Source organism: Nocardia sp. NPDC004604, assembly GCF_040609795.1.
In the GTDB taxonomy this organism is placed as follows: domain Bacteria; phylum Actinomycetota; class Actinomycetes; order Mycobacteriales; family Mycobacteriaceae; genus Nocardia.
The window spans coordinates 1-46337 of the sequence record NZ_JBEXLC010000068.1 but is presented as its reverse complement, the minus strand read 5'-3'; the positions used below and the strand labels follow the sequence as shown (position 1 = coordinate 46337).

The 46337-nt window shown below is 66.3% G+C and carries 44 protein-coding genes; 22 read left to right on the top strand and 22 right to left on the bottom strand.

The window, feature by feature from the left end; genetic code table 11:
• Window positions 1-147: 147 nt before the first annotated feature.
• The 4 genes from ABZW16_RS24135 to ABZW16_RS24120 all read left to right on the top strand — a co-directional run bounded on the left by ABZW16_RS24135 (window position 148) and on the right by ABZW16_RS24120 (window position 6946).
• A complete protein-coding gene (locus tag ABZW16_RS24135) occupies window positions 148-1329 on the top strand; it encodes an exonuclease SbcCD subunit D (protein WP_354958245.1) in 1182 nt (393 codons plus the stop codon).
• A 28-nt stretch (window positions 1330-1357) separates the two neighbouring features.
• A complete protein-coding gene (locus ABZW16_RS24130) occupies window positions 1358-4447 on the top strand; it encodes an AAA family ATPase (RefSeq protein WP_354958244.1) in 3090 nt (1029 codons plus the stop codon).
• Between the two features lie 349 nt (window positions 4448-4796).
• Window positions 4797-6425, top strand: coding sequence for an Ada metal-binding domain-containing protein (locus ABZW16_RS24125; RefSeq protein WP_354958249.1), 1629 nt, complete (start codon window positions 4797-4799; stop codon window positions 6423-6425).
• A gap of 23 nt (window positions 6426-6448) precedes the next feature.
• Window positions 6449-6946 carry a methylated-DNA--[protein]-cysteine S-methyltransferase gene (locus tag ABZW16_RS24120; protein ID WP_354958243.1) on the top strand — a complete coding sequence of 166 codons (498 nt, stop codon included), beginning with the start codon at window positions 6449-6451 and terminating at the stop codon, window positions 6944-6946.
• A 23-nt stretch (window positions 6947-6969) separates the two neighbouring features.
• On the opposite strand, the gene ABZW16_RS24115 is transcribed toward ABZW16_RS24120, so the two are convergent.
• Complete coding sequence (locus tag ABZW16_RS24115) at window positions 6970-7140, bottom strand: YbdD/YjiX family protein (protein WP_354958248.1); 171 nt, start codon at window positions 7138-7140, stop codon at window positions 6970-6972.
• An 89-nt stretch (window positions 7141-7229) separates the two neighbouring features.
• Complete coding sequence (locus ABZW16_RS24110; protein WP_354958242.1) at window positions 7230-9551, bottom strand: carbon starvation CstA family protein; 2322 nt, start codon at window positions 9549-9551, stop codon at window positions 7230-7232.
• A 203-nt stretch (window positions 9552-9754) separates the two neighbouring features.
• On the opposite strand from ABZW16_RS24110, the gene ABZW16_RS24105 reads away from it, so the two are divergent.
• The 3 genes from ABZW16_RS24105 (at window position 9755) to ABZW16_RS24095 (ending at window position 12941) form a co-directional block, all read left to right on the top strand.
• Entirely contained in the window at window positions 9755-11047 is a 1293-nt protein-coding gene (locus ABZW16_RS24105) for a sugar ABC transporter substrate-binding protein (RefSeq protein WP_354958240.1), read from the top strand.
• Window positions 11048-11136: 89 nt separating this feature from the next.
• Window positions 11137-12015: a sugar ABC transporter permease gene (locus ABZW16_RS24100; protein ID WP_354958247.1), complete on the top strand. Its 879-nt coding sequence runs from the start codon at window positions 11137-11139 to the stop codon at window positions 12013-12015.
• Entirely contained in the window at window positions 12012-12941 is a 930-nt protein-coding gene (locus ABZW16_RS24095; RefSeq protein WP_354958237.1) for a carbohydrate ABC transporter permease, read from the top strand. The genes ABZW16_RS24100 and ABZW16_RS24095 overlap by 4 nt, the downstream gene beginning before the upstream one ends.
• A 53-nt stretch (window positions 12942-12994) precedes the next feature.
• Here the strand turns inward: ABZW16_RS24095 and ABZW16_RS24090 are convergent, their stop codons facing one another.
• The 3 genes from ABZW16_RS24090 to ABZW16_RS24080 are packed head-to-tail and all read right to left on the bottom strand — an operon-like array spanning window position 12995 to window position 14935.
• Window positions 12995-13414 carry a VOC family protein gene (locus ABZW16_RS24090; RefSeq protein ID WP_354958236.1) on the bottom strand — a complete coding sequence of 140 codons (420 nt, stop codon included), beginning with the start codon at window positions 13412-13414 and terminating at the stop codon, window positions 12995-12997.
• A 10-nt stretch (window positions 13415-13424) separates the two neighbouring features.
• On the bottom strand, window positions 13425-14261 hold the full coding sequence (locus tag ABZW16_RS24085; protein WP_354958235.1) for a helix-turn-helix domain-containing protein: 837 nt from the start codon (window positions 14259-14261) through the stop codon (window positions 13425-13427).
• A 41-nt stretch (window positions 14262-14302) separates the two neighbouring features.
• Complete coding sequence (locus ABZW16_RS24080; protein WP_354958234.1) at window positions 14303-14935, bottom strand: NAD(P)H-binding protein; 633 nt, start codon at window positions 14933-14935, stop codon at window positions 14303-14305.
• A 79-nt stretch (window positions 14936-15014) separates the two neighbouring features.
• Between ABZW16_RS24080 and ABZW16_RS24075 the strand changes: the two genes are divergently transcribed.
• The 3 genes from ABZW16_RS24075 to ychF all read left to right on the top strand — a co-directional run bounded on the left by ABZW16_RS24075 (window position 15015) and on the right by ychF (window position 17911).
• Window positions 15015-15626, top strand: coding sequence for a TetR/AcrR family transcriptional regulator (locus tag ABZW16_RS24075; protein WP_354958232.1), 612 nt, complete (start codon window positions 15015-15017; stop codon window positions 15624-15626).
• Between the two features lie 147 nt (window positions 15627-15773).
• Window positions 15774-16697 carry a zinc-binding dehydrogenase gene (locus ABZW16_RS24070; protein ID WP_354958231.1) on the top strand — a complete coding sequence of 308 codons (924 nt, stop codon included), beginning with the start codon at window positions 15774-15776 and terminating at the stop codon, window positions 16695-16697.
• Window positions 16698-16831: 134 nt separating this feature from the next.
• Window positions 16832-17911: a redox-regulated ATPase YchF gene (gene ychF, locus ABZW16_RS24065; protein WP_354958230.1), complete on the top strand. Its 1080-nt coding sequence runs from the start codon at window positions 16832-16834 to the stop codon at window positions 17909-17911.
• 25 nt (window positions 17912-17936) lie between these two features.
• Here ychF and ABZW16_RS24060 read toward each other — a convergent pair whose 3' ends face one another.
• Window positions 17937-18749 (bottom strand): helix-turn-helix domain-containing protein, encoded by an 813-nt coding sequence (locus ABZW16_RS24060; protein ID WP_354958229.1) that lies wholly within the window; start codon window positions 18747-18749, stop codon window positions 17937-17939.
• A 127-nt stretch (window positions 18750-18876) separates the two neighbouring features.
• On the opposite strand from ABZW16_RS24060, the gene ABZW16_RS24055 reads away from it, so the two are divergent.
• Complete coding sequence (locus ABZW16_RS24055) at window positions 18877-19809, top strand: alpha/beta hydrolase (protein ID WP_354958228.1); 933 nt, start codon at window positions 18877-18879, stop codon at window positions 19807-19809.
• A 323-nt stretch (window positions 19810-20132) separates the two neighbouring features.
• The gene (locus tag ABZW16_RS24050; RefSeq protein WP_354958227.1) at window positions 20133-21350 is read left to right on the top strand and encodes an FAD-dependent monooxygenase; all 1218 of its coding nucleotides are present in this window, start codon (window positions 20133-20135) and stop codon (window positions 21348-21350) included.
• 219 nt (window positions 21351-21569) lie between these two features.
• Here ABZW16_RS24050 and ABZW16_RS24045 read toward each other — a convergent pair whose 3' ends face one another.
• The 5 genes from ABZW16_RS24045 to ABZW16_RS24025 all read right to left on the bottom strand — a co-directional run bounded on the left by ABZW16_RS24045 (window position 21570) and on the right by ABZW16_RS24025 (window position 25300).
• Window positions 21570-22724 carry an MAB_1171c family putative transporter gene (locus ABZW16_RS24045; protein WP_354958226.1) on the bottom strand — a complete coding sequence of 385 codons (1155 nt, stop codon included), beginning with the start codon at window positions 22722-22724 and terminating at the stop codon, window positions 21570-21572.
• Between the two features lies 1 nt (window position 22725).
• Window positions 22726-23238, bottom strand: a complete 513-nt coding sequence (locus ABZW16_RS24040) for a hypothetical protein (RefSeq protein ID WP_354958224.1) — start codon at window positions 23236-23238, stop codon at window positions 22726-22728.
• Window positions 23239-23639: 401 nt separating this feature from the next.
• Entirely contained in the window at window positions 23640-24482 is an 843-nt protein-coding gene (locus ABZW16_RS24035; protein ID WP_354958223.1) for an SDR family NAD(P)-dependent oxidoreductase, read from the bottom strand.
• Window positions 24483-24499: 17 nt separating this feature from the next.
• On the bottom strand, window positions 24500-24709 hold the full coding sequence (locus tag ABZW16_RS24030; protein WP_354958222.1) for a hypothetical protein: 210 nt from the start codon (window positions 24707-24709) through the stop codon (window positions 24500-24502).
• A gap of 57 nt (window positions 24710-24766) precedes the next feature.
• Window positions 24767-25300 carry a YbhB/YbcL family Raf kinase inhibitor-like protein gene (locus ABZW16_RS24025; protein ID WP_354958221.1) on the bottom strand — a complete coding sequence of 178 codons (534 nt, stop codon included), beginning with the start codon at window positions 25298-25300 and terminating at the stop codon, window positions 24767-24769.
• 89 nt (window positions 25301-25389) lie between these two features.
• Between ABZW16_RS24025 and ABZW16_RS24020 the strand changes: the two genes are divergently transcribed.
• The 4 genes from ABZW16_RS24020 (at window position 25390) to ABZW16_RS24005 (ending at window position 29605) form a co-directional block, all read left to right on the top strand.
• Entirely contained in the window at window positions 25390-26073 is a 684-nt protein-coding gene (locus ABZW16_RS24020) for a GntR family transcriptional regulator (RefSeq protein WP_354958220.1), read from the top strand.
• A gap of 211 nt (window positions 26074-26284) precedes the next feature.
• Window positions 26285-26866, top strand: coding sequence for an XRE family transcriptional regulator (locus ABZW16_RS24015; RefSeq protein ID WP_354958218.1), 582 nt, complete (start codon window positions 26285-26287; stop codon window positions 26864-26866).
• A gap of 54 nt (window positions 26867-26920) precedes the next feature.
• Window positions 26921-27652: a MerR family transcriptional regulator gene (locus ABZW16_RS24010; RefSeq protein ID WP_354958217.1), complete on the top strand. Its 732-nt coding sequence runs from the start codon at window positions 26921-26923 to the stop codon at window positions 27650-27652.
• Window positions 27653-27718: 66 nt separating this feature from the next.
• A complete protein-coding gene (locus ABZW16_RS24005) occupies window positions 27719-29605 on the top strand; it encodes a S9 family peptidase (RefSeq protein WP_354958216.1) in 1887 nt (628 codons plus the stop codon).
• A gap of 37 nt (window positions 29606-29642) precedes the next feature.
• Here ABZW16_RS24005 and ABZW16_RS24000 read toward each other — a convergent pair whose 3' ends face one another.
• Window positions 29643-30068, bottom strand: coding sequence for a tautomerase family protein (locus ABZW16_RS24000; RefSeq protein ID WP_354958215.1), 426 nt, complete (start codon window positions 30066-30068; stop codon window positions 29643-29645).
• Window positions 30069-30148: 80 nt separating this feature from the next.
• On the opposite strand from ABZW16_RS24000, the gene ABZW16_RS23995 reads away from it, so the two are divergent.
• Window positions 30149-30757 carry a helix-turn-helix domain-containing protein gene (locus ABZW16_RS23995; protein WP_354958214.1) on the top strand — a complete coding sequence of 203 codons (609 nt, stop codon included), beginning with the start codon at window positions 30149-30151 and terminating at the stop codon, window positions 30755-30757.
• Window positions 30758-31586: 829 nt separating this feature from the next.
• Here ABZW16_RS23995 and ABZW16_RS23990 read toward each other — a convergent pair.
• A complete protein-coding gene (locus tag ABZW16_RS23990; protein ID WP_354958213.1) occupies window positions 31587-33734 on the bottom strand; it encodes a protein kinase in 2148 nt (715 codons plus the stop codon).
• A gap of 62 nt (window positions 33735-33796) precedes the next feature.
• Complete coding sequence (locus tag ABZW16_RS23985) at window positions 33797-34708, bottom strand: DMT family transporter (protein WP_354958211.1); 912 nt, start codon at window positions 34706-34708, stop codon at window positions 33797-33799.
• 62 nt (window positions 34709-34770) lie between these two features.
• Here ABZW16_RS23985 and ABZW16_RS23980 point away from each other — a divergent pair, with 62 nt between their 5' ends.
• A complete protein-coding gene (locus tag ABZW16_RS23980) occupies window positions 34771-35595 on the top strand; it encodes an AraC family transcriptional regulator (RefSeq protein ID WP_354958210.1) in 825 nt (274 codons plus the stop codon).
• Between the two features lies 1 nt (window position 35596).
• Here ABZW16_RS23980 and ABZW16_RS23975 read toward each other — a convergent pair whose 3' ends face one another.
• Together ABZW16_RS23975 and ABZW16_RS23970 are read right to left on the bottom strand one after the other, a co-directional pair.
• Window positions 35597-36223, bottom strand: coding sequence for a hypothetical protein (locus ABZW16_RS23975; RefSeq protein WP_354958209.1), 627 nt, complete (start codon window positions 36221-36223; stop codon window positions 35597-35599).
• A gap of 34 nt (window positions 36224-36257) precedes the next feature.
• Window positions 36258-36740, bottom strand: a complete 483-nt coding sequence (locus ABZW16_RS23970) for a MarR family transcriptional regulator (RefSeq protein ID WP_354958208.1) — start codon at window positions 36738-36740, stop codon at window positions 36258-36260.
• Window positions 36741-36815: 75 nt separating this feature from the next.
• On the opposite strand from ABZW16_RS23970, the gene ABZW16_RS23965 reads away from it, so the two are divergent.
• Window positions 36816-38273, top strand: a complete 1458-nt coding sequence (locus ABZW16_RS23965; RefSeq protein ID WP_354958207.1) for an MFS transporter — start codon at window positions 36816-36818, stop codon at window positions 38271-38273.
• Window positions 38274-38314: 41 nt separating this feature from the next.
• Here ABZW16_RS23965 and ABZW16_RS23960 read toward each other — a convergent pair whose 3' ends face one another.
• Together ABZW16_RS23960 and ABZW16_RS23955 are read right to left on the bottom strand one after the other, a co-directional pair.
• Complete coding sequence (locus ABZW16_RS23960; RefSeq protein WP_354958206.1) at window positions 38315-38704, bottom strand: helix-turn-helix transcriptional regulator; 390 nt, start codon at window positions 38702-38704, stop codon at window positions 38315-38317.
• Between the two features lie 104 nt (window positions 38705-38808).
• Window positions 38809-39780, bottom strand: coding sequence for a WYL domain-containing protein (locus tag ABZW16_RS23955; protein WP_354958205.1), 972 nt, complete (start codon window positions 39778-39780; stop codon window positions 38809-38811).
• Between the two features lie 120 nt (window positions 39781-39900).
• Between ABZW16_RS23955 and ABZW16_RS23950 the strand changes: the two genes are divergently transcribed.
• Complete coding sequence (locus ABZW16_RS23950; RefSeq protein WP_354958204.1) at window positions 39901-40560, top strand: TIGR03086 family metal-binding protein; 660 nt, start codon at window positions 39901-39903, stop codon at window positions 40558-40560.
• A gap of 102 nt (window positions 40561-40662) precedes the next feature.
• Here the strand turns inward: ABZW16_RS23950 and ABZW16_RS23945 are convergent, their stop codons facing one another.
• The 4 genes from ABZW16_RS23945 to ABZW16_RS23930 are packed head-to-tail and all read right to left on the bottom strand — an operon-like array spanning window position 40663 to window position 44237.
• Entirely contained in the window at window positions 40663-41628 is a 966-nt protein-coding gene (locus tag ABZW16_RS23945; protein WP_354958203.1) for a glycine betaine ABC transporter substrate-binding protein, read from the bottom strand.
• Window positions 41625-42404 carry an ABC transporter permease subunit gene (locus ABZW16_RS23940; RefSeq protein ID WP_354958202.1) on the bottom strand — a complete coding sequence of 260 codons (780 nt, stop codon included), beginning with the start codon at window positions 42402-42404 and terminating at the stop codon, window positions 41625-41627. Before ABZW16_RS23940 ends, ABZW16_RS23945 begins: the two co-directional genes overlap by 4 nt.
• Complete coding sequence (locus ABZW16_RS23935; RefSeq protein WP_354958201.1) at window positions 42401-43594, bottom strand: ATP-binding cassette domain-containing protein; 1194 nt, start codon at window positions 43592-43594, stop codon at window positions 42401-42403. The genes ABZW16_RS23940 and ABZW16_RS23935 overlap by 4 nt, the downstream gene beginning before the upstream one ends.
• On the bottom strand, window positions 43587-44237 hold the full coding sequence (locus tag ABZW16_RS23930) for an ABC transporter permease (RefSeq protein ID WP_354958246.1): 651 nt from the start codon (window positions 44235-44237) through the stop codon (window positions 43587-43589). Before ABZW16_RS23930 ends, ABZW16_RS23935 begins: the two co-directional genes overlap by 8 nt.
• Window positions 44238-44570: 333 nt before the next feature.
• Here ABZW16_RS23930 and ABZW16_RS23925 point away from each other — a divergent pair, with 333 nt between their 5' ends.
• Together ABZW16_RS23925 and ABZW16_RS23920 are read left to right on the top strand one after the other, a co-directional pair.
• Window positions 44571-44693, top strand: a complete 123-nt coding sequence (locus ABZW16_RS23925; RefSeq protein ID WP_354958200.1) for a hypothetical protein — start codon at window positions 44571-44573, stop codon at window positions 44691-44693.
• 236 nt (window positions 44694-44929) lie between these two features.
• Complete coding sequence (locus ABZW16_RS23920) at window positions 44930-46057, top strand: hypothetical protein (RefSeq protein WP_354958199.1); 1128 nt, start codon at window positions 44930-44932, stop codon at window positions 46055-46057.
• Window positions 46058-46337 lie beyond the last annotated feature (280 nt).

Sequence of the window (46337 nt, the reverse complement as noted above, 5' to 3'; positions counted from 1 at the left end):
CGCGATGCTGAATCTTCGGGGCCGCGAACCCGCCGCGCCGCAGGCGCGGCAAATCAGACAGAGACACGCCGCATGGAGGTGCCGGAATACGACACGGCGGGTGCGGCAATTGAAGTCTGTCGGTGCCATCGCCTACGGTTTCGCGGCATGCGGATGCTGCACACCTCGGACTGGCACATCGGGCGCACATTCCATGGGGTCGATCTGCTCGCGGATCAGGCCGCCGCGCTCGCCGCCATTGCCGAATTGGTGGCCGCGGAATCCGTTGACGTGGTCGTGCTGCCGGGGGACGTATACGACCGGTCCATTCCCAGTGCCGACGCGATCGCGGTGTGTATCCAGGGTTTCGAGGCCATTCGCGCGGCCGGGGCACAGATCATCGCGACTTCCGGCAATCACGATTCACCGACGCGGCTCGGTGCGGGGGCGAGTTTCGCGGCGGCGGGAGGGCTGCATCTGCGCACCACGGTCGCCGATGCCGATCGGCCGGTGCTGCTATCCGATGCACACGGTGCGATCGCCTTTTACGGCATCCCGTATCTGGAGCCGGAGATCACTCGCGCCGAACTCGGTGTGCCACAAGCACGTTCGCATGCGCAGATCCTGGATGCGGCGATGCGCCGGATCCGGGCCGATATCGCCGAACGGCCGGACACTCGCACGGTGGTGCTCGCGCACGCCTTCGTGGTCGGTGGCGAGGCGACCGGTTCCGAGCGTTCGATCTCGGTCGGCGGCGTGGAGACGGTGCCGCTGTCGGCGTTCGATGGTATCGACTATGTGGCGCTCGGGCATCTGCATTCGCCGCAGACGCTGTCGGGGTCGGTGCGCTATTCCGGCTCCCCGCTGCCGTATTCGTTCGCCGAGACCGCACATCGCAAGGCGGTATGGCTGGTCGATCTGGATGCCACCGGCCTGGGCTCGGTGCAGCGCCGCGATCTTCCGCTTGTGCGCGGCCTGAGCCGCCTCACCGGCACCCTCGACGAATTGCTCACTGCCGCCGCCTATTCCGAGGCGGAGCAACACTACGTCTCGGCGACGCTGACCGACTATGCCCGCCCCGTCGATGCCATGCGCAAACTGCGGGAGCGGTTCCCGCATGCGGTGCACGTGGAATGGTCACGCCCGGAAGGCAATCCGGAATTGCGCTACCGTGAGCGCGTGCACGGCCGCCGCGATACCGAAGTAGCGCAGAGCTTCCTCGCCGATGTCCGCGGCGAACCCTCCGCAGGCGAAATGGCTTGGCTGGAACGAGCGCTCGCCGCGGCTGTCGCCGAACCGGAACGGGTCGTTGCCGCGGTGGAAACCCTGGCCGGGGAACTGTCCGCATGAGCGGCCGTCAGTCGAGGCTGGGCGCTGCATGAGGCTGCACCGGCTGGAGATGACCGCGTTCGGGCCATTTGCCGACACCACGGTTGTCGACTTCGACGCGCTCGGCGCGGATGGGCTGTTTCTGCTGCACGGTCAGACGGGGGCGGGCAAGACGACGGTGCTCGATGCGATCGCGTTCGCGCTGTACGGCAGTGTGCCGGGCGCGCGCGGCGAGAGTAAGCGGCTGCATTCCGATCATGCCGACGAGCAGACGCCGCCGCGCGTGGTGCTGGAAGCGACACTGGGGGGCCGACGCGTGCGGCTGACCCGCTCGCCGGAATTCCAGCGGCCGAGTAGGCGGGCCAAGAGCGGCTGGGTGAAGGAGAATGCCGCCGCGACGTTGGAATGGTTGGACGGGCGCGGCGCGAACCTGGCTCGTCTGTCCGATATCGGGGACGAGATCATCCGGCTGCTCGGCATGAGCGCGGACCAGTTCTTCCAAGTCGTGCTGCTGCCGCAGGGGGATTTCGCGCGGTTCCTGCGCGCGGAGAACGAGGATCGGGAGAAGCTGCTCGAAAAGCTCTTCGACACCGAGCGATTCGGCAGTGCCGAGCAGTGGCTGGCCGATAAGCGGCGGGCCTCGGCCGCCGATGTCGAATCGCGCAAGCAGGGCATCGATCGGTTGATCGCACAGGTCGCGGTGGCCGCGGGGGAGACGGCGGCGGAATCGGTCGGACCGCTGGAGGCGGTCGGCTGGTCCCAGGACCTGCTCGCGACCGCACGTGCTGCCCTCGCCACGACGGCCGCGGAAGCCGAACGCTGCCAACAGGAATCGGTGCGCACCAGATCCCTTGCCGAGGAACAGCGCCGCCTGCACGAGCTGCGCCGCCGGATGACCGTCGCCCGCGAACGGCTCGACGAATACGCGGCCGCGGCCGACCACCGCGCCGACCTGCAGGCCGAACTCGAACTTGCGCGTCGCGCCGCACCGGTCGCCGAGGCGATCGATGCGGCGCGCGCCGCGGTCATGCGGGCCAGGCGCAAGACGGACGAAGCGCAACGCATTGCGGCACGATTGGCCGCACTGCTCGCCGAACCCGCTGGTGCCGATATCGCGGGCATCGAGCTGATCGCGGTCGAGCCGGGTCCGGACGGTGCGCCGACCGTCGCCGTGGCCGCCGATGTCGATGCGGCCATTCGACGGTGGAGCGCACAGATCGGCGCGCTCGACGAGGTGAGCGCCGACGCAACGACCGCGACCCGGCTCACCTCGGAACTGGCAACGCTGCGCGACGAGGACGTCGCACTGACCGGTCGAGTGGACAAACTGAACCGGCTGCGTCAGCAACTGCCCCGATCGATCGCCACCATCGAGGCCAGGCTGCACGAAACCACCGAGGCCGCAGCCGCACTGCCCGCGCTGACCGCCGAATGCGAACGGCTGCAAACTGCAGCGGCGGCGGCCGTCGAACTTGCCAGTCGCAATTCAACTCTCGACCACGCCCGCATCGAGTTCGAATCCGCCCGCGCCGCACACCTCGACGCCAAGGAACGGGTGCTCGAACTACGCGAGCGCAGGCTGGCCGGTATGGCCGCCGAACTCGCCGGTCAATTGACCGACGGACTGCCCTGCACGGTCTGCGGATCTGCCGATCACCCCGCACCGGCCCGCCCGACGCAGAGCGCGGTATCGAAGGAGACCGAGGACGCGGCCGCCGCCAGCGAACGCGCGGCCGAGGACGCCCGCGACCGGGTGCTGGCGCGCATTACCGGTCTGGAACGCGAAATCGAGGCGCTCATCGCCCGCGGCGGCGATGCCGACCGCGTCGAACTGGCCGCCGCCCTGCGCGCCGCCACCGACCGCTACCAGGACGCCGCCGAACTCGCTGCCCTTTCGGACAGTCTCACCGCCGAACTGACCCGCCTGCGCACCGACGAAACCCGCCTGCACGACGAACTGCGCGAATCCGATACCCGGCGCAGCACTGTCACGACTCGCATCGCCGCGGCGACCGCCCGTCTCAGCGAACTCACCGACCGCCTGCGCGCCGCCGCGGGCGCCGATGAAACCATCGACCGCCGCCGCGGCCGACTCGATACGCTGATCGGCGATGCGACCGCCTTGCGCGACGCCCGCAATGATGCCTCGGCCGCCGCGGAACAAGTCACCGTCATTGCCGACCGCGTCGAAAGTCTCGCGCTGGGTGCGGGTTTCATCGTCGAGCAGGTCAATGGCGAAGTAGACGCACCAGAACGGGACGATGTCGCCCGGTTGACCGCCTATGCCCGAGTGGTCACCGCCGCATCGCGAACCCCGCAGCGGCAGCACGATATCGAGGCGGAACTGGTCGCCGCCGACCGCGCCCGCGCACATGCCGAGGCCATCCTGGCCGAACCGGAGATCCAGGCCGCGGCCTCGACCGAACCCGGCGATCTCGACGAGCTGGCAGCCGCGGTGGCTGCCGCACAGGCCCAGCTGAATACCGCCGTCGCCGCCGATGCCGAGGCAACTCGCCGGGTGCACCTCCTGGCGGACTTGGGCGGACAGCTGTGGGCCGCGGTGGACCGTATCGCCCCGGTGCAGCGCGCCCACGAGGAACTGGCCGGGCTCGCGGAGGTGGTGGCGGGGCGCGGCGAGAACAACCGCCGAATGTCGCTGCGTTCCTATGTGCTCGCCGCCCGGCTGGAGGAGGTGGCGCTGGCGGGCTCGGTTCGGCTGCGCCGAATGTCGGGCGGGCGCTACGAATTCGTACACTCCGACAAGGCGGGTCCACGCGGCCGACGCGGCGGCCTCGGCCTCGATATCCGCGACGACTACACCGGCGCCATCCGCCCCGCCAAAACCCTCTCCGGCGGCGAAACCTTCATGGCCGCACTGTCATTGGCCCTCGGCCTCGCCGACACCGTCGCGGCCGAATCCGGCGGCGTGGTCCTCGACACCATCTTCATCGACGAGGGCTTCGGTGGTCTGGACGCCGATACCCTCGACGCGGTCATGGGCGTCCTCGACGAACTCCGCGCGGGCGGGCGGGTGGTCGGCCTGGTCAGCCATGTCGATGAAATGCGCCAGCGCATCCCGAGCCGCCTGCACGTCATCCGTGGCCGGGCAGGCTCGCAACTGCGCACCACCGTCGCCTGAGCCGACCGCGTCGCTACCCGGCGGCGCCGAACAAGACCACTCGACCGCTCGGTCGCTCGCCGGGAGATCGCCCGGCCCGATACATGTTGGTTCGGGCGTCTTGTCTCGATGCTTCCCGAGCTTCCCGAGCTTCCCGAGCTTCCCGAGCTTCCCGAGCCTCCCGGAACCGGTCCGGTGTTGCCGTCCATACGCTGTCCCGGTTCCGATTCGACCGAGACAGTCGGACCTCTTCCAGGAGTATCTGGCGGCGACGCGGTCGACTGGATCAGCTCCTGCAACGGATCGTCCGCGCATACCATGGGGGTTTATGGCAGATTTCCGCTAGCGCTCGGTGCGGGTTACTGACATTGTGGATTGGGTGACGATCACGGCTTTGGATTTCGAGCGCTGCTATCGGGCGGTGTCGACCCGGGATTCCCGATTCGACGGCCAGTTCTTCACCGCTGTGCGGACTACCGGAATCTATTGCCGCCCTTCATGTCCGGCGATCACGCCGAAGCCGACGAATGTGACGTTCCTGCCGACGGCCGCGGCCGCGCAGCAGGCCGGATACCGGGCCTGCCGCCGCTGTCTACCCGATGCCGCACCCGGATCGCCGCTCTGGAACACCCGCGCCGATCTGGCCGCGCGGGCTATGCGGCTCATCGGCGACGGCGTTATCGAGCGCGGCGGCGTGCCCGCCTTGGCCGCCACCCTCGGCTATTCACAACGCCAGTTGACCAGGGTGCTCACCACCGAACTCGGCGCCGGTCCGCTGGCACTGGCCAGGGCGCATCGCGCGCACACCGCGCGGCTGCTCATCCAGACCACGAATATGCCGATGTCCGATATCGCCTTCGCGGCGGGATTCGCCAGCATTCGCCAGTTCAACGACACCGTCCGCGAGGTATTCGCGGTCAGCCCCACCACCATGCGCACCGAGGCACAGCGGTTGACCCGCTCGGGAAATCCCGTCGTGGCCGCCGCCAACGGTTCGCTGGCGCTGCGCCTGCCATTTCGGGAACCGCTGGACCGGGGCTGGCTGGAGTGGTTTCTCTCCGCACACGTGTCACCGGGCATGGAGCTGTGGGAGGGCCGCGCCTACACCCGCAGTCTGCGCACCCCGCACGGGCATGCGATAGCGCGACTGAGTTTCCAGCGCGATCATGTCCGCGCCGAACTGTCCCTGCACGATATGCGTGATCTCGCGCCGACCGTCGCGCGACTGCGGCGCCTGCTGGATCTGGACGCCGACCCGGTCGGCATCGATGAGGCGCTCGGTGTGGTGCCAGCCGATACCGATGTCGTCGTGACATCGGCGCGGGATCTCCCGGATGCCGGTGCGGCACCGGCCGACCATCCCTTCAATGTCGGCGCGATCACCGCCCGCCGCGCCACCGCTCGTCCGCAGTTCACTCCGGGTATCCGGGTGCCCGGCTGCCTCGATGGCCCGGAGTTGTTATTGCGCACCATGATCGGACAGCAGATCTCGGTAGCCGCGGCCGCGACCCATACCGCCCGGCTGGTCGAGGCGCTGGGCGAGCCGATCGACGGACCGGTATCACGGCTGTTCCCCACCCCGGCCGCGATCGCCGAACGCGGGGCCGACGTGCTGACCGGTCCGGCGCGCCGGATCCGCTCGATTGTCGGCGTCGCCTCGACCCTCGCCTCCGGTGATCTGGTGCTGCACCAGGGCCGCACCGCCACCGACTTGCGCCGCGAACTGCTGGCCCTGGACGGCGTCGGACCGTGGACCGCTGACTACGTGACCATGCGGCTGCTGGCCGATCCGGATGTCCTGCTCGATACCGATCTCGTTGTCCGCCAAGGCGCCACCCTGCTCGGTGTCGACCTACCCGATACCGCGCGCTGGGCGCCGTGGCGCTCGTATCTGTCCATGCAGCTGTGGAAGGCCGCGCTAGCCGGTCGCAAAACCAGTCCGCCGAAGTCATCCGCGACGAAGTCGGTCGCCGCAGCGAAAGCGAAGACCGAATTGTGAATGCGCCAACCGATTTCGCGACCATGGATACACCGATCGGCCCGTTCACCGCATTGGTCGACGCCGAGGGCGCCGTACTGGCCTCCGGCTGGACCGCCGATGCCGAGAACCTGCGGCTGGTGATCCACCCGGGCCTGCGTCCGGACCAATTGCGCCGATGTGACGAACTCGGCGCGGTATCTCGGGCGATCGCCGCATACCACCGCGGCGAGCTGACCGCGATCGATACGATCGCGGTGCGCCAGCGATCCGGCGAATTCCTCATGCACGCATGGGAAGTGCTGCGCAAGATCCCCGCGGGCGCTCCGGTCACCTACACCGAATACGCCGCGATCTCCGGCCGTCCCGATGCCACCCGTGCCGCCGCGAATGCCTGCGCCCGCAATGCCGCGGCGCTGTTCGTGCCGTGCCATCGGGTCCTGCGCATCGGCGGCGCGCTCGGCGGTTTCCGCTGGGGGCTGCCGGTCAAACGCTGGCTATTGGATCACGAAGGTGGCAAGACTCAGTTGACCATCGAATAGTCCCGCGCCGGCACGGGTTCGGGTCAGCAGCAGCGATTCTGCGGATTGTTATCGGCATCGGCATGGCGTCGACGCCAGTACTCGCGTTCGGACGGGATCTCACATCCGGGATGGTTGCGCTGCAGATGGCTCACATAGCGCTGGTAATCCTGTCCGCCGAGGACCGCGTTGAACCACGATCCGACGGCGCGAATCCTTATCGCACCGGCACTTCCGGCGCTCCGCAGACGCCGAATGACGGCCGGTCGAGGCGACCGGCCGTCACTGGGCTGCGCTGCTGCGGTCAATGTGCCGCTGGCCCCGCCGGTTCCGCCGTGGCGCTCTTGGCGTGTGCGGCGCCCGGCGCGCGGACCTGCCCCGATTCGATCAGGGCAGCCCATTCCTTCTGCACCGCCTTCTCTTCCGCAGTGGCGATGAAGCCGCGCGGTGCGAAGATCTTCGACGGTTCGTCCGGTGATTCGGTGCTCGGTCCGCCGCCCGCGCGCCAGGCGCGCAAGCACACCACGGCACCGACCACCGCGACGATCAACACCAGCACCGCGAAGATCACCGACAAGCTGCCCTGGATGAACGTGTTGCGCACGATCTTGTCCATATCGTCGGCATTCTTGGCGGGCGCCAACAGCTTTCCGGCGTCGCGGGCGGCACTGTAGTTACTGTGCTGCTTCCAGTATCCGAGCTTCGGATCGGCGGAGAAGATCTTCTGCCAGGATGCGGTCATCGTCACCGTCAGATCCCAGATCAGCGGCAGCGCCGGGATCCACGCCCACTTCACCAGGCCCTTCTTGATCAGAATGGTCAGCACAACGGTGAGCGCGATAGCGGCGAGCAGCTGGTTGGAGATGCCGAACAGCGGGTACAGCGTGTAGATGCCGCCCAGCGGATCGGTCACACCCATCAGCAGGACCGAACCCCAGGCCGCGACCACAATGGCCGAACACAGCCAGGCGCCGGGCCGCCACGACGGATCCTTGAACTTCTTCGCCGGACCACCGAGGTTGCCGAGCGAATCCGAGAGCATGAAGCGCGCGACGCGGGTACCCGCATCGATGGTGGTGAGGATGAACAGCGCCTCGAACATGATCGCGAAGTGGTACCAGAACGCCTTCAACCCGGAGCCACCGAGGAATTGCGACATCACCTGGGACATGCCGATCGCCAGCGTCGGCGCGCCACCGGTGCGCGAGATGATGCTGGTCTCGCCGACATCCTTGGCGGTCTGGGTGAGTTCACCGGCCGTTATCGGATCACCGCTCAGACCAAGGGAATTGGTGTAGGCGGCGGCCTTCTCCGCGGTGCCGCCGGTGAGCCCGGCGCCCGCGTTCATGGCGAAGTACAGGTGCTGGTCGATAATGCTCGCGGTAATGATCGCCATGATCGCGACGAACGACTCCATCAGCATGCCGCCGTAGCCGATCATCCGCGCATGCGACTGCTTCTCCAGCAGTTTGGGTGTGGTGCCGGAGGAGACGAGGGAGTGGAATCCCGACAGCGCGCCGCACGCGATGGTGATGAACAGGAACGGGAACAGACTGCCCGCGAAGGACGGACCGTTGCTATTGTGCGCGAACTGCGACACCGCGGGCGCCTTCAGCACCGGCATGGTGAATACGATGCCGAGGGCGAGCAGCCCGATGGTGCCGATCTTCATGAAGGTCGACAGGTAGTCGCGCGGTGCCAGCAGCATCCAGACCGGCAGCACCGAGGCGATGAAACCGTAGATGATCAGCAGCCAGGCGATGGTGGTGCCGGACAGGGTGAACAGATCACGACCCCAACCGGATTCGGATACCCAGCGTCCGGAGATGATCACGAACAGCAGCAGCACGAAGCCGACCAGCGAAACCTCGCCTACCCGGCCCGGCCGCAGGAACCGCAGATACAGGCCCATGAACAGCGCGATCGGAATGGTCATGCCGATGGAGAACACACCCCATGGGCTGCCGCCGTGCAGCGCACCGTCGGGACCCTTCACCGCGGCCAGCGCCTGCACGACAACGATGCCGAGCACCGCGAGCAGGATCATCATGATCACCAGTACGGCAATGATCGCGGCGACGCCGCCGATCGGGCCGAGTTCATCGCGGGCCATCTGCCCGAGGCTGCGACCGCGACGTTTGGACGAGGCCCAGAGCACGAGATAGTCCTGCACCGCACCGGCCAGGACCACGCCGACGATGATCCAGATCGTGCCTGGCAGATAACCCATCTGGGCGGCCAGAACCGGTCCGACCAGCGGACCGGCACCGGCGATGGCGGCGAAGTGATGCCCGAAGAGCACCCGCCGGTCCATCGGCATGTAGTCCGTGCCGTTCTCCATGGCCTCGGCGGGAGTGGCCACATCGTCGCGCGGCTTGACGATCTTGTATTCGATCAGCCTGGCGTAGAACTGGTAGGCGGTCACATACGTGCAGACCGCCGCGACCACGATCCATACCGCGTTGACGTTCTCACCGCGCGAGGTGGCGAGGACGGCCCAGGCGATCGCGCCGACGACCGCGATGGCCCCGAAGATCGCCTTCTTCCTTGGCGTGATCGGCGATCGATCGACCACCCCGACGGGCGGCAGATCGGGATCCGTCCGCAAATATTCGATTGTCGCCATCCGTCTTCTCTCCTGTAAAACGCGCAGGATGCTGCTCGAACTCGTGACAACGTATCCGATTGGTGACGCCGAACGCGGCCGTTTTCCTTCGGCTTTGGACAACGTTAAGTTTTGTTCGTGTGTCGGCCGTCACCTCGGTGTTGCCGAACGTATGCTGCCATGCGATTCCGCCAAGCTCCACATCCGCCTGGAGGAGGGCCGTTTTGCGCAGGCGCACGCTGCTCGGCTCGGTGCTGGCCGCGCCGCTGCTCGCCGCCACCGGCTGTGCATCCGATGACAACGCGCTGACCTTCTTCTTCCAGGCCAGGCCGGAGGAGGCGCGGGTCCGGCTGCGGATCATCGACGAATTTCAGAAGCGGCACCCGGACATCCGGATTCGCACCATCATGTCCGGGCCCGACCCACTGCAGCAGATGCTCACCTACTGCGCAGGCGGCAAATGTCCAGACGTCATGATGGCGTGGGAGCTGCTCTACGCCGGACTCGCCGAGCGTGGGGTGCTGCTGGATCTGCGCACCCTGCTCGATCGGGAGCCCGAATACACCGCGGCACTGCGCGCCGACAGCTACCCGACGCTGTACGACACGTTCACCTACGCCGGTGGGCAATACGCACTGCCGGAGCAGTGGTCCGGGGTATTCCTCTACTACAACCGGGAGCTGTTCGCCCGAGCCGGGCTCAGTGCACCGACTCGGTGGCGCGAGGCCTGGTCGTTCGATGAATTCCTGGATGCCACAAAGGCGCTCACGCACCGCGAGCCGTCCGGCCGGACCCGGCAGTGGGGCTTCGCCGATGCGTGGGTGCCGTACTTCTCGGCCGCCTGCTTCGGGATGAACAACGGGGCCGAGTGGTTCACGCCGTCGGTGAACCCGACCAGGACCGATCTCGGTGATCCCCGGTTTGTCGAGGGGTTCCAGTTCTATGCCGATCTGGCGGTGCGCCATCGGGTTGCGCCAAAAGTCGCGGACCAGCAGTCGGTTTCGGCGCCGGATCTGTTCCGGCGCGGCCGGGCGGCCATGGCGATGGGTGGACACTGGCTGTATTCCGAATTCGCCGGACACGATGATCTGCCCATCGATGTCACGGTGCTGCCGGTCGGTCCGCACGGGGGCCCGGGTTCGATTACCGATGTCGGCAGCACCGGGCTGTCCATCGCCGCGGACAGTCCGCGCATCGAACAGGCCTGGGAATTCGTCAAATTCGCGACCGGCCCGGTGGGGCAGGCCATTATCGCGTCCTCCGGACTATTCGTGCCCGTGCTGAAATCGGCGATGGGTTCACCCGGATTCGCAGCCGCCCATCGCGAGATACGCAACCTTCAGGTTTTCACGGAGGGGCCGGAGAATTCGCGTGCGCTACCGGTTACTCCCGTCTGGGGCAAGGTTTCCGCATTGCTGGAGCGCGGCGGCAACCGCGTGCTACGCGGCGCCGCCACCGCCGACTCCATCAGCGCCGCCCTGACCGCCGATATCGACACCCTCCTGGAATCCCCGTGACCCCAACACAACTGCGCGAATCGATCGGCATATGGCTGCGACAGACCGCACGAAGGCCGCGCCGCGGCGTGCCGCGGGAGCGGGGGCGGCTGGCGCGGCGGCGGGAGCGGGCGGGATGGGCGTTCGTGGCGCCGAATGTGGCCGCGGTGGTGGTGTTCTTGCTGTTTCCGCTCGCGGTTTCGCTGTATCTGAGTATGCAGTCGTGGGATCTGTTCAGTGCGCCGCGGTTCGTTGGGGTGGCGAACTATCGGCGGTTGTTCGCCTCGGATCCGTTGTTCCTCATCGCATTGCGCAATACCGCGGTGTTCACCGTGCTGACACTGGTGCCGACGGTGGTGATCGGGCTGGCGGTCGCGGCGGTGCTCAATCGGAAGTTGGCCGGTATCGGAATATTTCGGACCATCGTGTTCCTGCCATTGGTCGCCTCGACCGTCGCGATGGCGGTGGTGTGGCGCTTCATCTTCACCACCGATGACGGGCTGCTCAACATCATGCTCGGCTGGGTCGGCATCGATCCGCTGCCATGGCTGACCGATCCGGATTGGGCGCTGGTATCGCTGAGCATCGTGACCGTATGGAAGAGCGTGCCTTTCGCGACGGTCATCCTGCTCGCGGCGATGCAGGGGGTACCCGAGACGCTGTACGAGGCGGCGCGCATCGATGGGGCGGGGCCGCTGCGGCGGTTCTGGTCGGTCACGCTGCCCCTGGTTCGCGGGCCGCTGTCGTTCGTCTTCGTCATCACCATTATCAATTCGGTGCAGGCCTTCGATCAGGCATATGCGCTGACCGGGGGCAACGGCGGGCCGGAGACCGGGACCTATCTGCTCGGAATCATGCTGTTCCAGAACGCCTTCGGGTTCTACGAGGTCGGCTATGCGGCGGCGCTGGCGTGGGTGATCTTCGCGATTCTGCTGGTGCTGACGCTGTTGCAGTTGCGGTTCGCGCGGCGGGCGGAGGTGGAGTTATGAGTACGTCGGAGCTGGTGCGGCGCTCGCTTCCGGTGCGGTGCATCGGCAATACACCCGCTGCGGGCAGTGCGCGGCCAGCTCATGGACGGGTGCAGCGGGCCATTGCGCGCCGAACGGTGCGTGGGGTTCTCATCTACGTGGCCCTGATCGGCATTGCCTGGTGCGCGCTGGGGCCGATCCTGTGGGCGCTGTCGGGTTCGTTGAAGCGTGATGGCGAGATCACCGAGCCGACACTGATTCCCGCGCGTCCGCAGTGGTCCAACTACGGGAAGGTTTTCGAACTACTGCCGCTGGGGCGGATGCTGGCCAATACCGCTTGCTACGCACTGTGCGTCACGGCGGGGCAGGTGTTCTTCTGCTCGCTGGCCGGATATGCGTTCGCGCGCTTGCGATTTCGCGGACGAGATGTGTTGTTCCTGGCCTATCTCGGCACGCTGATGGTGCCGCTGACCGTGACCGTGATCCCGCAATTCCTGCTCATGCGCGCATTCGGCTGGGTGGACACGCCATGGGCGATGATCGTGCCCGGGCTGTTCGGCAGCGCATTCGGCACCTATCTGATGCGCCAGTTCTTCCGGACGCTGCCCGCCGAGCTCGAGGAGGCGGCGATCGTCGACGGCTGCACCACCTGGCAGGTGTTCTGGCGGGTGTTATTGCCGCACACCCGTCCCGCGCTCATGGTGCTGGGCGTGCTCACCTGGATCACCGTCTGGAACGACTTCCTGTGGCCGCTGATCATGATCCAACGCAACGACATTGCCACCGCCACTTTGGGTTTGGTTCGGCTACAGGGTCAGTACCACACGCAATGGCCGATTCTCATGGCTGCGGCAGTGGTGATTCTGCTGCCGTTGGTGGTGGTCTATGCGATCGCGCAACGTGCGTTCGTGCGCGGTATCGCGGCGTCCGGTCTCGGCGGTCGTTGACGGTCACGTCGGCCGCGGCCCATCGCCCTCCGCGACCGAACGCCGACACGCGCCTACTCGCCCCAGTAGGTACCGAAGCTCCAGAGGTTGCCCTCCGGATCGCGAACGGTGAAGCCGCGCGAACCGTAGTCCTCATCGCGCAGTCCGCGCACTACCTCTGCACCCGCGGCGACGGCGCGGTCGTGCAGGGCATCGGGGTCCTCGCAGACGAGATAGATCGAGTCGGTTCCCGGCCCCCGCTCACAGAACGGGTTATCGCCCTTGCCGATGGAACTGAACATAATGCCGCCGCCGAGCGGCCAGCGCAGCTGACCGTGCTCGATGAACGACGGATCGTCCTCCCTGGCGTAGAGCGCGGTCTCTTCGAAGCCGAATGCGCTGGTCAGAAAGGCAACTGCCGCGCGTGCGTCGGTGAAATTGAGGCACGGCCAGACGGCGGTGCGGGTCGCGGTGGAATGCGTTGGTGTCGTCATGGATCCAGCCTCACCCGCCGGACCCCGCCGGGTCTTGGACGGATGGAATTTCCTCCGCAAGCCATATGGTGGGGCTGCAGCCGGCCAGTTCGGCGAAATCGCGATTCAGGTGGGCCTGGTCGTAGTATCCGCAGGTCGCAGCCACCTGAGCGATCGTGACGTAGGACGGCGTGTGTCCGATCATGCGCCGGGCTCGTTCGAATCGGGCGATCCGGGCGGCGAGCTTCGGGCCTAGGCCGAACTCCGCGCCGAAGCGGCGGGCCAGATGCTGGCGGCTCCAGCCGATATCCTCGGCGAGCGAACCGATCTGCGCGGCACCGTCGGTATCGACCAAAGTCCGCCAAGCCCAAGTCAATTCGGGTGTCACCAAGCGGTCGTGGCAGGCCAGTGCGGTCAAGATCCGGTCGCAGGCGGCGAAGCGATCCGGCCAACTGGTCAGCTCCTGCAGTTGCTCCCACAGCTGACGCCCGACCGGCCCCGTCACCTCGGCGCATTCCACCGAGGTGTTCCACAGCGCACTCGCGGGCATTCCGAACAGGGCCCGGCTCCCGAGCGGCGTCAACTCGATGCCGATCCCCTCCTGATACCCGTTGTGTGCGATGACCGCCGAACTGGCCTGCAACCCGCTCAGCACACACCGGTAATCGGCTGGCGACTGCCGCGAATCGGTCTGTGCGACAACGTCAATGCTCGGCCCGATGGACACGATGAACGTCATATGCCGCGATGGCAGCCCCCGATGCAGTCCGGGCGCGAACCCGCACAGTCGATACCCGACGTACCCATCGATGAACGCCGCGAGCGCCGGTGCCGGACGTGCCGTCACCACTTCGGTGGTCGGCTCCACATCCGGAACGCTACGCCGCCCGGCCGCTATCGCAAGGCGAGTCAGTTGGCGACGTTGATGTGCTGGTGGATCGATCCCGGATCGGCCGCCAGGTCGAGCAGGCAGGCGGCGAGGTCTTCGCGGCTGATCCGGATGCCGAAGGTCACACTGCGCTCGATCGCCGTTCGGTAGGAACCCTGCGCCGGACGGTCGGTGAGCTGCGGTGCTCGGACAATGGTCCAATCCACCGCGCTGTCGCGCGTCGCCTGTTCGGCTCCGGCCATATCGTCGAGGCTGTGCCGCAGCAGCGGACGCAGAATGAGCGGTTTGACCACGAAGCGGGTGAACCAATCATCGCCCGTTCCAGCGACTCTTGCGCTATTGCTGATCAGGATCAGTCGCCGCACACCCACCGATGCCATGGCCTCGGTAATGGCGAGTGCGGAGTCGGTGGCCACGGATGTCGGTCCCTTTTCCCGCGATCCGATGGTGTCGAGCACCGTGTCGGCATCTCGGATCGTCGTGGCGATGTCATTGGGATTCATGACATCGGCCGTGATCACCCGCAGTCGTGGATGATCCGCGAGCGCGTGCTGACCTCGAACAACCGCGGTGACCTCATGTCCTGCCGCGAGCGCCTTGCGAACAAGATGTCCACCGGTGCGGCCGGTCGCTCCGAAGATCGTGAGTCGCATTTCCAGTCCTTCTGGTTGGTGAGTATTTACTAACCTATGATGGGTGAGTATTTACTAACCTGTCAACCCGGGAGGCTGCGTGGGCACGCGCGACCAGATCCTCGACGCCGCCGCGGAGATCATGCGCAATCGCGGCGTCGTCGAGGCGACGACCAAGGAGATCGCCAAGGCCGCTGGCTACTCCGAAGCCGCGCTCTACAAGCACTTCAGCGATAAGGAGGACCTCATCCTGAACGTCCTTCAGTACCGCATGCCCGGTCCCGCGGCCATTCGACCCGAGCCGGGCACCGGCACGGTCGAAGCCAATCTCGCCGCCTTCGCCCGCGCCGCGCTCACCTTCTACCAGCAGTCCCTACCCCTCCTCGGCGGCTTGCTGGCGCAGCCCAAACGTATGGCGGCGCACCGTGATTCGATGCGGCGGCACGGCGCGGGGCCGGGTCACGCCATCGCGGGCATCGCGGCCTACCTGCGGGCCGAACAGGAACTCGGACGCATCGACGCCGCCGCCGACGTCGACACAGCCGCCGCGCTCCTCGACGGCACCTGCTTCCATCAGGCATTCCTGCGGTTCTACGAGGAGGGGCCGGACGCGTCGGCTGCCTCATCCGAACTCGCCCACAGCCTGGCGCTAACGCTTGTTCGCGGGCTCGGGTCGTCGGCTGTCGACGGCGGAGGCCACGCGGAAAAGTAGCGGCTCTGGCGGGTGGTAGCGGGCAGTCGCCAGTGCCTCTCATGCGAGTGGAGCTTGCGGTGAGATATCGCACTTGGATGGGTAACGGCTGGGAGTTGTCATGGCGTCGGGCTACCTTTACCGCTCCTAAGGATTTTTGGAGGTGTGATGCGGCGGGTGCAATACCAGCGCAGCGGGGGTCCGGAAGTACTCGAGGTCGTATCGGCCGAGGTGCCGACGCCCGGCCCTGGTGAACTGCTGGTCCGGGTCGATGCGGTTGGTGTGACCCTGCCGGTGGTCCGCAAGGTGCGCGAACCGCGCGAGCCGATCGCGCTCGGCGGCGAGATCGCCGGTGAGGTGGTCGCGGTCGGGGATGGCGTGACCAGCTGCATGCCCGGCTACCGGGTGACCGGGATGGTCTTCGGCCACGGCTACGCCGACTATGCACTGCTTTCCGCCGCGATGGCCTCGCCGATCCCGGACGGCGCCTCGGCCGTCGATGCCGTCGCACTTGTCCGCAGCGGCTTGGTCGCACTCGGCGCGCTCGACGCCGCGAATCCGAAGCCCGGTGAATCGGCCCTGGTCACCGCCGCCGCCAGCGGTGTCGGCCACCTAGCCCTGCAGTTGGCGCGCGTGCGCGGCGCCGCTCGGGTGGTCGCCGCGGTCTCCGATATCGCCAAGGCCGACTTCCTGCGCGACCTCGGCGCCGACGAAGTGGTCGCCTACGATCACGAATCCTGGGGCGATCCAGTCGATTACGTCCTCGACGCGGTCGGCGGCGACCTCCTGACCCCGGCCATCGCGGCCCTGGCCCCCGGCGGCCGACTCGTCGCCTACAGCTCCGGTGGCGGCACCATCCAGGCCTACGACCTGCTCGTCGGCGCCAAATCGGTCATCGGCTTCCAATTGGCCCGCATCGCCCGCAACTCCCCGGACCTATACGAACACTGGCGCCAAGAACTCTGGCAATACTTCGCCTCCGGCCAACTCCGCCCCGCCGTCCACGCGGAGTTCCCCCTGGAAGAAGCCGCCGAGGCACACGCCGTCATCGAGTCCCGCTCGAACCTCGGCAAGGTCATCCTGATTCCCTGACGCCGATGCCGTCGCGCTCGCTGGGCCTGGGCCGCGCGAGAGCGAGCCCGCGGATTATCCGTGCCGAGCCGGCGGTTGGCAGCCGATGGCCTGCGGGCAGGACGAGCGGGTACGCCGCGTAGACTCTGTTCCTCGTGAGTCTCACCCTCGGAATCGTCGGCCTGCCCAACGTCGGAAAGTCGACGCTGTTCAATGCGCTGACCAAGAACGACGTGCTGGCGGCGAACTACCCGTTCGCGACCATCGAGCCGAACGTCGGGGTGGTGCCGCTGCCCGACCCGCGCCTGGGCAAGCTCGCCGAGATCTTCGGCTCTCAGCGCATCCTGCCCGCGGTGGTGTCGTTCGTCGATATCGCGGGCATCGTCAAGGGCGCCTCCGAGGGCGCCGGACTCGGCAATAAATTCCTCGCCAATATCCGCGAAGCCGACGCCATCTGCCAGGTGGTTCGGGTCTTCGCCGACGATGACGTGGTGCACGTCGACGGCCGGGTCGACCCGCTCGCCGATATCGAGGTGATCGAGACCGAGCTGATCATCGCCGATATGCAGACCCTGGAGAAGGCCATCCCGCGCCTGGAAAAGGAAGCCAAGGTCAAAAAGGACCGCAAGCCGCTGCTCGATGCGGCCAAGGCCGCCCAGGAAGTCCTCGACAGCGGCAAGACCCTCTTCTCCGCGCGCGCCCAGCTGGACGGCGAACTGCTGAAGGAACTTTCGCTGCTCACCACCAAGCCGTTCCTCTACGTCTTCAATGCCGACGAATCGGTGCTCACCGACGAAGCGAAGGTCGCCGAACTGAAAGCCGCAGTCGCACCGGCGGATGCGGTCTTCCTCGACGCCAAGGTCGAAGCCGAACTCCTGGAACTCGACGACGAATCCGCCCTGGAACTCCTCGAATCCATCGGCCAATCCGAACCCGGCCTGCACGCCCTGGCCCGCACCGGCTTCCACACCCTCGGCCTGCAGACCTACCTCACCGCCGGTCCAAAAGAGGCCCGCGCCTGGACAATCCACCAGGGCGACACCGCCCCCAAAGCCGCAGGCGTAATCCACACCGACTTCGAACGCGGCTTCATCAAGGCCGAAGTAGTCGCCTACGACGACCTGATCGCCGCCGGCTCCATGTCCGCCGCCAAGGCCGCAGGCAGGGTCCGCATGGAAGGCAAGGACTACGTCATGTCCGATGGCGACGTAGTCGAGTTCCGCTTCAACGTATAGGCGATATTCGTTCGTCGAACGCTGTTCAGCCCGCAGTGCTCGATGGCCAGGCCTGGTCGTCGACTGCGAGCCATGGTTCGCTGGCTGCGGAGGTGAGGGGGGCACCGGTGAATCCGTGTACGTCGCGGTGGAGATGGGACTGGTCGGCGTAACCGCTGTCGGCCGCCACCTGCGCGGGTGAGTGTCCCCGGACCAATCGGTGCATGGCATGGTCGAATCGCACCAGCATGGCGGCGCGCTTTGGCGTGAGGCCGATCTGCGTGCTGAAGCGTGACCATAGCCGTTGGCGGCTCCACCCGACCTCTGCGGCCAAGCGATCGACGCGGAATCGGCCTCGGCTGACGATGAGTTGGCGCCAAGCCCAAGCGACCTCCGGGTCGGCCCGGCGGTCGTCGCGCAACCGTGCCGACAGCGTCGTCTCGATCAGTGCGAATCGTTCACGCCAGCTGCACGTTTCGTGCAGGCGCTCACTCAGGCGCGTCGCGTCGCGACCCCACAGTTCGTCGAGTGCGACGATGTTCCCGGCCAATTCGGCGAGCGGGAATCCGAGGATGGCGGATGCGACCACCGGTGACAGGCGGACCTGTACGCACTCGATGGTTTGGACGCGCACCGGGGCTGCGTTGCTGGTCAGACCGAGGGCCAGGCTGCCCGAGTGGGTCCGGCCTGTCGAGTCGCGGACGTCGAAGCAATGGTCGCCGATGTTGACAGCTACCGTGACGGCCGGATGGGGAATGGCGCGCAGCTGAGCTGGGCCATCACCGTGAATACGGAATCCGGCCATGTCCACGCCGTGCAGCACCGGTATCCGCGGTGGTCGTGTGATCTCCCAAACCACACCGCGAGTATATGAGCTGTCCGGCATCGGCAGTCGATGCCGATCTCTGTCGCTGACATTTCTTCAAGACGTATCTCGTTGTCGCCCAGCAGGGTGGTGGTGTCACGGATCGACCGAAGGAGGACCCATGAATGACACCACCGCCGCCGTAACGCCGGGTCGGCGACGACGCATCGGGCTGATGATCGCTGCGGTGTCGGCCGCCCTGTTCGCGGGCAACGCGGCAGGTGTCGTGAGCGCCGCGCCGGGCGCTTCCCAAGAGCAGATGGTGCACCTTCCCGCTGGAGATATCCATGTCACCTCGAGCGGGGTGCCCAGCGCGGATGCGGTGGTGCTGTTGCACGGGCTGGCCGGATCGACCGCTTGGTGGGACCCGGTGATGCCCGCTCTGCAGAACCGATTCGTGGTGCGGATCGATCTGCTCGGACACGGCGAATCGGCCAAACCGGATACTGGTTACGGAATGGCCGAGCAGGCGAGCCGGGTCGGCGAGGTGCTCGACCGACTCGGCGTGCGCCACGCGATCGTCGTCGGACATTCCACCGGTGGCTATGTGGCGACCTCGTTGGCGGAACAGCGCCATGATCTGGTGACGGCGCTCGCGCTGATCGATACCGGTTCACGGCTGGACGCGTTCACCGACAACGGCCCGGCCGGCGAGCTGCTGTTCAACCCGGCGATAGGGCAGCCGCTGTGGCCGCTGCTTCCGGACGCCGCCATTCGCTACTCCCTGAGCAGTGCTTTCACCCGGGACGTACCAGTTCCCGAGCGGATCGTCGCCGACGTCCGAGGTATGACATACCGCAGCCTCACCGCGACATCGAACGCATCGGATGTGTACCTGCTGGACCGGCCCGAGCCGGACCGGCTCGTGGACCTCGGCCTGCCGACCATGGTGATCTATGGCTCCCGGGATAAGCGCTGGCCGTCGGCGTCCTTCCAGGAATACCGCCGAGTCCCGAACGTCCGGATCGAGTCCCTCGATTGCGGTCACACTCCCATGATCGAGGATCCCGGCACCACCGGGACCCTCATCCGCGACTTCGCCGAGCATTACTGAACAACCCCTCGCGTGTGACCGTCCTGGCGCCGGGGGCCGTGGCCGGTCGTGCCCGGCGTCTATCGTCCGGCGGTTTCGACCTGCGGTCACCGCGGTGCTGGGAAATCGGGAGTGTCCAGGCTCCGTCATCGGTCGGATGCGTTGTGACACTTTCGATCCCGGCCACCCGATCCGGCATCGGGCCGGTACGGTACCGGTCAACCGGGCCGACCGACCACTTGTTCGCCGGGCATCCTTTCGGCCCTCGACGAAGGCAACCCCACGACTTTCCACCCACTGTCCGGGCGTCGAACCCTGGACACCGACAAACGTAGGGCACACTCATGCGGATTCTCATCTCCGGCGCCAGCGTCGCCGGTCCGGTACTGGCGTACTGGCTCACCAGACACGGGTTTTCGGTCACGGTTGTCGAGCGCGCGGCGGCTCCGCGCAAGACCGGCGGCCACGCGGTCGACCTGTTCCGGCCCGCGATGGACATCTCGGAGAAGATGGGCGTGCTCGATCGCATCGAGGCGCGGGTCACCGGTACGAGCCGGTTGACGCTCTGCCCGGAAGGGGAGCGGCGGCCCGCCCGGGTAGACCTGGCCAAGCTCTTCGGTGCCACCTCCGATCGGCACGCCGAGATCATGCGGGACGATCTGAGCGAGATCTACTACGAGGCCGCGTGCGACGACGTCGAGTACCTGTTCGGCGACTCGATCACCGCGATCTCTCCCGACGGTGAGGTGATGTTCGAGAACGCCGCGCCGCGCCGCTTCGACCTGATCGTCGGTGCGGACGGGCTGCACTCCAACGTGCGCCGTCTGATCTTCGGTGACGAGTCCCGATTCAGTGCTTCCACCGGGGCCTATCTCGCGGTGGTGTCGCTGCCCGGCACCGCGGGCGTCGACGGTGAACTCCGCATCCATGTGGGTGTCGGGCGCACCGCCGGGATGTACCGCGCACGCCATCTCGACGATGCGCGGGCATTGTTCCTGTTCCGGACCGAGCGCGAACTCGACTTCCACCACCACGATGTATCGCGGCAGAAAGATCTGCTGCGCAACGCTTTCCACGGTGTGGACGCCGAGGTGGCGGGCTGGCTGGACGCGCTCGACCACACCCCGGCCTTCTACTTCGATTCCATCACCCAGCTGCGCATGGACACCTGGTCTCGGGGCAGGGTCACGCTCGTCGGCGACGCGGGCTACTGCCCCGGCCCCGCCGTCGGCGGTAGCACCACGCTCGCGGTCGTGGGCGCCTACGTCCTGGCCGGCGAGCTGGCCCGGGCGGGCGGCGACCCCGAGCGCGCCTTCCTCGCATACGAGCGCGCGATGACACCGCATGTGCGAGGCAGTCGCGAGGTGGCAATGAGCGCGGCGAAAACCCTGATCCCCACCTCCCGCCTCGGGGTGCGCGGCCTGGTCCACGCCACCCGCCTGCTCTCCGTCCTCCCCGCGGGAGCCGCCCGCACCTTCCTCCGCCTCACCAGCAAAACCGCCAGTGTCTACAACTCCATGACCGTCGACGACTACCCACCCCCGCCGGGACCGTCGATCTAGCCGGACACGCATCCACGACCGACAAGGACGCAGCGGCGGCCGACGCCGTCGGTCCGCCAGTGTCCCGCTGCGGAATTCGGGTCGAGTTCCGCTTCGACGTAGGAGGTTGCGCGCCTGGACATTCCAACCAGGCGCGCACGTAGCGATTCGCGATGGGTGTCGAGGCGCTGGACCCGGCCACCGCATTACCTCAGGTGGTTCGAGGTTGACGGCGCGACGCTATGGCGACTTTGTCAGGCCGCGGACGTGTGGCCATGCCTTGGCAAGTGCGAGTAGCTGGCGCAACTCCGCGGTGAGGTCCCGTGCCCCCGGTTGGACTTGGTGCTGGGGCGTGACCCGGCTCGCGCTCGGAGGGCGTCCGGCAGCTTTGGTGGCTATGGCCTCGGCGATCCGGCGGGTATAGATATGTGGGTCACTGGCGGCCAGATCGTCCGGGCTGTCGCTGTAGCGCTTGAGATGCAGCAGGCTGTCGCGGATCTCGACCGTCATGCGATGCAGACGGATGGCCGGGTCTGTTCGGTCGTTGTGGACGCGCCGCATCTCCAGGGCGATTTCGGGTACGGCTGCGGTGAGATCGGCCCACATCGGCCGGAGGCGGCGGCAGTATCGGCCGGTGCGGTCCCATCCGATGTGGGTTAGCAGGGTGCTGATCAGCGGCACTGTGATCACGGCGGGAGCGCCGACGGCCGAGAGCAGGAAGCCGCTCCATGCTTTCCAGTGCATCTCGGGATCGAATGACGGTTGGCCCGTCACGACATTGATGGTGGTCTCGAGCGGGTATACGACCGCTACGATCCCCAGGCCCACCGCGGTGCCCAAGACCGCTGTGTACAGCGCACGTTCCTGCCAGGTGGTGTCGGCGCGCATCTCGCGTGCACTTACCCGGCCGACGAGCAGGGCAGTAGCGCCGAGCGGCAGGGAAAATGCGACCCAGACCACGACAGCCGGCCAGCCGAGGGTTTGGTCGATCAACTGGTCGGCGTGGCGGGCGGGCGTCCCCGCGATCAGGATGACAGCGATGGCGGTGATCGCGACAAGGTAATAGCGCCACTGCCTGCGCCACGTGTGGGCGGGATCGGCGCCTGCCCACAACTTGGCAATGCCGTAGATATTCGAGATGGTCAATACGGTCGCTCCCAGCGAGAGCTGTCGGGCGATATTCACCACGTCGGTGTCGGCGCCGGGCAGCAGCCGAGCCAGTGACTGTTCGAACCATGCCTCCCGCAATAGGTGTTCGAAGAGACCGGCGGCGAGCCCGATGTTGATGAGCCGGTCGATGATGCTGTCCCGCAACAGCCACCACCGACCGGCGAGCACCAACGTGATACCTGTCAGGACGGGCCAGGTGATCAGACCCGGGATCGGCGAGGTCATCTCATCGATACCGGTTTCGGAAGAACGTCGAGCGGAACCGGCTCGCCGATCGCTTCGGCAGCATCGCTTCGACCAGCAGCAGGTCGGCGAAGGTTTCCGCGGCCTGCTCGCGCTCACTGCCGTAGTCTGCGCGGCGCAGTACGCTGCGGATGGTTTCCAGCGACAGCGAGGGCATCAATTCGCGCAACGACAGATCAGCCGCGGCGCCACCGGGACCGCTCGCAGTCCCGCCGTGGCCGAGCAGCATGTGACCGATCTCGTGGGCGATGATGTGGTCGGCATGCCATTCGGTGTCGGCCCCGTACATGATCACGTCATCGCCTTCCCGGGCAATCCACAGGCCACTTCCGGTGCCGCATCCGTTCGCCAAGAGTGCGCCGACGTCGATCGGGCACAACGTGATCGGCCGTCCCCGGAACTCTGCCACCCGCGCGATGTATTCCGTTATGTCCCATGGGTGGGGGATCGGTACCAGGCGACCCAGCTCCTGGAATCGCGCGGTGAGATCCTCCATTACACCTTCCCTCGTTGATCACGTGACCTATGCCGATATTGCGGTGAGCGTAGTCGCCTACGGAGCATTGTCGCGGACATAGCCTGTCGCGCAAGCTTTCTCGCATCCGCCTTCGGCGGATCGGCCGCAACATTCCAACCAGGCGACACGGCCCCCACGGCCGCGGGGGTAATCCACATCGATTTCGAACGCGGCTGAGCATATCGCTGCTGGTCGAGACTCTGCTGAGCCCCATCCGGAGACCGACCCGGGGGTTCAGTCGTTTCGCCGTCGCTGCGGGCTGGCCGGTTCGGTCAGCGCGGAATGCGGCAATGTAGTGCGTTCGACGAAGGACACGATCTGCGGATTCGGGGGTGGTGGGCCGGTAGCTCACGCGACGCGTGACCGACCGGCCCATCACCTCAGTAGAGCGCCGAAATGACTGCGGTGTCACTGATTTCGAGCAGGCGACGGCGCGCCGTCGGATCGTCCGCCTGCGCGTGCGGATGGCTTTGCCTGCTGCCGTTGAAATACCGGCCTGTCGTCTGCGACAGGGCCGGATCGCAAATCAGCCGGAGGGTCGCGTCCGCGCCTTCGGCGACGGTGCTTATCGGCGTAACACCGGATGTCAGCACCATGGTCGTCGCCATGAGGGTGGCCGGGTGCAGGGCGTTCACCGTGACACCGGTTCCGTCGAGTTCCTCGGCATACTCGATGGTCGCCATGATCATCGCCAGCTTGGCGCGGCAATAGGCGGTGTACACGTCGTAGTCGTGCTCGGGGGTCGGATCGTCGAGGTCGATCTCCTGCTGCCCGGCGGAGGCTACGTTCACCACCCGCGCCGGAGCCGAGGCCCGCAGCAGCGGCAGCAGCCGCCGCGTCAGCCGATAGGGGGCCAGATGGTTGACCGCCCACAGCAATTCGTTGCCGTCGGCGCTGAGTGCACGTTTCCCATCCGGTCGGCCGCCGGTGCCGGCATTGTTCACCAGCACATCCAATCGCGAAGTGCGGGCGATGATCTCGTCGGCCAGCCGGTCCACCTCCGCGAGTCGCGACAGGTCGGCCAGGATGAGCTGCGGAGCGTGTCCGCTCGCGGCTATCACCTCGGCCGCGACCGCTGCGGCCCGATCGGGGTTGCGGCCGTGCAGGATCAGCCGGGCACCCGCGGAGCCGAGCCGCACCGCGAGTTCGCGGCCGAGTCCGTCCGTCGCGCCCGTGATCAGCACAGTGCGATCGACCAGGCGATCGATATCGTTGTCGCGCATAGCCTTTCCTTGCAATCTCAGGTCTCGTCCTCGGTCCGGATGCTGACCGAAGTGGCGGTCAGGTCGAGCGCGACGTGCGTGCCGAGAGGCGTGTGCACGACGCGCGGATCGCCGGTGGCCGGCATCGGTATGCCGTTCACGATGACCTCGACCCAGCGGACGATGGCGTCGCCGTCGCGCCGCGAATGACGAACGATCTCGACTTCGCAGGGGAGCGACTCAGCCACTGGAAGCCGCGCATGACGACGAATCCGCGTTTATGGCGGAACCGGCACCTACGGAATTCACTGCATCGCCTCCGCCGTGGCGACGAGCGTCGCCCGGCCCAGGATGTGGCCGGCGACAGTGAACCCGAGCAGAGCCGGCGTGGAGTCGGAGGCGATGCCGATGTCCGCTACATCCAGAGCGTGCACGGTGACGAAATAGCGGTGCCTTCCATGCCCTGCCGGCGGTGCCGCACCGATGTATCGAGGTAGGCGCGCGTCGTTCGGCAATTGGAAGGAGCCGACCGGCAAACCGACGCCGGCGTCGTCTCCGGCGCCCTCGGGAAGGCTCGTGGTCGTGGCCGGGATGTTGGCGACAGCCCAGTGCCAGAAGCCGGAGCCGGTGGGGGCGTCGGGGTCGTACACGGTGACGGCGTAGCTCTTGGTGCCTGCTGGGGCGCCAGTCCAACTCAGTTGCGGAGAAACGTCTTTGCCGCCGGGAGCGCCGGAGGACCACTGTGCGGGTTGCCAGGCGGCGCCGTCGCTCACCGTGGTGCTGGTGACCGTGAACGAGGCTGCCTCGGGGAGGCGGGCGAAGGGATTGTTTGCGCTCATCGTGTCGCGCCTTTCGAGTCGTGTCGGACATGCAAGATCGACGATATCAGAAATAATCGATTATTTTTCAAATCGTCTATGATCGAAGCATGACTCGGACAGTCCACACCCCGACCTCGCCGGAGAAGCAGATGCTTTCCGAGCAGATCTACGCACACTTGCGGAACGCGATCATGCGCGGCGAGTACGCGCCCGGTGACGCGCTCAAGCCGCAGGATCTATCCAGGCAGCACGGTGTGAGCCTGGCTGTGGTGCGTGAGGCGCTGGTGCGGCTGGTTGGTGAGGGCCTGGCCGAACGGCTGACCAATCGCGGCTTCGCGGTCCCGGCATTTTCCGATCACCGCTGGCAGCAGATCGGCGAGGCCCGCCGGGCTATCGAGCCGGTCCTGCTACGCATGTCGATCGAACGTGGTGACGTCTACTGGGAGAGCGACGTCCGAGCTGCCCACCACCGCATGGCGCGCACACCGGTATTCACCCCGGAGGGCGGCGAGTACTACAGCGAGGTATGGGCCGAGGCTCACCGGGTGTTCCATCGCACACTCTTGGAAGGGTGTGGCAACCCGGTGCTATTGGAAACCTTCGACCGATTGTGGGTCGCGAGCGAGCTGGCCCGCCGCTGGTCTACATACCGCAACCCGGAGCGCGATGGCATTGACGAGCATCGCCGATTGGAGGAGGCGGCGCTGGCCCGTGACCCCGACACCGCCGCCGACATACTGACTCGACACCTCACCCTGACGACGGCCGCACTGACAGAGCAAGACGGCTGAAACGCCGACAATCCGGCCAGTCGGTCTGTCGGTTGACGCCGACCATGACGCAGTTGCCGTCCGGACCGGCCCCCGGACGTCCCATGGAGCGGAGCAAGCCGTGCGGCCGGATTGTGGTGGTCATCGAGACTCCTACTGGCGGAATAGGCTCAGTCTCATCCGGCGCATCACGATCTGACACGCAATCTTGCGGTTCCGGCAAGATGGGCGCATGGACCCCGAAACCGATGACGTGCTCGACGCGGTGGGACCGCGACTGCGTGCGTTACGGCGCGAGCGCGGCATCACCCTCGCAGACCTCGCGACGACGACCGGCGTGTCCGAGAGCACGCTGTCCCGGCTGGAGAGCGGGCAGCGCCGGGCAACCCTCGAGTTGCTGCTGCCGCTCGCTCGCACCTACGACGTGCCGTTGGACGACCTCGTCGGTGCGCCCCGCACCGGCGATCCCCGAATCCATCTGAAACCGATCCGTCGGTTCGGGATGATCTTCGTGCCGCTGTCCCGGCGGCCGGGCGGAGTGCACGCGTTCAAGATGATCATTCCCGCGCGTCCGGCACCGCTGGAGCCGACGCCGCAGACACACGACGGCTTCGAGTGGCTGTATGTGCTCAACGGCCGCCTCCGATTGGTGGTCGGCGAGCGCGACCTGACCTTGCCGCCCGGCGAGGCCGCGGAATTCGACACCTCCGTACCGCACTGGCTGGGCAGCGCCGACGGCGGCACGGTCGAGTTGCTCATCCTGTTCGGCTTGCAGGGTCTGCGATCGCATGTACACGTCGACTCGCATCGGTGAGATTCCCCGGCAGCCGGCTCATGCTGTGTTGACGCAACGAGGAAGGTGACGGGCATGGCATGGAGCACTCGTGAACTCGCCGAACTCGCAGGCACCAGCCTGCGAACGGTGCGGCACTACCACGACGTCGGACTGCTCGCCGAGCCCGAACGCGCGGCCAACGGCTACAAACGCTACGGGGTGACCCACCTGGTCCGGTTGCTTCGCATCAAAAAGCTTACAGCGCTTGGCTTTTCACTCGCCCAGATCGCTGCCCTCGGGGACGCCGACGAGCACCCGGAAGCAGAGCTGCGGGCACTGGATACCGAACTGGCCGCGACCATCGAGCGGCTGCAGCGCGCGCGGTCCGAACTCGCCCTGATCCTGCGGCACGGCTCGCCGACCGATCTGCCGCCCGAGCTGGCCCCGATCGCCGGCGGCCTGTCCGCCGCCGACCGCGCCTTCATCAGCGTCATCACCCGAGTGCTCGATCCGTCGGCGTTCGACGCCTACAAACGGATGCTGCAGTCCCTTCCCGGCGCGCTACCCGCGGGCCCCGAGCTCGACGACCTGCCCGCCGACGCCGACGAGCGAACCCGCATCGAGCTGGCCGAACGCCTGATTCCGCAGGTCCGGGACCTGTACGCGAACTATCCCGGGCTGGCGAACCTCGGCACCGGTGGCAACGCACACAGCGTGACCCGTGCCATCGGAGCCGCGATGACGGAGCTCTACAACCCCGCACAGATCGACGTCCTGCGGCGCATCGGACTCGGACTCCAGGCACCCCGGCCGATCCCGAAGTGACGTCTTGACTGTGCCGTTACGGCCGGGGGTGTGATCCCGACGAGACCATCAATCGAGAGGATCGCCATGCCATCGCCGACATTGCCGGAATTCATCTCCGTCGAGGACTTGTTCACCCCACCCGTCCGCACGGGCGCGGCGATTTCGCCGGACGGCACCGCGATCGCCTTCCTGGCGCCGTGGCGGAACCGGCTGAACGTGTGGATCCAGGACCTCGATGCCGGGGCGGAGCCACGGTGCGTGACCGCGGACGAGAACCGCAGCGTGCAGAGCTTCTACTGGACCGACGATCCGCGCTGGTTGCTGTACACCCAAGACGGAGGGGGTGACGAACAGTGGCATCTGTACCGGGTCGATCTGGACGACCCGGGCGCACCGGCGGTCGACCTGACGCCCTTTCCCGGAGTGACGGTTGCGCTGCTCGAGCTCCCCAAAGGGCGGCCCGGGAAGGCATTGCTCCATCTGAACAAGCGGAAGGTCGAGGTGTTCGACCTGTGCGAGCTCGACCTCGCGACCGCTGACCTCACGGTGCTGGCCGAGAACCCCGGCCGGGTGGCCTTCTGGATGTGCGGTCCCGACGGCTCGGTGTTCGCCCGGAGCCTCACCTCGGACGGGGATGTCGAGATCTCGCGCTGGGAAGCCGCCGCGGGCACACTGCACCCCATCGCCTTCTTCGACGGCGCCGACTATCCGGTCGGCGTGCTGCCGCTGCAGCTCACACCGGACGGGACCGGGATGTGGATCGGCTCGAACCGCGGCACCGACCGAACCCGACTGGTCCGGCTCGACCTCACCACCGGCGCCGAGACCGAGGTCGACAGTCATCCGGCCTACGACCTCGACATCCGTGGCGCGGTTGTACCCGCACTGCCCGGTCCGCTGATTCTCGACCGGCGGACCGGGGCGCTGATCGGGGCACGCTACCTCGGCGAACGTCAGGTGATCCACGCTCTGGATCCGAACTTCGCCGCGGCACTGGAGAATTTGCGGCAGCTCTCCGACGGGGACCTGGGCGCGCTATCCTCCGACGCCACCGGACAACGCTGGGTGGTCACCTTCATCCATGACCGCGATCCCGACGTGACCTACTACTACGACCACACCAAAGGCGAAAGCCGGTTGCTGTTCCGCCCGTACCCGAATCTGGATGCCGACGCGCTGGCGCCGATGGCCCCGGTGTCCATCACTGCGCGGGACGGGCTGCGGGTTCCGGCTTATCTGACGTTGCCCGTCGGTGTCGAGCCGGTCGGATTGCCGATGGTCGTGATGCTCCACGGCGGCCCGTGGTTTCGCGACAGCTGGGAATTCGACCCCGCCGTGCAACTGCTCGCCAACCGCGGCTATGCGGTGCTGCAGGTCAATTTCCGCGGATCCATCGGTTACGGCAAGGCCTTCGTGAAAGCCGCCATCGGACAGTTCGCAGGCACCATGCACGACGATGTCATCGATGCCGTGCGATGGGCCGTGGCGCAGGGTTATGCCGACGCGGAGCGGGTCGGGATCATCGGCGGCTCCTACGGCGGCTATGCCGCCCTGGTCGGGGTCACCTTCACCCCCGACGTGTTCGCCGCGGCCGTCGACTACGTCGGCATGTCCAACCTCGCGAACTTCTTGCGCACGATTCCGCCCTTCTCGAAACCCCAGGTGGCCAACAACTGGCACCTGTTCGTCGGCGATCCCGACGACCCCGAACAGGAGGCCGACATGCTCGCCCGTTCACCCATCACCCACGTGGACCGAATCCGCACCCCACTGCTGGTGATCCAGGGCGCCAACGACGTTCGCGTAGTCCGCGCCGAGTCCGACAACCTCGTCGCAGCCCTCCGCGCTCGCGGGGTCGAGGTCGAATACCTGCTCGCAGCGGACGAGGGACACGGATTCGTCAACCCGGACAACCAGATCGAGATGTTCCATGTGGTCGAACGGTTCTTCGCCCGGCATCTCCAGGCTTGACCCGACCCGGAAGGCAACTGCCGACGTGCGGGCCGCATCAGGCGCGTGTCCCGGCCGCCAGCGCCTTCAGCTCGGTGAAGCGGACGATATTGCCCGCGGCGCCCCAGGTGCCATCGGGCTGTTCGTGGATGAGCACCCAGACGCGCAGTCCTTCCGCATCGGCGAGCCCCGCGGCGGCGAGCACGTCGGCGGTCACCTGCTTGATCAGGCCCGCCTTGCGGCGTTCGGACAGCGCTCCCTCGGGCACGGTGGCATCCACCCGGAAGCGTGGCAGGTCGTCCTCGGCGGTGCCGAACGCACCTTCGGGCACCTCGTCGATCCGGCACCAGGCCTGCGCGCGGAAGAACGCGGTATCCGGTGCGCCCTCCGAGGTGAGCAGGGTGGTGGCGAGGGTCTTCTGCAATTCGCTGCGGGCATCGGCGGATAGCACGCCTGCGGGCAGGGTGAGCTGGATCATCGGCATGGGAACACCTCCGTTATAACGACTGTTATAGATCGCGGACGGTACGCTATGACAGTCGTTATGGTCAAGGAGGTGCTGGGATGGCGCAGTCGGACGCGCGTGATCGGATGGTGGCCGGTGCGGCCGATATGCTGCGGCGGCGCGGGCTGAACGCGACCAGTGTGCGGGAGCTGGCCAAGCATTCCGGCGCCCCGCTCGGCTCGACCTACCACTACTTTCCCGGCGGAAAATCCGAGCTGGCCGCCGAGGCCGTCCGCTTCGCCGACGGCCTGGCCGCACGCAAGTTGGTCGAAGAGCTGCCCGGCGGCCCGGTTGCCGGGCTACGCGCATTCGTGGAGATGTGGCGAAAGGTCGTGGTGGACAGTGACTTTCGGACGGGGTGCCCGGTGCTGGCGGTCTCGGTCGAGGACCAGCCCGACGACGACGATGAACCCCGGCGCGCGGCCGCCGCCGCCTTCGACCATTGGACGGCGCTACTCGCCGAATCCCTGGGCACCCATGGCGCAACAGCATCCGCCGCCGCCCAGACCGCCACCCTGATCGTCGCCGCCATCGAAGGCGCCGTCGCGATGTGTCGAGCCCAGCGCAGCACCCACCCCCTCGACCGAACCGCAGACGCCCTCGAAAACGTAGTCCGCGCGGTCACCGGCCAAAACTGGTCCGGTAATGGCATGGATGTAATCACATAACCGAAATTCGATGGTGGCGAACTGAACTCGATTCAGCAGTCTGGACCCTGCTCGCCTTCAATGCGAAGACGGTCACCAAGCTCCGAGGCTCCCCTCGATGGCGTTCAGTTGTTTCGGCGAGCGAACGGTTCGGTGCGCGAGGACATTTTGCTCAACGACCGCAGCGATCCTTACTCGGTGTAATCCCCCCATGTAATCGACCACGGGAATGCACAATCACCCAGCACTCCGCTAAGACCAGGGGCAAGCCCCTTGGACAAGCGATCACCATGCGCTCATGCAGGCAAACGTCGAGAGCGCACCTGCATCAGCGCATTCTCGCGGGGGATTGGCGTGTTGGGTGGGGTTCGGGTGTGGGCAATTGGGGGGCTCGGGAGTATGATCTTGCAGGTCGGGGTGGGTTATTGGTTGATGGGGCCTATGGGGTGTTCAGGGGGGTGTCAATAGAAGCAATCTGGGTGCGTAATTTGGTTTGGAGGGTTTGTTATGCTCCGTTTTTCGCATTTTCTTGCTATCGCCGCTGCTGGATTCGGGGTGGCGTTGGGGGCTGGTGGGGTGCTGGCCGCGCCGGATGATCCTGGTACGCCGTGTGGGGACAATATGGTGACGAACACTAATCAGGAGTGTGTTGCCGTTGGTAGTGTCTGCACGATGACCGATGGGATGGTTGTCGGGACTGTTGGGGTCGATGGGCGGTGTGTTATTCCTGGTATGAATACCTGACGTTGTTCGACTCCGCTGTGGCACCCAATTCTGGTTGGGTGCGGGGGGTTTTGTGTAGCCAGGTTGAAAGTTGGTGGGGTTCAGTGGGGTCCGGAACCGGTGGGGGTTATCGGCCTCGGGGGTACATCGTTACTACGGTGCCGTCGGTGTTGGCGGCCAGGTAGGCGCCGCCGTAGTCGTCGGTTAGGTAGACCATGACGGTTGGCTGGTTGTTGTTGAAGGTCCAGGATGGGTCGACGATTACGTAGCGCAGGGTGGGGGTGGGGATGCCGAGGCTTTCTTCGGCGGTGTGGAGCAGGGTGGGGAGGATGTCCCAGTTGATCGAGTTCAGTTTTACCGTGGCGTGGTTGGAGAGTGGGCCGCCTGCACCCTTTCGGGTGGCTGTTCCGTCGCGGTAGACGAAGAGGTCGAAGAGGGTGGGTTTGTCCTTGACCGGGGCGCCGACGTTGGCGTAGGTCGGGTAGAAGGTCGCCTCGTTGAATTCCTCACTGCCGGAAACCTTTTCGAGTGCCGTGATGGCCTGGCGGATACCGTTCGGGGTGAGGAGGTCGACGGAATTTCCGGTCACAGGTGCGGATGTCGGGCCCGCGGATCGGGTCATGGGTGGAAGGCTACGGGTGGTAGGTGGCGTGCTCGAAATGGCCTGGCTTGCGGTCGAATCGGGGCGCAGGGCCACGATCGCAATCGTGGCTACGACAGCGGCGACAGCGATTGCGGCGGCGAGTCCAATGGCGACTCCGCGCGAGAATGGCTTGCGCGCAGGATTATTCGTGGACAGCTGAGGTGCAGAAGCCGAGTTGGGCACGCCCTGTATATGGGCCGGGCCGCGCGGACCGAATGCACCAGGCGTGTTGACCGCGCCGGGTGTGTTGAGCGCACCTGGTAGGTGGGTTGCGCCGGGTGTGTTGACCGAATCCGGTGATCTGGCTGCGCCCGAATAGTTGACCGCGCCGGGTGTGTTGAGCGCACCTGGTAGGTGGGTCGCGCCGGGTGTGTTGACCGAATCCGGTGAACTGGCTGCGCCCGAATAGTTGACCGCGCGGGGTGTGTTGAACGCGCCCGGTAGGTGGGCTGCGGCGGGTGTGTCGAACACGGTCGGTGAACTGGGCGTGCCCGAATAGTTGACCGCCCCGGGTGTGTTGAACGCACTTGGTACGTCGGCTGCGGCGGGTGTGTCGAACACAGTCGGTGAACTGGCCGCGTCCGAAAAGTTGACCGCGCCTGGAGTATTGAAGTCACCCGATGCGCTGGCCGGACTGGGAGGGTTGATCGCAGGCGGCGAATCGACCGGTCCGGGAGTATGGAACCCCCCGGGTAGCTCAACTGCCCCAGGAGTATTGAACGCGCCACCGACGCCGGGAGTATTGAACGCCGCTGCGTTCGGAGCATCGCCCGCGCCAGGAGTATTGAAGGTCCCGAGCGCACCGAATGTCCCTCCCGCACCAACCTCCTGCGCAAGCATCCGGTCCACCTGCTCGGTAGTCGGCCGACGACTCGGATCGGGTACGAGCACTGCCGTGAGCACGGCTGTCAAAGCCCCGGCGCGCTGCGGCGGCGGCACCTCACCTCGGATGACCGCCGCCAGCGTGGCGACAGTCGACTCGCGCCGCATCGGGTGGAACCCCTCCACCGCGACATACAGCAACAGCCCGAGCGACCACAGGTCCGAAGCCGGATGTCCCTCCTGACCGCTGAGGCGTTCCGGCGCAACATAATCCAGCGAGCCGACCACGCTGCCGGTGGAGGTCAATGCGGTCATGCCATTGATCGCGGCGATACCGAAATCGGTCAATACCGGTGAACCATCTTGGCGCAGTAGCACATTCGCGGGTTTGATATCGCGGTGCAGTACCCCCACTTGATGTGCGGCGCGCAGGGCGGCGAGTATGCCGCGGCCGAGGTGCGCCACTCGGGTGGGCGGCAGCGGTCCATCGGCCAGATGATCGGCGAGGCTCTGCCCGCGAACCAGTTCCATGACGATCCACGGATTCGCCACTTCGGCCGAATCCACGATGTGGTGAATGGCAACAACGTTCGGATGGCCGATTCGGGCCAGCGCCCTGGCCTCCCGCAGGACGCGCTCACGGTGCACGCCGGGCGAGCGGCCCTCGTCGGCCTCCGCCCGCACCTCTTTCAGCGCGACCTCGCGATGCAGCGCGAGGTCATACGCGCGCCACACCGTGCCCATCCCGCCACTGCCGAGCGGCTCGAGCAACTCGAAACGCCCGTCGACCACTGTCCGCCCGGAAACCACTGCGCAAGCCTATGTGCATTGCCGCACCCACGCGACATGCCTGTTTCACATGAGGCGCAGCACTATTGGTCGGCGGCGACCAGGCGGTCCGGTCCGGCGGGCGTGCTGTCGGCCTGCTCGACTCCGGGAGTGCGGGTATTGAGCCAGGCTCCGACGAACATCAGCGCCGCACCCAGGCCCTGAACAGCGGAGATGGATTCCCCGAGCAACACCCATGCACAGCTGAGCCCGAAGGCGGGGACGAGAAATATCGCCGCGGACGCGGTGGCCGCACCGACCTGACCCACCGCATGGTAGTAGAGGACATAGGCGAGCGCGGTGGGCAACATCCCGAGATATGCCTGGTTGAGCCAGAATTCCAGATCCAACCCGGACCACGGGACGTCGGCGAGATCCGGTGCCGCGACGAACCCGAGCACGAGCGTGCCCGCAGCGGTGGCGTAGACCGTGACGGTCGGTGCCGAGAGCCGGGATAACAGCGGCGCCCCCAAAATCGTATAGCCCGCCCAGCAAGCTGCCGCGCCGAGAAAGACGAGATCTCCGAGCAGCCGGTGAGATCCACTCGCCGGAATTCCGAGGAAGAACACACCCGCGCCGGCAATCGCTGTGGTCAGTCCGACCATGCGGATGAGCGACAACCGGGTACGCCCGCACAACGTCGTCACGGCAACCGTGAAAATCGGCGCGGCCATCGGCACGATCACGCTGCCATCGGCCGCTGGCGCCAGCGAAAGCCCGAGGAAGAACAGAAAGTTGTAGCCGAACACGCCGATCAGCCCGAGCCCGGCGGCGCGCGCGGCATCGGCGACGGGCAGCCGCGGTGCGCGCAGCACGATGAGCAGCACGATCGTGCCGATCAGGAACCGCAGGAATCCCGCGACCGCGTGCGGTACCTCGTGCACCGCTAGTTTCGAGGAGGCGAACGCGCTGCCCCACAATGCCATCACCAGGACCAAAAGCAATCGGATACGCACGGATCAATACTCGGCGGGGGCCGGGAGCAAGTCTTGAACGCTGGTGCGGCCACAATGGACCGGTGACCGAGCACGAATGGGTCCAGTACCGGCGGATGACGGATCGGCCCGTCGAGGTCATGCACGCGCATTTCGAACGCCACGTCTACGACCCGCACAGTCACGAAACGTATTCCTTCGGACTGACCGAATTCGGCGCGCAGACCTTCCACTGCCGCGGCGCGACGCGCACCAGCACGGTGGGCATGGTGATGGCATTCAATCCGGACGAGCCACACGACGGCCACAGCACGACCGAACTCGGATTCACCTACTGGATCGTCCATATCGGATCCGAGTTGATCACCGATCTGCTCACCGACCGGATGGGCCGCCCGACCGGTCTGCCGCTGTTCGCCGATCCGGTGTTGCCCGATCCGCTGCTGTCGGCCGCGCTCGGCAGACTGTGTGCGAGTCTGATCGGGCCCGCCACCGAACTCGCCGCCGACGAGGCACTTGCCGGATCGGTTGCCGCGCTGGTGCAGCGTGGCACCCGCACACCGACGAAAACATCAGTCGTGCAAGCTGGTTCGGCAGCTGATATCGCGCGGCGGGTCCGTGCTGTACTCCACGATCGCTATCTCGATCCCATTTCCATGGACGATCTGGCCGAGGCGACCGAATGCAGCAGATTCGCCATGTACCGCGCCTTCCGCGCCAATTATGGTCTGGCGCCGAGCGAATACCAACGACTGCTCCGACTACGCGCCGCCCGTCGATTGATCGCCGCTGGCCAACCGATCAGCGAGGCGGCGGTCGCCGCCGGATTCGCCGATCAAGCGCATCTGACCCGCTGGTTCCGGCGCTGTTACGGCATCACACCGGGCGTCTACCTCGCGGCCGGATAAGTCAGTATCCGACGGGTTCGAGCGTCGCATTGGCGAACGTCACGAAATCCGGTCCCTCGGTGAAGCTTTCGCAGTTCTCCTCGCCGATGTAGACGTCCAGATGTCGTGGCCCGCCGAGACCCGGCGTGAATTCGTCGCCGATCGTCCAGGTGGCGGTGCTGAATCTGCTGCACACGCTGTCGGATTCGAAATCAACGGTCCCGCAATCGATGAGCCGCAATCGCGTACCCGGGTCGAGCCCGTCGGCCGCCGCGCTCTCGAACGGGTGCAGCGCCTCGCCGCTGATATCGCGCGGTTCGGTATCGAGCCAGAAGCCGACGTCGTAGGACCAGTTCAGGTAGGCGCCAGCATGGTCGCCGCTGGTGATCCGGCCGGTGCCCTCCTCGCGCACCACGTCGACGAAATTCTCCGGTAGTGCGCCGATCTCGATATTGGCGTCGGTGCATTCGAGATCGCTGCAGCCGCGCACGGCTTCGGTCGGTCCGGAGTGATAGGACTCGACCGCCGTGTAATAGACCGTCACCGTCCAGCCGTCCCATTCATCGGTCTCGGCGCTGAGCCCGCAGCCGGACGCGAGCGGGGACGCCATGAGCAGCGCTCCCGCGATCATCCCGAACCCGAATCTCACCGCAGCGATATTGCCCGACCGTCCGGGCTGCGCGCTACCTGGCCCATGGCGGGCGCGGCCACGGGTTGTCTTCGATGTGCTCGATCGACTCGTTGAACCGGGAGACCAGCAGGCTCAGCTGCGCGATATCGGTGGTCTTCCAGTCGGCGACGACGGCGCCGATGCCCTCGTTGCTCTGCTCCCGATCGGCGGCGACCAATTCCAGGCCCTTGGCGCTGGCCTGGATCTTGCGGGCGATACCGCCCTCCGGATCGGGGACCCGCTCCACCAGGCCCTGCTTCAACATGGCGCCGACCTGCCGGTTGATGGTGGAGATATCGAGTTGGAAGGCCTCCGACAGTTCGCGCAGGCTGAGCGGGGAATCGATCTCCAGTCTGGTCAGGAGCAGATACGCCGACCGATCGAGCTGGAATCCCGGCCGCCGCAGCAGTGAGGCGGGGAAGTGCCGGGACAGCAGGGTCAACTCGAAGACGAGGCGGGTGAGCGCATCGCTACCTGCGGGACCTGGTTCGGGCATGGCCCACACTATGTCGGCTGAATCACGTCGATAGCAAATTGTGCACGATGCACATGATGTGTACCTTACACATTTATGACTGTTGCAGCCGACGCGTCTCCGACCGTCACCGCGGACGACGCCCGGCGTCGTCCGTCATCCGGCCTGCTCATCGCGACCCTCGGCATGGTCGGTGTGGTCGTATCGCTGATGCAGACGCTGGTCATCCCGATCATTCCCACGCTGCCGACGCTGCTGAGCACCTCGGCGTCCAATGCGTCCTGGGTGATCACCGCCACCCTGCTCGCCGGTGCGGTCGCGACCCCGATCAGCGGCCGACTCGGCGATATGTTCGGCAAGCGCCGAGTTCTGTTCGCCAATCTGGTCTCGCTGGTCGCCGGTTCGGTGGTCTGCGCGCTGTTCTCCTCGCTGGTTCCCGAGATCGTCGGCCGCTCGCTGCAGGGTGCGGCCGTCGGTGCGATCCCGCTCGGCATCAGCATCATGCGCGACGAATTGCCCGCCGAGAAGGTGGGTTCGGCGATGGCGATCATGAGTGCGACGCTCGGCGTCGGCGGCGCGCTCGGCCTGCCGCTGGCTGCGGCGATCGCCCAGAACGCGGACTGGCACATGCTGTTCTGGACCGCGGCCGGACTCGGTGTCGTCTGTGCCGCACTGGTTTTCGTCTTTGTGCCGGAGTCGCCGGTGCGGACCCCCGCGAGGTTCGATTTCGGTGGTGCGGTCGGACTGTCGATCGCCTTGCTGGCCTTGCTGATTCCGATCACCAAGGGTGCGGACTGGGGCTGGGGCAGTGCGAGCATTCTCGGCCTGTTCACGCTGTCGCTGGTGGTATTCCTGATCTGGGGCTTCTTCGAACTCAAGCAGCGCTCGCCGCTGGTCGACCTGCGGGTCTCGGCGCGGCCGCGGGTACTGTTCACCAACGCCGCTTCCATTGCGGTCGGATTCGCCCTCTACGGCATGTCGCTGACCTTCCCGCAGCTGATGATGGCGCCGGAGCAGACCGGATACGGCTTCGGCCTGTCCATGGTCAATGCCGGATTGGCGCTGGCCCCAACCGGATTCGTGATGATTCTGCTGTCGCCGGTCTCCGCGCGACTGTCCGCGGCGCGCGGACCGAAGGTCACGCTGGCGCTCGGCTCGGCGGTCATCGCGGTCGGCTACCTGTGTGCCGTGGTGCTGATGAACAGCGTCTGGGAGCTCATGGTGGCGGCGATGATCGTCGCGGGTGGTGTCGGCCTGGCCTACGCCGCGATGCCCGCGCTGATCATGGGCGCGGTTCCGGTTACCGAGACCGCGGCGGCCAATGGCCTCAACTCGCTGATGCGCTCGATCGGCACGTCCACCTCCTCGGCCGTGATGAGCGTGGTGCTGGCGCATATGACGATGCAGCTCGGCACGCACGTGCTGCCATCGCGCGACGGCTTCCACACCACCTTCCTGATCGCCACCGTCGCTGCCCTGGTCGCCATCGTGCTCACGCTGATCATTCCGATGCGCAAGGCCGCCGATGCCGCCGATAAGGCGGGGCACGCCTGATCTTCGGGCGAGCGCGCCTGAACGGCCCTCGGGACCGATCCTCAACGGCGAGGATCGGTCCCGTTGTCGTCGGGAAGCCCGGCAGCGAATTCGGCGAACAGTCGGCCGTTCTGGAACCAGGCGGGCTGGGCGATGCTGCGCAAGGTGCGCAGATCGGTGGGCAGCGGCGCGCAGGGCACGGGGCCAAAGGTGTCCGGAAACTGGCTCGCCTGAGTGAGGCTCACGATGTGGTCACGAAACAACACCGGTACGCCCAGCGCGTCGAACAACCGACCCAGCGTTGCCGACGTTGGCGCGACCACGCCCTCTTCGAAATCCTGGATCACCGTTTGTGGGAGTCCGGTGGCCACTGCTATCGCGGCCTCCGTCAGTCCGGCCGCTTCCCGGCGCTCGTGCAGATAGCTGGCGATTGAAGGGCGGGGATCCGCCATGGTGACTTACCTCCTGATTCCCTCGGGATCAAGAGCTGATCCCCCCGTTCAGATACACGCACCAACCTGCCTTCGACCCATAAGCCGCACGACGTTCGAAAACCTTAGGGCGCCAGTGCTACCGACTCGGTGTATCGCCGCGCGAGCGTGCGCAGATGCGCGACCAGCTCGGGCGGGCCGTCGACCCGGAAATCCATCATCAGCATGCTCAGGTAGATGGCAATGGTCTCCAGGGCGTCGGCACCGGTCAGCAGGACGCAGGTATCGGCATCGACGGCCTCCACCACGCCGACGGCCGGATTGATGCGCGCGATCACCGTCTCGGCCGGGGCCAGCACCGTCACCCTGGCCTGCACCTTCCAGCCGGTGGTTGCGATGTGGCGCATGACGAAGGCGACCAGGTCCGCATCGGGCAGCGACCGGGCGGCGAAGCGGCGCGAGCCCGCCACCGCGCGCCGCACCTGGGCGACGGGAATCGCACGCCAGGAATGGGTTTCGAGATCGTAGGCGACCAGATACCAGCGGCGCTGCCAGTTGATCAGCCGGTAGGGCTCGATTTCCTTGTCCGCGTCGGTATCCAGGCCGATCAGCACGGTGGCGCCATCGCGAATGGCGCCCGCGAGGGTGGTGAGCACGGCGGCGGGGACGGGGGCATCCGGCTCGCGTGAGCCGGTGGTAGCCGGTCCGATCGCGGTGGCATTGCGCAATGCGGTTACCTTGCGCTGCAAGCGTTTCGGCAGGATCTGTTCGAGTTTCGCCAGTGCGCGGGCGGAATTGTCGGTGATATCGGCGATGCCGGTGGAACCGTCCTCGGCCAAGCCGACTGCCACGGCCACCGCGACCGCCTCATCGTCATCGAGCAGTAGCGGTGGCATGGTGCTGCCCCGGCCGAGCCGGTAGCCGCCGATCGCGCCGCGCTCCGCATGCACCGGATAGCCGAGTTCGCGCAGTCGCTGGATGTCGTTGCGCAGCGTGCGGTCCGTGATACCAAGCCGTTCGGCCAGCTCACGGCCGGTATGCGCGCGGTCCTGCAGCAGGGATAGCAAGCGCAGGACTCGCGTTGTGGTGGCCGCCACCGTCGCCTCCCGAAAATTATTTTGGATGAAGCCGATGTATTAGGAACGAAACTAGCCTAATAGACCCATAGGCTTGGTGACATCAGCAAGAAGCACACAGCACAGCCCGAAAGGCCCATCATGAGCATCACCGCCACCACCGCCGTCGACGCCACTGCGACCCTGCGCCCCGTCTGGCGCGATGTCGTTGCCACCTCCTACCGCGCGCTGACCGATGTCGTCGCCGGTATCCGCGACGATCAGTGGCAGCTGTCGACCCCGTGCTCGGAATGGGATGTCACGCAGGTGATTCAGCACGCCACGGGTGATCAGCTTGCCTTCGCCATGGCGCTCGGCATCGGAAACGGGCCCGCGTACAACCCCTTCGCCCCCTCCGGCGCACTCGACGGCACCGCCGCCGAGCTGGTGCGGGATGCGGTCGAGCAGACCGCGGCCGCCTGGGCCACGGTCACCGACGAGACCGAGACCGTCCCCACCCCGCTGCCGCACGGCGCGCTGCCGACTCCGGTGGCCGCGGTCATGTGCGCACTGGACGCCGCCGTGCACGCCTGGGATATCGCGATTGCAACCGGGCAGGCGTCCCCATTGAACGATGAACTCGCCGGTCACCTGCTCACCGCGGCGCGCACCGTGAACCCGGCCCCGGGTGGCGGTCCGGAGGCGGAAATCATTGAGCCGCTGCGTCAGTGGGGTGCGTACGCCGCGATCGTCGATGGTGAGTCGGGCGACACGGTGGTCGATGAGCTGCTGCGCTACCTGGGTCGCGACCCGCGGGCATAGTCCCGCCACCGAATCCGGCCTGAGCGTGCGCAATTTCGCCGAAGCGGTAAATATTCGCCGCATTCACCCCGAAATGTGCACGCTCAGGCCGGTTCGGCTCGGTCAGCGAGCGGTGACGAAGCCCTCGGCGACCATCCAATCGCGTGCCACCTCGGCAGGTTCGCGCCCATCGACATCGACCTGCCGGTTCAATTCGGTGATCGCCGCATTGGTCAGCTTCTCGGAGATCGGCTCCATGATGACCGCGACCTGCGGGTGCGCGTCGGCGAAGGATTTCCGCATCACCAGCGCCGCATTGTATTTCGGGAAGAACCCGAGATCGTCCTTCAGCAATACGAGCCCGAGGGCGGGGATACGGCCATCGGTCGCTGCGACCGATCCGAACCGGCACTGCTTAGCATCCGCGGTCGCCTGATAGACGACCGCGTCCTGCACGATCTGCTTGTGCACCTTGCCGATATCGATCCCGTACTTGCGCGCCATTCCCGGATAGCCGTCTTGGCGCACATTGAATTCGGTGCCGACGCATGTCGCGGCGGCATCGGGATCGGTGCTGATCAGCCGGGCATAGTCGGATAGCGTCACAACACCGGTCTGCTTCGCGGTGCTGGCGCTCATCACCAGCGCGTAGGTGTTGTTCATCGGCGCCATATCCGTCCACACGATGCCGTGCGCGGCCAGATCGGCGTCGCGGACCGCCTCGAACTGACCGATCTCATCCGGAACCGGTTTCTCATTGCCCAGATAGTTGATCCAGCCGGTGCCGGTGTACTCGTAGGAGATATCGATCTGGCCGTGCAACTGCGCATCGCGAACACTGTTGGAGCCCTGGATATTCGTCAGATCGCGGACCTGCGCACCGGCCGCGGACAGTGCGAATTCGATGATGTAGCCGAGGATGTTCTGCTCGGTGAAATCCTTGGAGCCCACCGTGATCGCCACACCGTCGAGTTCCGGCACCGGACGGATGCTGCCCGGACCCACCCGAAGCGGCACCGCGCTGCCGGACTGTAATCCGCAGCCGCCCAGGACGAATACCGCAGCGATGGCCAGTACCCACGCCCTCACTTCAACCCCCTCGGGCCCAGATACTGTTCGGCCAACGCTCCCAGCCAGTCGACGAGCAGTGCCAGCGCGACCGCCAGCACCGCCCCGACCACCAGCGTGACGTTATCGCGCAGCTTGTATCCGGTATCGATCAGAATGCCGAGACCACCCGCGCTCACCAGGAACGACAGCGTCGCGGTACCGACGGCCAGCACGAGTGAGGTGCGCAGCCCGGCCAGAATGTAGGGAATGGCGAGCGGAAATTCGATGCGGCGCAATACCGTCAGCGCCGACATGCCCTGGCCGCGCCCGGCGTCGATGACCGCGCTGTCCACCTGCTGGTAGCCCAGGATCGTATTGCGCAGCACCGGAAGCAGTGCATAGAACGCGATCGGCGCCACGCCGATCCAGAACCCGGTGGTACGGGTCGCGAGATAGAACAGCACGATCAGGCCGATGGCGGGCGCAGCAGCGCCGATATTGGCAATGCCGACGAAAAGCGGTGCCAGACGGCGATATCCGGGCCGCGTGAGCAGCGTGCCCAGCGGTACCGCGACCGCGACGACGATCACCACCACCGTCGCGGTGATCAGTACATGCTGCCAGGTGACGGTCGCGATATTGGATACGCTGATGCTGGCCTGCTGGGTGACGGTGAGATCGCGCCGGAACGCCCACATCAGCACGCCCGCAGTGAGCACCAGCACGAGCGCCGGTTGGACGAGCAGCCGAATCCGTTCGGCCCGGCGCAGTGTCGTCGGCGAGGTACTCGGTGGTGCGGTGGTGGCCGTGGTCATATCGGCGCGTCCGTCTGCGCGCCCGCATGCGTTGCGCGCATGGCCGACAGATGACCGACCAGCGTATCGATCGTGATCAGCCCCGCGTATTCGCCGCGGCGGCCGGTGACGACCGCCGTCGCGGTCTGCTCGGCGAGTAGGGCCTCCAACGCATCCTGCAAGGTCGACTGCAATGACAATTGCTCGCCGACCGGTGATCCGCTGTCGCGCAGTGAATTCGCCTGCGCCAGTTGCTCGCTCGACACCCAGCGCAGCGGCCGCTGCTGCGTGTCGAGAATCAGCGCCCATGGCCAATCGCGTCCGGCCAGTGCGGCGCGAAGGCGATCGACCGAATCGGTCTCGACCGCCGTCGGGCAATCGCCGAGTTCGACATCGCGTACCCGGGTGAGGGTGAGCTGTTTGAGTGAGGCGTCCGCACCGACGAAGCCGGCCACCGTCTCATCCGCGGGATCGGCCAGGATCGCCGCCGGGGTGTCGTACTGCAGAATGCGGGATCGGTTGCCCAGCACAGCGATTCGGTCGCCGAGCTTCACCGCCTCATTGAAGTCGTGGGTGACGAAGACAATGGTCTTGCCCAGTTCGGATTGCAGGCGCAGCAGTTCGTCCTGCAGCAGTCCGCGGGTGATCGGATCGACCGCGCCGAACGGCTCGTCCATCAACAGCACCGGCGGATCGGCCGCCAGCGCACGGGCCACGCCGACGCGCTGCTGCTGACCGCCCGATAGCTGCCTGGGGTAGCGATGGCGGTAGGTGTCGGGATCAAGGCCGACCAGATCGAGCATTTCATCGGTGCGTGCGGCGACCTTCTTGCGGTCCCAGCCGATGAGACCCGGCACCGTCGCAACGTTTTTCGCGACGGTCATATGCGGAAACAGCCCGGCCTGCTGGATCGAATAGCCGATGCCCCTGCGTAATTGGTCCGGATTCACGCCCGTGACATCGCGACCGCCGATCGTGATGGTGCCCGAGGTCGGTTCGATCAGTCGGTTGATCATCCGCATGGTGGTGGTCTTACCGCAGCCGGACGGCCCGACGAGTACCACGATTTCGCCAGCCGGGATGGTCAGCGAAACCCGGTCGACGGCCGGATCGCGTTGGCCCGGATAGTGTTTGGTGACCGCATCGAGCACGATCTCGACGCCGGATACCGCCGATGCCGTACTGTCGCCGCGGGTTTCGGTATCAGTCACGGATTCCCCTAGAGGTGGTGAGTCGGCCGACAATGACGAAGATCCCGTCGAGCAGCAGCGCGAGCACGACGATCAGGATCGTGCCGACCAGCGCCTGTGGCACCGCGTTCGGGCTGCCGAGCCGGGCCAGGCCGGAGAAGATCAGGTTGCCGAGTCCGGGTCCCTTGGCATAGGCGGCGATGGCGAGGATGCCCATGATCATCTGGGTGCTGACGCGCATACCGGTCAGAATCGATGGCCAGGCCAGCGGCAGTTCGATGTGCGCGAGCACCCGCAGCCGATTCATCCCGACCCCGCGCGCGGCGTCGACGATCGCCGGATCCACCGAGGCCAGCCCGATAATGGTGTTGCGCAGAATCGGCAGTAGGGCATAGAGCACCAGTGCGGTAATGGTCGGGCCGACACCGAGTCCGAGGAATGGAATCAGCACCCCGAGCAGTGCGAAAGACGGCACGGTGAGAATGGCGCTGGCCAGCGCGGTCGCCACCGAGGAACCGATCGGGCTGCGATAGACCAGCACCCCGATCAGCACGGCGATGATGGTCGCGAGCAGCAGTGCCTGCACCACCGCCGAGACGTGCAGATACGAGTCGGTGATCAGCTGTGCGCGCCGATGCACCACGAATGTCCACAGTGTGTCCAGGGCCGTACCTCCCCGTCGCCCGGTGTCCTCGGAGACTATCGCGTCAGCCGGTCGGCCGCGATGAGAATCGTCCGGTGCGGCACCGGCAATGACCAAGTGCCGCTACGCCTTCGACGAGACTGCCCCGCCTTCGGCCCGTTCAAACAACCATTCGGTGCGGCACGAGATCCGTTGGTCGCTCGAGCATCGAACGGAGCATCAGGGAAGGAGCGTCTTGTCGCGGGAACCTGGATCCGACCAAGGGCACCTCGTCACGATGCTCGAACGGGGGTTCGATTTGCCGGTGACGTGCTGTTTTACAGTGAACAGAGCCCCTTTTGTCAGCACCCGAATATGGTTCTCACGGCCGATGAGACCACCGTGACGACCGTCGGCGGCAACGAATTCGGCGCGGTCTCGACCCACCGCTGCACGCTGGCCGAGGTGCCCGGGGTGGTCGGATTCGTCCGATTGTGAATAGTGTTGCGGCTGAGCCGGTCCACCAGTGCGTGTGCACTGTCGGCGGGTCCTGCGGCAGCACTTACCATTGACTCGGCGGCGCCCGGCAGCGCCGTCGTTCGGTCCCTGTCCTGCTACCCCCTCATCAGCAGGACAGGGACCCCTGGATCGGGCACATCGGCCCCACCTCCCCGAAATCCGTGTCGCGTACCGTGTCGGGTGTCCGTTGAAAGGTAAGGGTTTCGGAAACTCTGATGCTGCCGACCGAGGAAACGACCGACGCTCCGATGTGGATCGACTATGCCGATTTCGGGGAACGATTCGTCACCCACGCGGTGACGGCGGAGCGGATCGAGGCGGCGGTTTCCGCGATGACCGGACGCGGCGTCACGATCGGACCGTTTTCCCTTGGACCCGCAGGGCTGGCCGGGTTCGTCGCCGAGGGCAAGGTGGGCAAACCGGTCATTCTGCGCAATGGCCCGCATGTCACATTCGAGGTCACCGTGCCGCTGTCGATGGCGGTGAAGGTCACCCTCGGCGGCCGGAAATTGCGGCTGGAGGCGGTCGCCGAAATCGACCTCGTACTGCACGCGCGCACTGCCGCCCCGCTGCTCATCGTGATCGATATCCCGCCGATCACCGCCCGCGACGTCAGCTTTGTGCTGCGTGCCCGGGCCATCGATGCGGCCTGGGAGTGGTTGCTCGACCCGATCGCCGGGGTGGTGCAGCGCGAGGTCGCTAATCGGGTGAATGTGATGCTGGCCGATCCGCAGGCCCGGCGCGGCCGGGTCTTCGACGTCGAGGCCATGATCAACGGCGTTCGTTCGGTGCATACGACCCGGGCCGATTTCGACTGGATCGGCTACGACGAATTCGGGCACGAGTTCTTTGCGCGCATCGTGACCCGCGATCGGGTCTTCGAATTCGTCGAGCGGATAGCGGGCCGTCCGATCGAGATCGGACCGCTGCGCACCGGCCCGCGCAACTCCGCGACGGTGACGGTGCAGGGGAGTGTCCGGCTGCCGCAGCTGGCGGTGCGCTCCGACGAGCCGGTGGCCTTCGACCTGACGCTGCCGGTGAGCCTGGATATCACCGTCGATGTGCTCAAGGCCAACCGCTATCGCGCTGATGTGGAGATTCCGCTGGTGCTGATCGCGCGGGCGGCCGATCCGCTGCTGATCGTCGTCGATGTGCCGCCGCCGGCACCGGCTGACCTGCGGCTGGAGTTCAAGGCGCACGGTGTGCGGGCCGCGACGCTCGGTGTGCTCGCTGGCATCAAAAAGCAGGTCGTCGCGCAGGTGGCTGGGGTGGTGCGCGAGGAGCTAGCGGACAGTTCGGGCCGGACCATCGACGTGGCCGCGCGCATCGACGGCATCGCCTAGACCGGCTCACTTAACGCATGTGACGAATGTGATTCATGTTTCCATTGGGCCTGGCGGTTCCAATGTGAATATGGTGAAATTAGTGCACGTTCGAGGCTCCCGGCGCGCGAGTTGACCTTGGGGAAGGTGCGCCGGGCACGCTACCTGTCCTGTCCATGGTTGGGGTTGCGCGTAAGGAGTCCTGCGATGCGTACCATCTCTGTGTCTCGCCGCCAACTGTTCGCCTATAGCGCCGCTGCCGCCGCCGTCGGCATCGCCGCACAGATCGGAAGAGAGACGA

Bases quoted from the DNA above. Each gene is read 5' to 3' on its own strand.
- ABZW16_RS24080 (WP_354958234.1), bottom strand. From the start codon at position 14,935: ATGCGACTCACGATCTTCGGAGCGACCGGCCGCACCGGTGGACATCTT.
- ABZW16_RS24050 (WP_354958227.1), top strand. From the start codon at position 20,133: ATGCGGATTCTCATCTCCGGCGCCAGCGTCGCCGGTCCGGTACTGGCG.
- ABZW16_RS23970 (WP_354958208.1), bottom strand. From the start codon at position 36,740: ATGCCCGAACCAGGTCCCGCAGGTAGCGATGCGCTCACCCGCCTCGTC.
- ABZW16_RS24095 (WP_354958237.1), top strand. From the start codon at position 12,012: ATGAGTACGTCGGAGCTGGTGCGGCGCTCGCTTCCGGTGCGGTGCATC.
- ABZW16_RS23965 (WP_354958207.1), top strand. From the start codon at position 36,816: ATGACTGTTGCAGCCGACGCGTCTCCGACCGTCACCGCGGACGACGCC.
- ABZW16_RS23925 (WP_354958200.1), top strand. From the start codon at position 44,571: ATGGTTCTCACGGCCGATGAGACCACCGTGACGACCGTCGGCGGCAAC.
- ABZW16_RS24025 (WP_354958221.1), bottom strand. From the start codon at position 25,300: ATGAGCGCAAACAATCCCTTCGCCCGCCTCCCCGAGGCAGCCTCGTTC.
- ABZW16_RS24130 (WP_354958244.1), top strand. From the start codon at position 1,358: ATGAGGCTGCACCGGCTGGAGATGACCGCGTTCGGGCCATTTGCCGAC.
- ABZW16_RS24070 (WP_354958231.1), top strand. From the start codon at position 15,774: ATGCGGCGGGTGCAATACCAGCGCAGCGGGGGTCCGGAAGTACTCGAG.
- ABZW16_RS23920 (WP_354958199.1), top strand. From the start codon at position 44,930: ATGCTGCCGACCGAGGAAACGACCGACGCTCCGATGTGGATCGACTAT.
- ABZW16_RS24045 (WP_354958226.1), bottom strand. From the start codon at position 22,724: ATGACCTCGCCGATCCCGGGTCTGATCACCTGGCCCGTCCTGACAGGT.
- ABZW16_RS24110 (WP_354958242.1), bottom strand. From the start codon at position 9,551: ATGGCGACAATCGAATATTTGCGGACGGATCCCGATCTGCCGCCCGTC.
- ABZW16_RS24035 (WP_354958223.1), bottom strand. From the start codon at position 24,482: ATGCGCGACAACGATATCGATCGCCTGGTCGATCGCACTGTGCTGATC.
- ABZW16_RS23960 (WP_354958206.1), bottom strand. From the start codon at position 38,704: ATGGCGGATCCCCGCCCTTCAATCGCCAGCTATCTGCACGAGCGCCGG.
- ABZW16_RS24055 (WP_354958228.1), top strand. From the start codon at position 18,877: ATGAATGACACCACCGCCGCCGTAACGCCGGGTCGGCGACGACGCATC.
- ABZW16_RS24040 (WP_354958224.1), bottom strand. From the start codon at position 23,238: ATGGAGGATCTCACCGCGCGATTCCAGGAGCTGGGTCGCCTGGTACCG.
- ABZW16_RS24010 (WP_354958217.1), top strand. From the start codon at position 26,921: ATGGCATGGAGCACTCGTGAACTCGCCGAACTCGCAGGCACCAGCCTG.
- ABZW16_RS23950 (WP_354958204.1), top strand. From the start codon at position 39,901: ATGAGCATCACCGCCACCACCGCCGTCGACGCCACTGCGACCCTGCGC.
- ABZW16_RS23940 (WP_354958202.1), bottom strand. From the start codon at position 42,404: ATGACCACGGCCACCACCGCACCACCGAGTACCTCGCCGACGACACTG.
- ABZW16_RS24120 (WP_354958243.1), top strand. From the start codon at position 6,449: ATGGATACACCGATCGGCCCGTTCACCGCATTGGTCGACGCCGAGGGC.
- ABZW16_RS24015 (WP_354958218.1), top strand. From the start codon at position 26,285: ATGGACCCCGAAACCGATGACGTGCTCGACGCGGTGGGACCGCGACTG.
- ABZW16_RS24000 (WP_354958215.1), bottom strand. From the start codon at position 30,068: ATGCCGATGATCCAGCTCACCCTGCCCGCAGGCGTGCTATCCGCCGAT.
- ABZW16_RS24135 (WP_354958245.1), top strand. From the start codon at position 148: ATGCGGATGCTGCACACCTCGGACTGGCACATCGGGCGCACATTCCAT.
- ABZW16_RS24005 (WP_354958216.1), top strand. From the start codon at position 27,719: ATGCCATCGCCGACATTGCCGGAATTCATCTCCGTCGAGGACTTGTTC.
- ABZW16_RS24020 (WP_354958220.1), top strand. From the start codon at position 25,390: ATGACTCGGACAGTCCACACCCCGACCTCGCCGGAGAAGCAGATGCTT.
- ABZW16_RS24090 (WP_354958236.1), bottom strand. From the start codon at position 13,414: ATGACGACACCAACGCATTCCACCGCGACCCGCACCGCCGTCTGGCCG.
- ABZW16_RS23995 (WP_354958214.1), top strand. From the start codon at position 30,149: ATGGCGCAGTCGGACGCGCGTGATCGGATGGTGGCCGGTGCGGCCGAT.